This window comes from Micromonospora sp. NPDC049101, from assembly GCF_040648675.1.
In the GTDB taxonomy this organism is placed as follows: domain Bacteria; phylum Actinomycetota; class Actinomycetes; order Mycobacteriales; family Micromonosporaceae; genus Micromonospora.
Window position 1 is genome coordinate 1 of sequence record NZ_JBEZED010000043.1, and the last position, 57,346, is coordinate 57,346.

At 71.0% G+C, this 57,346-nt stretch carries 49 protein-coding genes; 21 read left to right on the forward strand and 28 right to left on the reverse strand.

Annotated elements, in window-relative coordinates; genetic code table 11:
- From AB0B57_RS35150 to AB0B57_RS35165, 4 genes are all read right to left on the reverse strand, one after another.
- On the reverse strand, positions 1–1,348 hold a 1,348-nt coding region (locus AB0B57_RS35150), incomplete at its 3' end, for a non-reducing end alpha-L-arabinofuranosidase family hydrolase (protein WP_357080212.1).
- Between the two features lie 162 nt (positions 1,349–1,510).
- Positions 1,511–3,250: a multicopper oxidase family protein gene (locus AB0B57_RS35155; RefSeq protein WP_357080216.1), complete on the reverse strand. Its 1,740-nt coding sequence runs from the start codon at positions 3,248–3,250 to the stop codon at positions 1,511–1,513.
- Complete coding sequence (locus tag AB0B57_RS35160; RefSeq protein WP_357080219.1) at positions 3,247–3,699, reverse strand: DUF6220 domain-containing protein; 453 nt, start codon at positions 3,697–3,699, stop codon at positions 3,247–3,249. The genes AB0B57_RS35155 and AB0B57_RS35160 overlap by 4 nt, the downstream gene beginning before the upstream one ends.
- 11 nt (positions 3,700–3,710) lie before the next feature.
- Positions 3,711–4,700: a carboxymuconolactone decarboxylase family protein gene (locus AB0B57_RS35165; protein WP_357080223.1), complete on the reverse strand. Its 990-nt coding sequence runs from the start codon at positions 4,698–4,700 to the stop codon at positions 3,711–3,713.
- 143 nt (positions 4,701–4,843) lie between these two features.
- On the opposite strand from AB0B57_RS35165, the gene AB0B57_RS35170 reads away from it, so the two are divergent.
- The 3 genes from AB0B57_RS35170 to AB0B57_RS35180 all read left to right on the forward strand — a co-directional run bounded on the left by AB0B57_RS35170 (position 4,844) and on the right by AB0B57_RS35180 (position 7,499).
- Positions 4,844–6,028: a sensor histidine kinase gene (locus AB0B57_RS35170; RefSeq protein WP_357080227.1), complete on the forward strand. Its 1,185-nt coding sequence runs from the start codon at positions 4,844–4,846 to the stop codon at positions 6,026–6,028.
- Positions 6,025–6,687 carry a response regulator transcription factor gene (locus AB0B57_RS35175; RefSeq protein WP_357080230.1) on the forward strand — a complete coding sequence of 221 codons (663 nt, stop codon included), beginning with the start codon at positions 6,025–6,027 and terminating at the stop codon, positions 6,685–6,687. The genes AB0B57_RS35170 and AB0B57_RS35175 overlap by 4 nt, the downstream gene beginning before the upstream one ends.
- A gap of 98 nt (positions 6,688–6,785) precedes the next feature.
- Entirely contained in the window at positions 6,786–7,499 is a 714-nt protein-coding gene (locus AB0B57_RS35180; RefSeq protein ID WP_357080233.1) for a hypothetical protein, read from the forward strand.
- 132 nt (positions 7,500–7,631) lie between these two features.
- Here the strand turns inward: AB0B57_RS35180 and AB0B57_RS35185 are convergent, their stop codons facing one another.
- The 5 genes from AB0B57_RS35185 to AB0B57_RS35205 form a co-directional block, all read right to left on the reverse strand.
- The gene (locus tag AB0B57_RS35185) at positions 7,632–11,411 is read right to left on the reverse strand and encodes a S8 family serine peptidase (RefSeq protein WP_357080236.1); all 3,780 of its coding nucleotides are present in this window, start codon (positions 11,409–11,411) and stop codon (positions 7,632–7,634) included.
- Positions 11,408–12,607 carry a CU044_5270 family protein gene (locus AB0B57_RS35190; RefSeq protein ID WP_357080239.1) on the reverse strand — a complete coding sequence of 400 codons (1,200 nt, stop codon included), beginning with the start codon at positions 12,605–12,607 and terminating at the stop codon, positions 11,408–11,410. The genes AB0B57_RS35185 and AB0B57_RS35190 overlap by 4 nt, the downstream gene beginning before the upstream one ends.
- A complete protein-coding gene (locus tag AB0B57_RS35195) occupies positions 12,607–13,254 on the reverse strand; it encodes an RNA polymerase sigma factor (protein WP_357080353.1) in 648 nt (215 codons plus the stop codon). Before AB0B57_RS35195 ends, AB0B57_RS35190 begins: the two co-directional genes overlap by 1 nt.
- A gap of 253 nt (positions 13,255–13,507) precedes the next feature.
- Complete coding sequence (locus tag AB0B57_RS35200; RefSeq protein ID WP_357080243.1) at positions 13,508–13,768, reverse strand: hypothetical protein; 261 nt, start codon at positions 13,766–13,768, stop codon at positions 13,508–13,510.
- Positions 13,756–13,974, reverse strand: coding sequence for a hypothetical protein (locus AB0B57_RS35205; protein ID WP_357080246.1), 219 nt, complete (start codon positions 13,972–13,974; stop codon positions 13,756–13,758). Before AB0B57_RS35205 ends, AB0B57_RS35200 begins: the two co-directional genes overlap by 13 nt.
- Positions 13,975–14,330: 356 nt before the next feature.
- On the opposite strand from AB0B57_RS35205, the gene AB0B57_RS35210 reads away from it, so the two are divergent.
- Positions 14,331–15,206 carry a helix-turn-helix transcriptional regulator gene (locus AB0B57_RS35210; protein ID WP_357080250.1) on the forward strand — a complete coding sequence of 292 codons (876 nt, stop codon included), beginning with the start codon at positions 14,331–14,333 and terminating at the stop codon, positions 15,204–15,206.
- A 9-nt stretch (positions 15,207–15,215) separates the two neighbouring features.
- Positions 15,216–15,413, forward strand: a complete 198-nt coding sequence (locus tag AB0B57_RS35215) for a DUF397 domain-containing protein (RefSeq protein WP_357080253.1) — start codon at positions 15,216–15,218, stop codon at positions 15,411–15,413.
- Positions 15,414–15,513: 100 nt separating this feature from the next.
- Here AB0B57_RS35215 and AB0B57_RS35220 read toward each other — a convergent pair whose 3' ends face one another.
- Positions 15,514–16,281, reverse strand: a complete 768-nt coding sequence (locus AB0B57_RS35220) for a class I SAM-dependent methyltransferase (RefSeq protein ID WP_357080256.1) — start codon at positions 16,279–16,281, stop codon at positions 15,514–15,516.
- A gap of 372 nt (positions 16,282–16,653) precedes the next feature.
- On the opposite strand from AB0B57_RS35220, the gene AB0B57_RS35225 reads away from it, so the two are divergent.
- Together AB0B57_RS35225 and AB0B57_RS35230 are read left to right on the forward strand one after the other, a co-directional pair.
- Positions 16,654–17,481 (forward strand): MOSC domain-containing protein, encoded by an 828-nt coding sequence (locus AB0B57_RS35225; protein ID WP_357080260.1) that lies wholly within the window; start codon positions 16,654–16,656, stop codon positions 17,479–17,481.
- A gap of 99 nt (positions 17,482–17,580) precedes the next feature.
- A complete protein-coding gene (locus AB0B57_RS35230; protein WP_357080263.1) occupies positions 17,581–19,164 on the forward strand; it encodes a gluconokinase in 1,584 nt (527 codons plus the stop codon).
- A 19-nt stretch (positions 19,165–19,183) separates the two neighbouring features.
- Here AB0B57_RS35230 and AB0B57_RS35235 read toward each other — a convergent pair whose 3' ends face one another.
- The 4 genes from AB0B57_RS35235 to AB0B57_RS35250 are packed head-to-tail and all read right to left on the reverse strand — an operon-like array spanning position 19,184 to position 23,299.
- Positions 19,184–20,074 carry an ABC transporter permease gene (locus AB0B57_RS35235; protein ID WP_357080266.1) on the reverse strand — a complete coding sequence of 297 codons (891 nt, stop codon included), beginning with the start codon at positions 20,072–20,074 and terminating at the stop codon, positions 19,184–19,186.
- Positions 20,074–20,973 (reverse strand): ABC transporter permease, encoded by a 900-nt coding sequence (locus AB0B57_RS35240; protein WP_357080269.1) that lies wholly within the window; start codon positions 20,971–20,973, stop codon positions 20,074–20,076. Before AB0B57_RS35240 ends, AB0B57_RS35235 begins: the two co-directional genes overlap by 1 nt.
- Positions 20,970–22,082: an ABC transporter ATP-binding protein gene (locus tag AB0B57_RS35245; protein WP_357080272.1), complete on the reverse strand. Its 1,113-nt coding sequence runs from the start codon at positions 22,080–22,082 to the stop codon at positions 20,970–20,972. Before AB0B57_RS35245 ends, AB0B57_RS35240 begins: the two co-directional genes overlap by 4 nt.
- Positions 22,079–23,299: an extracellular solute-binding protein gene (locus AB0B57_RS35250; protein ID WP_357080275.1), complete on the reverse strand. Its 1,221-nt coding sequence runs from the start codon at positions 23,297–23,299 to the stop codon at positions 22,079–22,081. Before AB0B57_RS35250 ends, AB0B57_RS35245 begins: the two co-directional genes overlap by 4 nt.
- Positions 23,300–23,483: 184 nt before the next feature.
- Between AB0B57_RS35250 and AB0B57_RS35255 the strand changes: the two genes are divergently transcribed.
- From AB0B57_RS35255 to AB0B57_RS35265, 3 genes are all read left to right on the forward strand, one after another.
- Positions 23,484–24,566: a LacI family DNA-binding transcriptional regulator gene (locus AB0B57_RS35255; protein WP_357080278.1), complete on the forward strand. Its 1,083-nt coding sequence runs from the start codon at positions 23,484–23,486 to the stop codon at positions 24,564–24,566.
- 142 nt (positions 24,567–24,708) lie between these two features.
- Positions 24,709–28,167, forward strand: a complete 3,459-nt coding sequence (locus tag AB0B57_RS35260; protein ID WP_357080281.1) for an alpha-glucuronidase family glycosyl hydrolase — start codon at positions 24,709–24,711, stop codon at positions 28,165–28,167.
- A gap of 113 nt (positions 28,168–28,280) precedes the next feature.
- A complete protein-coding gene (locus AB0B57_RS35265) occupies positions 28,281–28,811 on the forward strand; it encodes a hypothetical protein (protein WP_357080284.1) in 531 nt (176 codons plus the stop codon).
- A 113-nt stretch (positions 28,812–28,924) separates the two neighbouring features.
- Here the strand turns inward: AB0B57_RS35265 and AB0B57_RS35270 are convergent, their stop codons facing one another.
- The 5 genes from AB0B57_RS35270 to AB0B57_RS35290 all read right to left on the reverse strand — a co-directional run bounded on the left by AB0B57_RS35270 (position 28,925) and on the right by AB0B57_RS35290 (position 36,939).
- A complete protein-coding gene (locus AB0B57_RS35270; protein ID WP_357080287.1) occupies positions 28,925–31,924 on the reverse strand; it encodes a glycoside hydrolase family 95 protein in 3,000 nt (999 codons plus the stop codon).
- Positions 31,925–32,281: 357 nt separating this feature from the next.
- Positions 32,282–33,925, reverse strand: coding sequence for a lectin (locus tag AB0B57_RS35275; RefSeq protein WP_357080290.1), 1,644 nt, complete (start codon positions 33,923–33,925; stop codon positions 32,282–32,284).
- Between the two features lie 133 nt (positions 33,926–34,058).
- On the reverse strand, positions 34,059–34,838 hold the full coding sequence (gene trpA, locus AB0B57_RS35280) for a tryptophan synthase subunit alpha (RefSeq protein WP_357080292.1): 780 nt from the start codon (positions 34,836–34,838) through the stop codon (positions 34,059–34,061).
- A complete protein-coding gene (gene trpB / locus AB0B57_RS35285; protein WP_357080356.1) occupies positions 34,835–35,974 on the reverse strand; it encodes a tryptophan synthase subunit beta in 1,140 nt (379 codons plus the stop codon). Before trpB ends, trpA begins: the two co-directional genes overlap by 4 nt.
- Positions 35,975–36,171: 197 nt before the next feature.
- Positions 36,172–36,939, reverse strand: a complete 768-nt coding sequence (locus AB0B57_RS35290; RefSeq protein ID WP_357080295.1) for a GntR family transcriptional regulator — start codon at positions 36,937–36,939, stop codon at positions 36,172–36,174.
- A gap of 195 nt (positions 36,940–37,134) precedes the next feature.
- On the opposite strand from AB0B57_RS35290, the gene AB0B57_RS35295 reads away from it, so the two are divergent.
- On the forward strand, positions 37,135–37,563 hold the full coding sequence (locus AB0B57_RS35295; RefSeq protein ID WP_357080298.1) for a hypothetical protein: 429 nt from the start codon (positions 37,135–37,137) through the stop codon (positions 37,561–37,563).
- A 65-nt stretch (positions 37,564–37,628) separates the two neighbouring features.
- On the opposite strand, the gene AB0B57_RS35300 is transcribed toward AB0B57_RS35295, so the two are convergent.
- The 3 genes from AB0B57_RS35300 to AB0B57_RS35310 all read right to left on the reverse strand — a co-directional run bounded on the left by AB0B57_RS35300 (position 37,629) and on the right by AB0B57_RS35310 (position 40,543).
- Positions 37,629–38,525: an MBL fold metallo-hydrolase gene (locus tag AB0B57_RS35300; RefSeq protein WP_357080301.1), complete on the reverse strand. Its 897-nt coding sequence runs from the start codon at positions 38,523–38,525 to the stop codon at positions 37,629–37,631.
- Positions 38,526–38,549: 24 nt separating this feature from the next.
- The gene (locus AB0B57_RS35305; RefSeq protein WP_357080304.1) at positions 38,550–39,554 is read right to left on the reverse strand and encodes a hypothetical protein; all 1,005 of its coding nucleotides are present in this window, start codon (positions 39,552–39,554) and stop codon (positions 38,550–38,552) included.
- 101 nt (positions 39,555–39,655) lie between these two features.
- A complete protein-coding gene (locus AB0B57_RS35310; RefSeq protein WP_357080307.1) occupies positions 39,656–40,543 on the reverse strand; it encodes a helix-turn-helix transcriptional regulator in 888 nt (295 codons plus the stop codon).
- Positions 40,544–40,727: 184 nt separating this feature from the next.
- On the opposite strand from AB0B57_RS35310, the gene AB0B57_RS35315 reads away from it, so the two are divergent.
- The 3 genes from AB0B57_RS35315 (at position 40,728) to AB0B57_RS35325 (ending at position 44,307) form a co-directional block, all read left to right on the forward strand.
- Positions 40,728–41,183 carry a MaoC family dehydratase gene (locus AB0B57_RS35315; protein WP_357080310.1) on the forward strand — a complete coding sequence of 152 codons (456 nt, stop codon included), beginning with the start codon at positions 40,728–40,730 and terminating at the stop codon, positions 41,181–41,183.
- 250 nt (positions 41,184–41,433) lie between these two features.
- On the forward strand, positions 41,434–43,173 hold the full coding sequence (locus AB0B57_RS35320) for a hypothetical protein (protein ID WP_357080359.1): 1,740 nt from the start codon (positions 41,434–41,436) through the stop codon (positions 43,171–43,173).
- 54 nt (positions 43,174–43,227) lie between these two features.
- The gene (locus AB0B57_RS35325) at positions 43,228–44,307 is read left to right on the forward strand and encodes a glycosyltransferase family 2 protein (protein WP_357080313.1); all 1,080 of its coding nucleotides are present in this window, start codon (positions 43,228–43,230) and stop codon (positions 44,305–44,307) included.
- A gap of 67 nt (positions 44,308–44,374) precedes the next feature.
- On the opposite strand, the gene AB0B57_RS35330 is transcribed toward AB0B57_RS35325, so the two are convergent.
- Positions 44,375–44,758 carry a hypothetical protein gene (locus AB0B57_RS35330; protein WP_357080362.1) on the reverse strand — a complete coding sequence of 128 codons (384 nt, stop codon included), beginning with the start codon at positions 44,756–44,758 and terminating at the stop codon, positions 44,375–44,377.
- A 297-nt stretch (positions 44,759–45,055) separates the two neighbouring features.
- Between AB0B57_RS35330 and AB0B57_RS35335 the strand changes: the two genes are divergently transcribed.
- Positions 45,056–46,120 carry an SMP-30/gluconolactonase/LRE family protein gene (locus tag AB0B57_RS35335; protein ID WP_357080316.1) on the forward strand — a complete coding sequence of 355 codons (1,065 nt, stop codon included), beginning with the start codon at positions 45,056–45,058 and terminating at the stop codon, positions 46,118–46,120.
- A 265-nt stretch (positions 46,121–46,385) separates the two neighbouring features.
- On the opposite strand, the gene AB0B57_RS35340 is transcribed toward AB0B57_RS35335, so the two are convergent.
- The gene (locus tag AB0B57_RS35340) at positions 46,386–47,285 is read right to left on the reverse strand and encodes an S-4TM family putative pore-forming effector (RefSeq protein WP_357080320.1); all 900 of its coding nucleotides are present in this window, start codon (positions 47,283–47,285) and stop codon (positions 46,386–46,388) included.
- 158 nt (positions 47,286–47,443) lie between these two features.
- Here AB0B57_RS35340 and AB0B57_RS35345 point away from each other — a divergent pair, with 158 nt between their 5' ends.
- Positions 47,444–48,664 (forward strand): hypothetical protein, encoded by a 1,221-nt coding sequence (locus AB0B57_RS35345; protein ID WP_357080323.1) that lies wholly within the window; start codon positions 47,444–47,446, stop codon positions 48,662–48,664.
- On the forward strand, positions 48,661–49,542 hold the full coding sequence (locus AB0B57_RS35350; protein ID WP_357080326.1) for a hypothetical protein: 882 nt from the start codon (positions 48,661–48,663) through the stop codon (positions 49,540–49,542). Before AB0B57_RS35345 ends, AB0B57_RS35350 begins: the two co-directional genes overlap by 4 nt.
- A gap of 50 nt (positions 49,543–49,592) precedes the next feature.
- On the opposite strand, the gene AB0B57_RS35355 is transcribed toward AB0B57_RS35350, so the two are convergent.
- Both AB0B57_RS35355 and AB0B57_RS35360 read right to left on the reverse strand, forming a co-directional pair.
- A complete protein-coding gene (locus AB0B57_RS35355) occupies positions 49,593–49,811 on the reverse strand; it encodes a hypothetical protein (protein WP_357080329.1) in 219 nt (72 codons plus the stop codon).
- 149 nt (positions 49,812–49,960) lie between these two features.
- Positions 49,961–50,911: a hypothetical protein gene (locus AB0B57_RS35360; protein ID WP_357080332.1), complete on the reverse strand. Its 951-nt coding sequence runs from the start codon at positions 50,909–50,911 to the stop codon at positions 49,961–49,963.
- Positions 50,912–51,183: 272 nt separating this feature from the next.
- Between AB0B57_RS35360 and AB0B57_RS35365 the strand changes: the two genes are divergently transcribed.
- Positions 51,184–53,346, forward strand: coding sequence for a UvrD-helicase domain-containing protein (locus tag AB0B57_RS35365; RefSeq protein WP_357080335.1), 2,163 nt, complete (start codon positions 51,184–51,186; stop codon positions 53,344–53,346).
- Between the two features lie 47 nt (positions 53,347–53,393).
- Here the strand turns inward: AB0B57_RS35365 and AB0B57_RS35370 are convergent, their stop codons facing one another.
- Positions 53,394–54,059, reverse strand: coding sequence for a response regulator transcription factor (locus tag AB0B57_RS35370; RefSeq protein ID WP_357080338.1), 666 nt, complete (start codon positions 54,057–54,059; stop codon positions 53,394–53,396).
- Positions 54,056–54,904 (reverse strand): histidine kinase, encoded by an 849-nt coding sequence (locus tag AB0B57_RS35375; RefSeq protein ID WP_357080341.1) that lies wholly within the window; start codon positions 54,902–54,904, stop codon positions 54,056–54,058. Before AB0B57_RS35375 ends, AB0B57_RS35370 begins: the two co-directional genes overlap by 4 nt.
- A 112-nt stretch (positions 54,905–55,016) precedes the next feature.
- Between AB0B57_RS35375 and AB0B57_RS35380 the strand changes: the two genes are divergently transcribed.
- Genes AB0B57_RS35380 through AB0B57_RS35390 form a run of 3 tightly spaced genes read left to right on the forward strand, consistent with a single transcriptional unit; the run spans position 55,017 to position 57,114 of the window.
- Positions 55,017–55,730, forward strand: coding sequence for an ATP-binding cassette domain-containing protein (locus AB0B57_RS35380; protein ID WP_357080344.1), 714 nt, complete (start codon positions 55,017–55,019; stop codon positions 55,728–55,730).
- A complete protein-coding gene (locus tag AB0B57_RS35385; protein ID WP_357080347.1) occupies positions 55,727–56,476 on the forward strand; it encodes a hypothetical protein in 750 nt (249 codons plus the stop codon). Before AB0B57_RS35380 ends, AB0B57_RS35385 begins: the two co-directional genes overlap by 4 nt.
- The gene (locus tag AB0B57_RS35390) at positions 56,473–57,114 is read left to right on the forward strand and encodes a hypothetical protein (RefSeq protein WP_357080350.1); all 642 of its coding nucleotides are present in this window, start codon (positions 56,473–56,475) and stop codon (positions 57,112–57,114) included. Before AB0B57_RS35385 ends, AB0B57_RS35390 begins: the two co-directional genes overlap by 4 nt.
- The last annotated feature ends 232 nt before the right edge of the window (positions 57,115–57,346 follow it).

Genomic DNA, 57,346 nt, shown 5'->3' on the forward strand with positions numbered 1-57,346 from the left:
TGCAGGCGTCGACAGTCATGGTCTGGTCGGCGCTGGTGCGCAGCAGCTCACCGTGGCTGATGTCGTTGGTCCAGGTGGCACCACTGTTGACCTTGCCGGCGAACGGGTTGCTCTGCGACGCGGCCTGCGGCGTCCACGAACCGTTCAGGCTGGTGGCCGTGAACGAGCGGAAGTACCGGCCGGTCGAGCCGATCGCCTCGACGATCATGAGGTACTTGTTCAGACCCTTCAGCTTGTAGACCTGCGGGGCCTCGAACAGGTTGTTCTGCGTGTCGCTCATGATGGTCGTGTAGCTGCTGCCGAAGTTGCCGGGGAAGTTCCCGATCGGCATGCTGGCCCGGTAGATCTTGCCGTTGTCACCGGCGAAGAACAGGTACATGTTCGTGTCGTCGGCGATCAGCGTCTGGTCGATCGGCCCGGTGCCGGAACCGGTGATGCTCCCGGTGAACAACGTCTGCGGCGCCGACCAGCCGTTCGGGTTGGTCGGGTTGGTCGAGGTCCGGTAGGAGAACGCCGGCCCACCCCACTGGTAGGCGAGCACCCAGATGTTCTTCGGCGCGAAGTAGAACAACGACGGCGCCACCGTCCCCGAACTCATCCCGGTCTGGGTGGCCGAGGCCATCTGCGACCAGTTCGAGAACAGACTGAAGTTCATCGAACCCCAGCTCTTGCCGAAGTCGTGCGTGGTCGCGTAGACGAGCTGCTGGCCGTTGTACGGCGCCACGGTGAAGTCCTTCAGCGACACCCAACCCGACTTCGGGGTGGCCAACACGCCCGTCGACGACCAGCGGTACGTCGAGGGTAGGTCGCACGGGGTCGGCGGCGGGGTCGTCGGGGGCGGCGTGGTGGGCGGTGGAGTGGTCGGCGGCGGGCTCGTCGGCGGCGGATCCGTCGGGGGCGGGCTGGTCGGCGGCGGGGTCGTCGGCGGCGTGCCGTCACCGCACGTCACGCCGTTCAGGGCGAAGCTCGTCGGCGCGGGGTTGCTGCCCGTCCACGACCCGTTGAAACCGAACGACACGGTGGCGTTGGTGCCGATCGAGCCGTTGTAGCTCACGTTCTTCGCGGTGACCGCGGAGCCGCTCTGCGTCAGCGACGTGTTCCACGCCTGCGTGACCGTCTGCCCGGCCGCGTACGACCACGTCAACGTCCAACTGGTCACCGGATCACCCAGGTTGGTGATCGACACGTTGGCGCCGAAGCCGCCCTGCCACTGCGACGAGACGGCGTAGTTCACCGAACAGCCCGCCGCCGCGGCACCGGCCGGCAGCGCCGCGACAACCGACGCCGACACGAGTAGGGCAACGCCGGCCGACGCCAGACCGACATTGGTGTATCTGGATCTGGTCATAGAACACCCTCCTGAGGGGACGGCGGCCCGTACATTGGCGGTGGTCGCTGGCTCGGTGGTTTTTGTGAGCGTTAACAGGCCGCGACAGGTATGTTACGGGAGCGCTCCCATACCCTCAACCTCGAAGTGGCGGGTTTCGATCTCCGGTGCCGGTCGGGCGGGTCACGCGTACATCAGGTGCATCGTCATGCCGGCGTCGGCGTGCGCCAGGTTGTGGCAGTGGTTGGCCCACACCCCCGGGTTGTCGGCCCGGAACGCCACCTCCCACACCTCGCCCGGCCGGACGTCGAACGAGTCCAGCCACAACGGGGTGCCGGCCGCCGGCCGCCCGTCGCGCGACAGCACCAGGACGTGGTGGCCGTGCAGGTGCCACGGGTGCACGGTCGGCGACCGGTTGACGATCGTGAACCGGACGACGTCACCGAGGCGGACGACCTGCGGCGGGATGTCCGGGTCGGCCGCGCCGTTGACGGTGTGCGCGTAGCGGGGCAGCAGATTGTGCAGGTCGAGGCCACGATCGAGAACCAGGGTGAAGGTCCGGTCGAACCGGGACCACGGCACCGCGACGGCGGTGCCGTAGTCGAGCGGATCCAGCACCGGCCAGTCGCCCGTCGCCGCCGACACCGGCCCGGTCGAGTAGACCGCCCGGCCGTCGACGAACAACGCCACAGGCGTGGTCGGCGCGTCGAAGACCAGGTCGTAACGCCCCCCGGCCGGGATCAGCACCGCGGTGTCCACGAGCGACGTCGGGCCCCGCAGGTCAGAGCCGTCGATCGCGGCGACCCGGAACGCCGTCCCGGCCAGGGCGTAGCGATGCGTCGTGCTGTCGGTGTTGACCAGCCGCAGCCGCACGGGCACGCCCGCCTGGACCGGCTCCACCCGTGGTGCGGGCAGCGGAAGGCCGGAGAGGGTGTGCACCGGCACGGTGACGTCGAGGCCGACCATCGGCCCCGGGCGGACCACCAGGACTCCGTAGAGGCCCATCCGCACGCCGACGTCGGAGACCGAATGCGTGTGGTACCAGTACGTCCCGGCCTGGTCGGCGCGGAACCGGTAGACGAACTCCTGGCCGGGCCGCACCGCCGCCTGGGTCACGCCCGGCACCCCGTCCTGGCTGTTCGGCACGTCGTACCCGTGCCAGTGCAGCGTGACGCCGCGCCCGATGTCCCGGTTGCGTAGCGTCACCTCCACCACGTCGCCGACGGTGGCGGTCAGCTCCGGCCCGGGTACCTGGGCGTTGAACGCCCACGCCGCGACGTCCCGGCCACTCGCGCGCACCGTGGCGGTCCCGGCCGTGAGGGTGAACCGCCGGGTCGGTTCGTCGCTGGTCCGCGCGTCCCGATAACCATGGTCATGGGGTACGGCGGGCGTGGCGTCCGGGCCGACGGTCAGCCCGACTCCGGTCACCAACGCGCCGACCGCCACCACGAGGGCCACCCGGGACAGCACCCGGGACGGGCGCACACCCAGAGCGCGCCAGGACACGGCCGTCGCCGTGACGGCCCCGGCCACCGCGAGCAGTCCCGCGCCCACCGACGCCGGGTAGCCGTGCAGGACCGTCACGAGCAGGGCGCCACTCGTGGCGTACCCGGCGAAGAGGAGCGCAGGCGCGACGGACCAGATGTCGCCCGGGACCGCTCGCCACCGCGGCCCGGCCGCGGCCAGCGCCGCGAGCGACAGTGGGGCGGCCACGAGGACCTTCTCCGCCGCGAACCACCAACCGGCGCGGGCGAGCGCGGTGATGGTGATCGCGCGGGCGAGCGTGGCGAGCAGCGCGACGGCCGCCAGCGCCAGCGCGAGCGGGCGGCGCCGGACGGCCGCCGCGGCGCCGCCACCCAGCCAACCGGCGGCCGCGAGGACCGCGATCACGAGGTCGACCACGAGCAGCGAGCCGGTGGTCATGCCGGATCCCCGCTGCGTACGACGTCGCCGGCGGAGTCGGCCGGCTGCGGGCCGGTCAGCTTCCGAGCCCCCTGCAGGACCGCGACCACGACGTGGACGGCGATGATCCCGTTGAGGGCGTGCAGCCCACCGATGATCGGGCCGAGCGGGGTGCTGACGCCCGCCGCGTCGGTGGCCGCGTTGGCAAGCGTGGCGAGGAGCGCCTGCAGGACGACGAGACCGATCGGCAGGAGCGCCAGGCCGATGAGCCGACCCGGCGCCCTGGCCAGTGCCGCGCACAGCGCGGTGAGCAGGGTGAGGACCGGGATGACCGCCATGCCGTTGACGCTGTGCAGGGTGTACGAGTCGTCGCCCACGGGTTTCGTGAACCCACCCACGGCGGCGAAGACGAACTGCAGGACGAACGCGACGAGCAACAGGGCACTGGTGCCGACGAATGCCTTACGCATGGTGGTCTCTCCTAGAGGTGCGCCGAGGTCAGCGCCTGGGCGATGTGCTCGGTGGCCGTGATCGCCCCGTACGCGACGAGCCGTACGAGGTCGGCGTCGCCGGGGTGGGACAGCCGCCAGAGAGCGACGTCACCGACGCTTATCGCGCTCGGCGCGAACGCCGCCAGCAGGGCGATCCTCGTGCCGACGCGATCGGCGCCCGGCACGTCCCGGACCAGGTCGACGGCCCAGTCCGCGGGCCGGGCCGGAAACCGCCCGTCCTCCCACCGCACGGTGGCCGTGACGGTTTGGCGCGCCACGTCGCCCAGGAGGCCCCCGCCCCGTGTGGCGGCGTCCGTCAGGGCCGCGTAGGCGACGCCGACCGGGCTGTCCCCCGCCCAACCGGGTGCCGCCGTCGTACCCGCGTCCAGGAGCGCGAGGCTCCGGCCGGGTTCCTTCGGTTCCCGGGCGGTCTTCGCGGAGAGCCAGCCGCCGACCGAACGCACCAGTGGGGAGCGTTGCAGGCCGCCGGGGAGCAGATCGGGGTTGAGCAGCGCGGACACGATCCGGTTGATGAAGTGGAAGGCGAGCAGGGTGCCGGTGACCTCCGGGCGGTACGGGCTGGCCCAGGCGGACGCGGTGGGGTTACGGCTCGCCTGCGCCCAACCGACGAGCGCGGCGTACCCCGGCTGCGGTGGTGTCCCGTCCCGGACGATGGCCTCGGCCAGCTTCGGCTGGCCCAGCGCGTGCAGCAGCATCGCGTGCGAGTCGACACAGAACTGACAGCGGTTGGCCCGGGACACCGCCGCCGCGACGAGTTCGCGCTCGACCCGGGACGCGTCACCGGCGAGCAGCGCCTCACGCATCAGTGCCCAGGTCGCGGCCAGCACCTCCGGCACGGCGGCGAGCACCTGGAAGGTGGGCAGCGGCCCGAGGAAGTCGTCCGACATCTGCCGGTAGACCTGCGCGGTCCGGCCGGTCGCGGCCGACGCTCTCACTGGGGTGGTGAAGCGGTATGTCATGGGCTCGATGCTCGTCCCGGCGAGCTGGGAAAACGTCGTGCCATCGCAGGCACTTGGCCGGTCGGCGCTACCGCGTCCGCGGTACGTCCGGCTACCGCGGTCGGTGGATGCCGCACGCGGACGGCCCGTTCTACAGTTCGGCGATGCGTCGCGATCTGCCGTACGCCCTCGGTGGCCTGGTCCTCGGCGGCCTCCTGCTCGGCAACGCCGCGCTCACCCCGGACGCCGCCACGGTCGGTGCGCTCGACGTCGCCCTGGTCCTGGCCATGGCAGTCGCCCTGGCGGTGTGCCGGCGGTATCCGGTGGTGGCACTGGCCGTGGTCACCGTCGCCATGTTGGCCGTCCACGTCCGCGTGCACCCCGGGGTGTCCGCCGCGTTTCCCGTGCTCAGCGCGGTCTACGTCGCCGCCTGGCGGGGGCGCCGAGCGGCCGCCGCCGTGGCCAGCCTCGTCTTCCTCGGTAGCTTCCTCACCCGCGACATCTCAATGGCGCCCGCCGGCCGACCGGGCGACCTGGTCGCCGAGCGGACGGCTCTGCTGCTGGGCTGGTTCGTGGCGGCAAACGTCGCGGGGCTGGTGGCGCGGCAACGCCGGGCGTACCTGGAACAGGTCGAGCAGCGGGCGATCGAGGCCGAACGCACCCGCGAGGAGATGGCGCTGCGGCGCGCCGGGGAGGAGCGTCTGCGCATCGCCCGCGACCTGCACGACTCCCTGACCCACAGCATCTCGGTGATCAAGGTGCAGGCCGGGATCGCAGTGCACCTCGCGCGCAAACACGGCGAGCAGCCGTCGGCCACCCTGCTGGCGATCCAGGAGGCCAGCAGCGCCGCGATGCGGGAGCTGCGCACCACGCTCGACGTCCTGCGCTCGCCCGCCGACGAGGACCACGTCGGGCTGGCCCGGGTGGACGAGCTCGTCGAACGGACCCAGGCTGCCGGCGTGCCGGTGCACGTCACCGTCAGCGGCCCGGCGCGGGACCTGCCCGCCGAGATCGACCAGGCCGGGTATCGGGTCGTCCAGGAGGCACTGACAAATGTGGCCCGCCACGCCGGCCCCGCCACCGCACACGTCCACGTCGAGTACGCCCCGGCGCAGCTCACCGTCTCGGTCACCGACGACGGCCACGCGTCGCCGGCTCACCCGGTCACACCGGGCGTGGGCCTGCGCGGCATGCGGGAACGCGTGACCGGGCTCGGCGGTACCCTGCGGGCCGCCGCCAACGACGACCACGGATTCACGGTACGGGCCGCGTTCCCGCTGGACGGCCCCGGCAGGACCGCGCGCTCGCGTGCGGTCCAGCCCGCTCAGCGCGTCGCGGAGTCCCGATGATCCGGGTTCTGCTCGCCGACGATCAGGCCCTGATGCGAGCCGGATTCCGGGCCCTGCTCGACGCCGAGGACGACCTGGAGGTCATCGGCGAGGCCGCCGACGGTGCCTCCGCCGTCCACCTGTCGCGACGGCTGCGCCCGGACGTGGTGCTCATGGACGTGCAGATGCCGGGACTCGACGGCATCGAAGCCACCCGCCGCATCGCCGCCGATCCCGATCTCGCCGCGATCCACATCCTCATCGTCACCAACTACGGGCTCGACTCGTACGTCTTCGCCGCCCTCCGCGCGGGTGCCAGCGGTTTCCTGCTCAAGGACGCGGACCCGGCCGACCTGCTCCAGGCCATCGCCGTCGTGGCTCGCGGCGACGCACTGCTCGCACCGGCCGTGACGCGGACGCTCATCAGCGAGTTCGTGTCCGGCCCACCGCCGGCCGAGCCGGCGGCCGGGCGTGACGTGCTGACCGCCCGCGAGCAGGAGATCGTCGAGCTGGTCGCGGGCGGGCTGAGCAACGACGAGATCGCCGCGCGGATGGTGATCAGCCCGTTGACCGCCAAGACACATGTCAATCGGGCGATGGCGAAGCTGCACTGCCGTGACCGCGCCCAACTTGTCGTGTGGGCGTACGAGTCGGGACTCGTCACGCCCCGCCGTCGATGATCGTCAACGCGGTCCGGGGGCACCCGTCGGCACACGGGGTGGGGCCGACGCACTAACATTGCCGCCGTCCGACGACGGCTCTGCTGAAACGAGGCGACATGCGTTGGCTCCGGCGGTTGCTGGGCGGCAGGCGGGTCCAGCTCGATCCGGGACGCCAGCAGGCGCTGCTGCACGACGTGCAGACCCGGTACGGCCCCCACGCGCGGATCCGGTTCACCGAGCAGGTCGAGGCGCTCACCACGACGCTGGACAGCGACGACGGCCTGGTGGTGGCGGCGCAGATCGTGGGTCAGGTCGCCGACGAGGCCCACGTGGACCTGCAGTCCCAGGCACAGGAGATCCACCGGCGGACGGGCCGGCGGCTGCTGGTGCACCGCCGCAACTACCGGCCGCTGTGGCGGGAGGCCGGTCCCGCACTGCGCTGGCCGCTGTTCGCGCTGCCGTCCGGCTTCCACCCGTACGCGCAGGTGGCCGCCGCTGTCACGGTGGTCGGCAGCCGGGCACCCCGGCTCGACCGGGTGACCGACCCGAACCCGCTGCTGACCCGGGTGTTCGAGGTGCTCGACCTGACCACCGCCGGCTGGGAGTACGGCCGGGTGCGGGTGGACACCGACGCCGCCGCCCTGGCCGATCGACTGATCTCCAGTGCCGGGCAGGTCCTCGCGGCCATGGACGACCCGCCGCGACTGCCGCCCGCCGTCCGGGAGCTGATGCGCCGCAACAACACGGTCGCCGTGCACGATCCGGCCGGGCCACGGGCCGTCGGCGGCATCAACCTGGGCGCGCGGATGCGGGAGGAGTTCCTGGTCTGAGCGCCTCCGGGCGTTACGTGACCGGCCAGCGGGTCCGTTCGTCGTCGGGCACCGGACGGCCCCGTTGCCCACGGCCGGAGACGGTGGGGACTCCGCGGCCACCGCCGACCGACGGAATCCCCACCCACCGCGCTAGCCGCCGACCCGGTACGCCCGGAGCACCGTCTGCTCCACCGCGTTGCCGTCCGCGTCGGCGGCGTTCGCCCGCAGCGACACGTGACCGGCCCGGCTGTGTGGCACCAACGCCAGCCAGCTTGCACCGTCCCGGCTGACCGGCACCGCGTGCCAGCTCCGGCCGTCGTCGTAGGAGGCGGCGACAGTCACCGTCACCACCGGCCGCCCGGCCACCCCGTCCTGCCGGTGCACCGACATCCGCACCGGTCGGCGGTCACCGACCGACACGGTGTTGCGCAGGTCGACAGGTGCGTCGAGGAGCATGCCCAGCAGCGGCAGTGGCTGCCGGCCCGATGCCGTGGCGGACCGGAAGGTCCACGACCCGCTGACCGTCGTGCTCGACCGCCAGGTCGGCGAGTGGTGCGTCGCCGAGGCGGTGAGCCGGTACGTCGCAGCTGCGGCCGGTACGGCGAACTGCCCCCGGCCGGGCTCGGCGACGGTGCCGAGAAGCTGCCCGTTCCGGTACAGGCTGGTGCTGCCCGTGGTGCCGTCATCGAACGCGTCGGTGGGTCTCGGATGGCCGCTGGAGTCGGTGAACATCGGCAACATCACGTCGACCACGTCCCCCTGTCGGCTCACCCACGGCTTGCCGACGTTGTCCACGGTCGGCCCGGTCAACGCCGGCCCCACCACCGCCTTATCCCAACTGGCCGCCGAGTTGGCCCCCGGCCGCAGCCTCAGCTCCGTCCTCGCCACCGCCGGGGAGATGTTGTTTCCGAGCAAGATTCGCCAACTGCCCGGCGTGTAGTACTCGGTACGCCGCAGTGGCGCGAACACCGGCATCGACGCAAACAACCCGTAGTGGTCATCGCCGAGCCGGAGACTAGCGCGGACCTGCCGTACCCCTTCGCCCGCGTCGTGGTAGCTGGTCGGGACGGCGGCCAGTTCCCCGGTCGTCGGCCGGTACGCCAGGTCCGCCGGGACCCCGCCCCGAGCCTGGTAGCCAAGCTGGTAGCGGTATGGACTGACCGGCTTTCCGGTCACGGTCGCGGTGAGTGTCCCCGCACCGGCGAGTTCGACGAATCGGTCCAGCCCCGGGTGTCCGGGTCCCGAGCTGATTGTCGGCAGGGCGAGTGGCTCGCCCGGCCACCCGAACTGCCCGGTCGCCAGCAACACCATCCGGGCGCCCCGTTGCTGAAGCTGGCGTACCACCGGGGCCAGTGCGAACGGTTCCGCCTCATCGGCAGAGGAGGTGAGCACAGCGAGCGCGTCTGCCACGTCCACGTCGGGCAGTTCGCCGGTCGGACCGACCACGAGCCGGACGACCGGAAGTCGCGCGGTCCCCTCGAAGGGTGGTGTCGGCCCGGGCTTCCAGAGCCAGCCGACCCGAACCGGGAACCGTTCCGGTGCGGTCGCCGACAGTTGCAGCATCGGCCGTTCCAGAACCGCCATGTCGGTGAGGCTGAACTCCTCCGCGCTCACCCCGGGTGCGCTGCCCACCAGCACCTCACCGAAGCCCGGTTCGACGATGTTCCCCATGCTGGTGTTGATCGGGTCGCCGGACCACCGCGCGCCGATGACGATATCGCGCAGCCCCTCGGTCGCCGCCGGCTCGTCGGCCACGCCCAGCGGTGCCGCCCGGGCCCACCGGGCGTCCAGGGTCACCGTGGTGTCGTCGGCAAGTGTCAGACCCGGATAACCGAGTACGGCGGTCCGGAGCCCGCCGTTCGGCGGTGGCGGCAGATAGACGCTGGACAGCAGGGCGTACCGCCCGGCGGGCACCGACACCGAACCCGATCCGGACACGAAGTCCCGGAAACCGGCGTTCTGGGCGTCGATGCCGACCACCATCGTGGCGCCGCTGTCGCTGGGCCGGCCCTGCTGGTCCAGCAGTCGGACGGTGACCTCGTGCGTCTCGGCGGCCTGCCGCACCCCGACCGGGGTGCGCACGCTTGTCGCACCGGCGGTGGCGACCACGACCCCGCCGTACGTCCCGGCCCGCTGCTGCCCGGCGAACCGCACCGGGACGGCGGCGCTGCCCCGGGCCGGCACGGTGAGGGTCGTCGCGCCGAGCGTCGCCAGCTGCGGCGGGGCCGGCTGGCCGGCGGTGTCGGCCAGGCTCAGCGCCAGCCGCAGCGTGACAGGCGTCGACCCGTCGTTGCGGTAGGTCAGTTGCCGGGTGCCGCCCGGCGCCCCCCAGGGCAGAGCCATGGCGAGGGACGCCACCTCGGCCCGCACCGGCTGGGTGACGGCCCGGGCCACGTCGATCCGGCCGGCGCCGACGTCGAAGACCCGGGACTCCCGGGCCGGCGCGGCGGCGCCGACCAGGGCCGCCTTGAGCTGCGCACCGGTCCACTCGGGGTGCCGCTGCGCGAGGATCGCCGCCGCCCCGGCAACGTGCGGTGCGGCCATCGAAGTGCCGGAGAGTGGCACGTGGTCGGGGTGGCCGGCGATCCCCGGGTACGCCCCGGTCGCCCGGGCGGCCAGGATCGCCTCCCCCGGCGCGGCCAGCTCGGGTTTCGGTGCCCCGTCCCCGACCCGGGGTCCCCGGCTGGAGAACTCGCTGATCCGATCGGCGGAGTCCACACTGGAGACCGCGAGCGCGGCGTCGGCGCTGGCCGGAGCCGACACCGGCGCGTACGCCCCCCTGTTTCCGGCGGCGGCCACGAAGAGGGTGCCGTGTTCCGCGCTGAGCCGGTCGACCGCCTGGCTGACCGGGTCGGTGCCGTCGCTCGGGGCGCCGCCGAGGCTCAGGTTCACCACCTTCGCACCGGCCTTCGTGGCCGCCCATTCCATGCCGGCGAGAATCCACTCCTCGGCTCCATCGCCGGAGTCGTCGAGGACCTTGCCCACCGCCAGCTTCGCGTCCGGGGCGACACCGCGATGCCGACCGGCCGCCCCCGAGCCCCCGACGGTCGCCGCCACGTGGGTGCCGTGGCCGAACCGGTCCTCGACGCTCCCCGTCCCGGTGAAGTCCTGCGCCGCCGACACCCGACCGGCCAGGTCCGGATGGTCGGTGTCGTATCCGGAGTCGAGGACCGCGACAGTGACACCCCTGCCGGTGTAGCCCGCCTGCCACGCCGTGGGCGCGCCGATCTGCGGGACGCTCCGATGCAGGCTCGCCCGGTAACGGGCGTTCAACCACACCTTCCGGACGCCGCCGCGGATGCTCCGGGCCGCCGGGTTCGCCTGGCGGACCAGGTCCGCCCAGAACCGGGCCCCCGTCGCCTTCGGCTGGTCGTTCGCGGTCAGGTTCAACCCGGGCAGCACCCGGCGGGCCCTCGTTCCCGCCAACGGGACCGCCCGCCGGGCCTGGCCGGGGTCGGCGTACTGGACCAGCAACGGCAGCACCGGACTGGCGCTGTCGTCGTACCCCTGAGCCAACAGGCCGGTGACGTCGAACAGTCGCTCGTCGAGCAGGTCCGCCCGGAGCAGGGGTACGGCGTCGGTCGGGACCACGTACCAGGCGCCGTCACGCTGGTAGCGGGCGTACGAGACGGCCCGGGGCCGGACCGGAGCGGTCCCGTCCCGCCCGGCAGCCGGCGCAACCGAGGGTTCACCCTCCGGATCCAGCCGGACCACGTCCCCGGTTATCAGCGTCACCGTGCCGGCGGTCCTCGGCACGCCCCGCCCGGCACCGGCCGTCGCGCCGCCGCCGGCTGCCCGCGTCGATCCGGCCGAAGGGGCACCGGCCGCCGCGTACGACGGCACAACCGTGAGGAGTGACGCCACGGTCAGTGCGACGGCCAGTAGTCGCCGTCCACCGCCGACCCGGAACCAGCTCTTCCCGGCGGTCATCGGACCTCACCGACCCGGTCGACGATGGTGAACGTGGGCACCTGTACTGCCGCCACGGTCCCGGCCGGTATGCCGCGCGCCGTCCGGATCTGCACCGAACGGAAGCCGAGCAGTTCACGCCCCGCGGTGTCGAAGACCAGTTCCTCCCGCTGGGTCTCGTCCCCGGTCGACTCACCGGCGCGGCCGATCGCGACACCCTGCCGACCAGCCAGTTCGACCCGGCCCTCGACCCGTTCGACTCCGGGAATCAGTGCGACCGCCTGGTAGAGGGCCGCCCGAACGTCGGGAGGCATGATCGGGGCGACCTCCCGAAGCAGGTCCAGGACCCTGGTGAAGACCTGTGCGTCGGGAGAGTGCTTGTTCTGGTCGCCGACCGCCTCCCGCAGGGTGGCCAGTAGCCGGGCCGGATCGGTCGGCAGGCTCGCCAGGTACGCCGGCGTCGGCCGGTAGACGTCGCCCGGGTCCCGGACCGCCGGGCAGCTCGCACAGTCGGCGGGCGGCTGGTAGTCGGGCGCCGGCCCGTACTCCTCGACCTCCGGCGGGGCGGTCAGGTCGTACCCGAGTTCGCGGGCGAGCTTGGCGTCGGCCGGGGTCAGCGGGGTACGGCTGACCCCCTCGGTGATGCGCATCCGCGCCGTCCGCAGGCCCTCCACGGTGTACCACATCTCGTGCCGGCGAGCCACCCAGACCCTGGCCAGCGGCCCGGCACCGTCGATATCGCCGATCAGCGACAGGGACCGTTCCTCGCCCACCCGGTAGATGAACTGCCCTGGCCGGGCCTCGACGGCCCGGTCGAGCCGGGCGTTCGCGGCGACCAGCCGCAGCACCGTCCCGGCGTCGTCGCCATCGCCGATCGGGACCGTGGCGGGGAGGCTGCCCACCCCACCCCGGTCCGGGCCGGCGGGAACCGTCGCCGGCCCGAGGATCGCCGGCACGACAAGCGCCGTGGCAACCGCAGCCGAGATGCCGAGCCCGCCGAGCGACACGTGCCACCACCGAGCGCCGAGCCGGTCGCTGCGGCCCGCCGGCCGGGTACGCACCGCTGCGACACGGCGACGCCACGGCGACGCCACGGTGCCCGCCGCGGATTCGGCCCGAGCCTGCACGAGCAGGGCCGCCCGGGCCCGCGCCGTCGCGTCGGCGGACGGTGCCGGAGCTTTCCCCAGTACGTCGCGAATCATCCGCACGTCGTCCATCACAGGTCCCCCAGGTCTCGATCGTGGCCGCTCGGATCGGTGTCGCCAAGCGCCTCGCGCACCTTGCGACGCGCCCGGCTGAGCCGGGAACAGACCGTGCCGTACGGAATTTCCAGGGCTGCCGCGACCTCGTGATAGGTGAGTTCGCCGAGCGCGACGAGCAGGAGTACGTCCCGGTCCCGGGCCGAGAGTGCGGCCAGTGCCCTGGCCAGATCGCGGTGCACGCTCTGCGCACTGACCATCGCGGCTATCCGCTCGTCGTGACCGACGACGGACTGGTCCTGCGGTGCCCGGGCCATTGCCCGGTAGCGCCGCCGCTCGCTCCGCCGCTGGCGGCGGACGAGGTTCGTGGCGATGCCGTACAGCCACGCCCGGACGTGCCCGCCCGGTGCGCGCTCGGCCGGGGCAGCGTCGTCGGCGGGGTCTCCCGCATCGAATCGGGTCCGCTTGGCAAAGGCGATCAGGAAGGTCTCCGCCGCCAGGTCGTCGGCGGCGGCCGGGCCGAGCCGGTTCGCGGCGAACCGGTGGATCTCCGGGTAGTACCTGTCGAAGAGCAGCGCGAACCTCTCCGGCTCGGCGCGCGACAGCCTGATCAGGACGACGTCGGCCACCGCGCCGAGGTCGTCGGGCGGGTCGGTGCCGGCCAGGGAGCCGGGAGCGACCGCACACACGGGTGGCCCGGTCACGAGACGGTTCCGGTCATGGATTGTTGTCCTCCAGGGAGCGTCATGCGTCTGACACCCCTCTACGCCCGATGACAGCGATCCCCTTCACGCCCGGCGAAGGCGTCCACGGAAGCCATGGTGCAACCCCGCCACCTGGCGCACCGCCCGCACCCCGTTCCCCGCTTCCTACATGGACGTCGTGCGCGGCCAAGGCCGGTTGCGAACCGGCACGCTCTCAGGCCATCACGCGCGAACTGGACAGCCCCGGCTGCACGCGCCGTTGGATGCGCAACCCGGCCCGCAGGACGTACAGCTCACGCTTGGCCGTGGCCAGCCCCTTCGCGTCGAGCACGTACCCGGTGAGCCAGATCCAGTCGTTGTACGGGTCGGTCTCGCCGATCGACACCAGACGCAGCATCAGCGCCCGGTCGCCCGAGAACTGCACCGAGCAGGCCGCCCCGATCAGCACGACGTCTCCCGGCTTCACGGCAACCACCCGAGGAACCTGCGGTACACGGTGTCGGCGGGAGCCCAGGACATGTCCCGCATGGCTGCGGCGAGGTGCGATCCCAGGTAGCCGGCCAGTGCGACCGGCGACGTGGCGTACTCATCCAGCAACTCCCCTCGGCGCGTGGCGCACGGCCAGGGCCTGTCGCATCCCTCGCACAGCCACAGCGGCAGGACCGACCCGTGTGCGGTCATCGGCTCTCACCCGGCCAGTGACCCCGGTTGATCGGGATCCGGTGTCTGGCTCGGCACGGCAGCTCGTTCCCGCACCTGCAGACGTTGCGCCACTTGATCCACGACCACACCGGCCAATGCCGGCGAGCCAGGGTCATCGCTACCGCCGCCAGGTATTCGCCATAGGGAACGTGCCGGCTCATCTCCGCCCTCACTCGTGGGGGACGCGGCAGCACAGCTACGGAAAGTGATACGGCCACCACACCCACGCAACACCGTCTCACGCATGATGCGAAATTCGCAATATGCGGATACACTGATTGTGGAAGCTCGTATTGCGAGAGGAAGTCACGTTATGCGTATGGAAGGATGAAGGCATGGCTACCCGTCAAAGCCCCACGGTCCAGCGCCGGCGCTTGGCACTCACCTTGCGCAAGCTCCGGGAGCGGGCCGGGTTTACCTCGGTAGAAGCTGCTCAGCGCGTCGACCACGATGGGAGTTGGCTCAGTCGCGTCGAGACGGCGGAAGTCCGGCCGCACCCCAACGACGTACGGGCACTGCTGGCGCTTTACGGCGTAGATGACGACCAGGCCGAAGCCGTGATAGCCGTTGCGCGTCAGGCGAAGCAGCGCGGATGGTGGCAGCGGTACGGCGACGTCCTGCCGGACTGGTTCGCCGCTTACGTCGGCATGGAGTCCGAGGCGTCGGTCATCCGCACCTATGAGTGCCAGATGTTCCCCGGGCTACTCCAAGACGAGGCGTACGCTCGCGCGGTGTTCCAAGCCGGCCCGATCCCTCTGCGCGAAGACGAGCTTGAGCGGCAGGTGTCACTGCGGATGGAGCGGCAGAAGATCCTGACGGGGGACGATCCACCGATATTCCGTGTGGTCATCGACGAGGGAGCCGTACGACGGGTGGTCGGAGGTCCCGATGTGCTTCGCGCGCAGCTCAACCGACTCATCGAAGAATCGACCCGAAGCAACGTCCAGGTTCAGTTGCTTCCGTACTCGTCCGGGCTCGGCTTCGATGGCAGCTTCGTGATCCTCGACTTCCCACCGATGCCTGCACCCTACCCAGATGCGGCCGAGGAACGGATGGTCTACGTAGGCACGCTGACAGGCGCGCTATATCTGGATAGACCCGCTGAGATTTCGGCGTACGCTACCGCCCACGAGCAGCTACAGGCCGTCGCGCTGGGACCGAAGCCGACCCGAGATAAGCTGCTCGCGCTGACACACGAGCTGGTCAAGTAGGAGGACGGGATGGACTGGAGTCGCGCTACCTGGCGCAAGAGCACTCGGTCAGGGTCGACCGGGAACTGTGTCGAGGTGGCGGACAACCTCCCGGCCGTGGTCGCTGTCCGTGACAGCAAGGACCAGCAGGGACCGGTGCTGTCGTTCGGCGCGGGTCAGTGGGCCGGCTTCGTCCAGAGCATCAAGGGCGGCAAGTTCAACGTCTGACACCGGCGCCCGGTGGGGTGAAGCGCTCGGATTTCCTTCGTCTTCGGCGTTCGGCGGGCCCACGGACGATCGGCGGGATCAACCTGGGCGCCCCCGGGCGTTACTGATCGGGGCGTCGACGGGCGAGATGCATGATGATGTCTGCGGAAAGCTCGACCCGCTGGGGCAGGATCTGCTCGATCTGGCTGAGGACCTGCTCCCGCTGCGAGGTCGGCAGCGTGAGATACGCCGAGATCGTCGACAGATGTCCGACGTAGTCGCGCGCACTCACCGTCAGGCGACGCTTGATCACGGTCTGCTGGACGTCGACGAACCATTCGCAGCGTTGGAGTTCCGTGCCGGGCCACTGCATGGCCTGCCCCGGGGGCGTGCCGTCTGGAGATGGGATCTCGTCGCTCGTCAGGAATGGTGCCCTGGCGGCGCGGACGGCGTCCGCCGCCGCCGGGTCGGCCAACTGGGTTGGTCCGCCGAACGAGGCGAACACGCCGCCTGGTTCCAGTAGCGCGGCCACCCGTGACCACCGACCCTTCGGTGTGGTCCAGTGCAGTGCCGCCGCCGCGTAGACCAGGTCGTATTTCGCGCCCAGCCGGAGGGCCTCGAACGCGGCCCGCACGGTCTCGACGCCGGCTGGCACGTGCTTGCGCAGCTCGGCGAGCATGGCCCCGTCCGGCTCGGTCGCGGTGACCGCGACGCCCGCCCCGGCGAACAGCCGGGTCGCCTTGCCCGTGCCGGCGCCGATCTCCAGGGCCGTTTGAATCGGCCGATTCCCATACGTCAGCACCAGTTCGACAAGCTCGGCCGGGTACCCCGGTCGGTACCGTTCGTACTGTTCCGCCACCATCCCGAAGCTCAGTGCGCGAGCAGGCATGCCGACGATCCTGTCACCACTCGCACCCCGGCGTGGGGCGAAATACCAGCGGATCAGCGAACGCCACGACCGCAGCCGCGTTCTGGCGGCGCGCCCACTGCTCTCTGGAGATCTTGGACAGTTTCCGTCCAGACCGGACGGGAAGTGTCCAAGATCTACGTTCACCGGCCACGGCAGCACCATCGCGCCCGGATGTTGACCGACAACGGCTCCTGACCACAAGTCCACGCAGCCTGGGCATGGCGGCGATCGACAGCACCGTCGCCGGTCTGCGGCTTGCCACCGGAATGTCGAACCGCAACACCCGCTCGGCGGCATGGAGCGGATAGTCCTCGCGCCACCCGTCTCCGAGTGGTGACGCGGTGAGGCAGCATGACCGTCATGCAGACGGTTGCCGCGATCCGGCGTTACCCGCTCAAGAGCGCCCGGGGGGAGGCACTCACCGCGACCGACGTCGAGCAGACCGGTCTGCGCGGCGACCGGACGTGGGCCTGTATCGACCGCATCGACGGGACGGTCGGCAGCGCCAAACACCCACGACGATGGGGGCGCCTGCTCGATGTCGGCACGAGCATGCGGGACGACGGCCCGGAGACGACCCTGACACTGCATGTCGACGGCACATCGGTGCCAGCCGGAAGCGCGGCGGCAGATACCGCACTCAGCAAGCACCTGGGCCGCCCGGTGCGGCTGAGCCGCGAGTTGCCGCCCGACGCGAGACTGCACCGGACGTTGCCTGACGACGTAGGCATGGTGCCCGATTGGATGGACGGCGCCCGGCCCGGTCAGGACACCATCACGGCGATCGCGGGCGCGGGGCGGGTGGGCCGGTTCGTCGACTTCGGCGCCGTTCACATCGTGACCACCGGCGCGTTGTCTCTGCTGGGTGAGCGCATGGGAGGTGGCAGTGTGGCCGCTACGCGGTTTCGTCCGAACCTGGTCATCGACGCACCGCGTGACCCGGAACCGGGGCAGGAACTTCGCCTGGGCGATGTCGTGCTCCGGGTGGTCCTGCCCACCCCGAGGTGCATCGTCCCCGGACTCTCCCAGGCCGAACTGCCGGCCGACCTCTCGGTGCTGAGCGCCCTGGCCCGGCACTACCGCATCCCGGTGGCCGGGCTCGGGCGGGCAGCCTGCTTCGGGACCTACGCCGACGTCGTCCAGCCAGGCCGATTCCGAGTCGGGCAGGTCGTTCACTGACCGAGGCCGCCGTCTTCAACCCTGACCTCTGGCTCGCACGACACGGCAACTGTGCGCAACCGCTTGCCCACCCGTCGAACACCGCTCGACCATGTGCTCATGGGGCCGGAGCGTCGTGTCATCCTCGGGGTCGACGTGGGCACCACCGCCGTGCGGGTGGGCGCGTTCGCGGTGGACGGCTCCGCCCGACACGTCCGGACGCGGGCGTACCCCCTGCTCCAACCGCTGCCCGGCTGGCAGGTCCAGGATCCCGACGTGCTGGTGGCGGCCACCCTGGCGGCGGTGTCCGCGTGTGTCGCCGACATCGCCGGGGCGGAGGTCGTGGCCCTCGCGGTCAGCTCCCCCCGGTACGGCGTGATCGGGCTGGACGCGGCACTCAGCCCGGTGACGCCGCTGCTGACCGGGCGGGACACGCGCTCTGCGGAGGTGGCCCGCGACCTGCGGGTCTCCGGTCAGAGCCGGGAACTGCACCGGCTTACCGGCACGCCGGTGCACCCGGGCAGCCCGCTGTGCAAGCTGATCTGGTTCGCCCGTCACGAGCCGTACCTCTGCACCGCGACGCGGTGGTGGATCGGCCTGAAGGACTACCTGGTCCATCGGCTGACCGGGACATTGGTGACCGAGCTGTCGTCGGCGTCCGGCACCGGCATGTTCGACGTGCACCGGCGGGTGTGGAGCACCGGCGTACTCGATCTGGTCGGGGTGTCCGGCAGCCAGCTGCCGCCGGTCCTGCCCACGACCGGCGTGTTGCGGCTCTCCTCGGCGGCCGGGCAGGCGGTCGGCCTGCCGTCCGGCACACCTGTCGTGGTGGGCGCGGGTGACGGGCCGTCGAGCAGCCTGGGCATGGCGGCAATCGACAGCACCGTCGCCGGCCTGACGCTCGCGGCCACCGGGGCCCTGCGGACGGTCGTCGCGGCTCCGCTCGTCGACCCTGCGGAGATCTTCTCCTGCGCCGCGCTGACCGAGGACGCGTGGGTGGTCGGCGCGACTGTCAACAACGGCGGCAACGTGGTGCGGTGGGCCGGTGGCGCCCTCGACCCCGATCCTCGCCCGGCGTCCGACGACCAGCTCGCCGCGCCGGAGCTGCTGGCGCTCGCCGAACGGGTCGCCCCGGGCAGCGACGGCCTGGTGATGCTGCCCTATCTGCGGGCCGACCGGGCGTCGGCGGTGGATCCCGGCCCGCCGGGCGCGTACCTGGGCTTGCGCAGCGAGCACTCTCGCGGTCACCTGGTACGGGCCGCCGTGGAGGGTGTGTGCCTGCACCTCGGCGGTGTCCGGGACCGCCTGGCCGAGCTGACGCCGATCGGCAGCGTTCGGCTGGCCGGCGGCGCGTTCCGATCTCCGCTGTGGCGTGCGGTGATGGCCGCGGTCCTGGACTGTCCGACCCAGGTGGCGGCCGAGGACGATGACGCCGCCCTCGGTGCGGCGGCGCTCGGGCTCTTCGCGATCGGCCTCGCCGCCGACCTCACCGAGGCCGTCACCCGGCTCAGTCCCGAGGGTGCCCGCGCCGAGCCGGTCGCGGTCGACCCAGCCCTTGCCGCGACCTATCGCGGCCTGCGCGCGAAGCTACCCGTACTCCGCACGGTCGTGGGCCGGGTGGGCGAGATCCTCGACGAGGTGGCGGCCGGGCCGGGCCTCGGCTGGCGGGCCACCACGGCGTCCCGGGACGTGGTGGGCGGCTGACCGGGCCGGCCGTCGGGCGTCAATGCTCGGGGTCCTCCTTGACCTGGGCCACGAGCTGGGTCGGGTTGACGTAGCGCAGTGCGACGACGAGCAGCACGAGCATCATCGACGTGTAGATGACCGCCATGGCGTCGACCGACTGCTGCGCCCGGATCCCGGACGCGGACATCGAGTAGTAGAGCGCCACGACGAGGGTCTGCGAGTCCGGCCCAGCGGTCAGGAAGGTCAGCTCGAACATGCCGACGGTCCGGACGAGGACGAGGATCGCGGAGGCGAGGATGCCCGGCACGAGCAGCGGCGTGAGGACCCGGAGGAACACCGTACGCAGACCCGCGCCGCACATCCGCGCGGCGCTCTCGATGCGCGGGTCGATCTGCTCGATGAACGGGGTCATGGTCAGGATGACGAAGGGCACCGAGGGAACGAGGTTGGCGAGCACCACCCCGGACATGTGCCCGGCCAACCCGAACTTGTAGAGGACCGTCGCCAGCGGGATGCCGTACGTGATCGGGGGCATGAGGATGGGCAGCAGGAACACGAGGAAGATCAGCCGCTTGCCGGGGAAGGACCGTCGCGCGAGGACGTAGGCCGCCGGCACTCCGATCAGCAGCGCGAGACCCACGACGAGTACGGAGACCTCCAGCGTCACGACGATGACCTGGAGAAGGGCGAACTCGTCCCAGGCCCGGCCGTACCAGCTGGTGGTGTAGCCGTCCGGGAGCCAGGTGTCGAACCAGCGCTGGCCGAACGAGCTGACCAGCACGGACGCCACGACGCCCAGCAGGTTGACGAAGAAGAAGATGACGACGCCCCACACGATCCAGGCGGCCGGCCGGGCGGCGATGCGCCGCCGCCTGTCGGTGCCTGTCGCGGGGGGTCGCGCTGGTGGGGCCTGGGTGGTCGTTGCCATCAGCCCTTGCCTCCGGTGGCGCCGGTGTAGAAACGACTGCGCGCGGCCAGGACCACCGCAATGACGACCAACTCGACGAAGCCCATGATCATGGCGATCGCCGACGCGTACGGGTAGTCGTACTGCTCGTACGCCGCCTGGTAGGCGGCGAGGGAGATGACCCGTGTCTCACCGGCCGGGTTGCCGACCAGGACGGCCGACGGGAACACGCTGAACGCCAGCACGAAGGTCAGGCAGAACGTCGTGGCGAGGCCGGGCATCAGCAGCGGGAGGGTGATCCGGGTGAACCGGCGACGCCAGTCCGCGCCCAGGGTCGCGGCCGCCCGTTCCAGGGTGGGGTCGATGCCGGAGAGGTAGGAGAGCACCAGCAGGAACGCGAACGGGAAGCCGGTGATCACCAGCGAGAAGAACACACCCCAGTAGTTGTGGGTCAGTCGTACCGGCTCGTCGACGAGGTGCGTGGCGAGCAGGATCCGGTTGAACCAGCCGGTCGGGCCGAGGAAGTTGAGCAGCCCCTGGGCGGTGAGCACGGTGCCGAGCGTGATCGGCACGACCAGCAGCGTGGTGACCAGCCGCTTGCCCCGGAACCGGCCGCGCATCCGGTAGGCGATCGGCACGGCGGCGAGGACGTTCAGGAGCGCGGCGGGCAGCGCGATCCGCAGCGTGATCCAGATCGTGCCCCGCTCGTACGCGTCGGAGAAGAACCGGGCGTAGTCGCTGAACGGCCCGCCGTCGGTCGGCTGGAACGACAGCGTCAACCCGTAGAAGAACGGGTAGAGGAACAGGGCGATGACGAAGACCAGCGCCGGGACCAACAGGAGGAGCTGACGGTCGATGCCCCGTTCGGCGAGCCGGTGTTGCCAGTGCGCCACCGGTCGGCCGGGCCCGGCGGCGCTCACCGGGTCGCCGCCGGGGCGTCCGCGAGACGGTCGGCGTCCGCTGTGGCGCCGGCGGGATAGACGAGCAGCCGCTGCGGGTCGACGGCGAGCTTGACCTGGTCGCCGGGCGCGATCCGCTGCTCGGTACGCAGGTGCAGCGACTGGCCGGTGTCGGTGCGCGCCTCGGCCGCCAACTCGCGGCCCTGGTATTCCACCACCTCGATGGTCGCCGACAGGGCGTTGGAGGTCCCCCCGGCCCCGTCGACGCGGATGTCCTCGGGGCGTACCGCGACCACCACCTCCGTACCGTCGACGAGGTCACCGACGGCCTCGCCGAGCAGGCGTTGACCGGACGACTCGACGGTGGCCCGGCCGCCGTCGCGCCGCACCACCCGGCCCCGCCACAGGTTGCGGTAGCCCATGAAGTCGGCCACGTGCCAGTTCGCCGGCCGGGTGTGCAACTCGCGCGGTGACCCGATCTGCTGCACCCGCCCCTCCCGCAGCACCACCAGCCGGTCGGCCAGGGAGAGCGCCTCCTCCTGGTCGTGCGTGACGTAGACGGTGGTGAGCCCCAGCGACTGGTGCAGCCGGCGGATCTCGGTCCGCATCTCCAGCCGCAGTTTGGCGTCGAGGTTGCTCAACGGCTCGTCCATCAACACCAGCGACGGCTCGAACACCACGGCGCGGGCGATGGCGACGCGTTGCTGCTGCCCACCGGACAGTTGACCGGGCAGCTTGTCGACGTGGTCCTCCAGTCGCACCAGTCGCACCGCCTCCGCCGTACGCCGGCGCGTCTCCTCCTTCGGCAGCCGCCGCATGCGCAGCCCGAAGGCGATGTTCGCCCGCACCGTCAGGTGCGGGAAGAGGGCGTAGCTCTGGAACACCATGCCGAAGCCGCGGCGCTCCGGTGGCAGGGTGTCGATCCGCCGCTCGTCCTGCCAGATGCTCCCCCGGGTCAGCGGCAGGAGCCCGGCCAGGCAGTTCAGGGCCGTCGACTTGCCGCAGCCGGACGGGCCGAGCAGGGCGATGAACTCGCCCGTCTCGATGGTCAGGTCCAGGTCGGTGAGCGCGTCCTGACCGCCGAACCGACGGGACACCCCGTCCAACCGCAGGTGGGAGAAGGCACTCATCCCTGCTTGACCTTCCCGCCGCCGATCTCGCGGTCCCAGCGGTTGAACGCCGCCACCAGGCTCTTCGCGTCCAGCGGCACCTCGGTCGGGTTGCCGGCGATCAGCGCCTCGTACTCGGGGCGGCCGAACTCCCGGATCGCGTCCTGGCTCTTTTGCGGCGCCGAGGTGAGCCCGACGTCCTTCACGGCCGGGCCCGGGTAGAAGTAGCCCTCGTCGTACGCCTTGGCCTGCTGCTCGGGGGTGAGCATGAACGCCAGCAGGGCCAGCACCGCCGCCTGCGTGTCGGTCGAGACGCCCTTGGGCAGCACGGCGTAGTGCGCGTCGGTGACCCAGTGGAAGCCGTCGAGCGTGGCGATCCTGGCTTCCTTCGGCACCGTGCCCAGCACCCGGGGGTTGATGTCCCAGCCGGTCGTGCTGACGATCAGGTGAGCCGTGCCGTTGGCGAGGTTCTTCATCGTCTCGGTGGTGCCGGACGGGTAGTAGTCCACGTACTGGCCCAGCTCCTTGAGGAAGGCCCAGGTCTTGTCCCACCCCGCGGTGGGGTCCTTGGGATTGGCGTCGCCCAGGATGTAGGGCAGGCCCATCAGGAAGGTGCGGCCGGGGCCGGAGTTGGCCGGCCGGGCGTACTGGAACTTCTTGGGGTTGGCCCGGGCCCAGGCGAGCAGGGCCGCCGCGTTGTTCGGCGGCGTGGCCAGCCGGGCCGGCAGGTATTCGAGCAGCGGACCGGACGGGTAGTAGGTGACGGTGACGCCGGCGTTGCCGGCGAGCTGCTGCATCGCGGCGGCCGGTGCCAGGTAGTCGCGCATGCCGCCGAGGCGGTCCTGGAACGTCGGCAGCAGGTCGAGCCAGAGCCCCTGTTCGATGCCCGCCGCCAGCCCGTCCACACCGGTCAGCACGAGACCGATGTCCACCCGGTTCGCGCCCTGCTGGGCCTTGATCTTGCCGGCCAGCTCCGGTGCCGGTGCCTTCGAGTAGGTCACCCGGGAGATCACGTCGGGGTTCTTGGCCACGAAGTCGTCGATCATCCCCTGGGTCAGCTGCAGGTTGCCGGCTACGTCGAGGACGTTGAGCGTCACGGCCCGACCGGGCCGCTGCGGCACCTCACCCGTGGTGTCGCCGGTGGACTTGCCGGGACCCTCCGGTGCGCCGCACCCGACCGCGCCCACGAGGAGCGACGATGCCGTGACCAGGAGAGCCTCGCGCCGCGTCATACCCATGAGCTGTTCCCTCCGCCAGGTGTCATCCCGCTGATTCAGGCAGCTGGCGTGCCGCGGCGGCAATGGGTTGCCATGTATTGCCTCGCGCGAATGCGTTGGCGGCCCCGGAATGTTGCGGGGGCATTGCCGAGTCCGCACCGCCGTCATACCATGATCACGGCGCGTAGCCGGGAGGAGCATGCAGATGCCCGACCACAGCAGGCCGCCCGACAAGAGGGTCACGATCTACGACGTCGCGAGCGCAGCCGACGTCTCACCGTCCACGGTGTCCCGCGCCTTCTCCAGGCCGAGCCGCGTCAACTCGGAGACCGCCGAGCGGGTCCGGCAGGTCGCGGAGCGGCTGGGCTATCGGACCAACCCCCTGGCGCGCACCCTCGGCACCGCCCGCACGCACATGATCGCGCTGGTCATCGCCGACATCACCAACCCGGTGTACGCCGAGATCGTGCGCGGTGCGCAGGAGGCGGCGACCGACAGCGAATACACCACAGTGCTGATCGACGCCCAGGAGTCCGACCGGCTGGAACGGGCGGCGATCGAACGCACCATGTCGACTGTCGACGGCATCGTGCTGGCCAGCAGCCGGATGTCCGACTCGGCCATCCGGATGTTCGCCAAGCAGCGGCCGGTGGTGGTCCTCAACCGCGCCATCGCCGACGTGCCCTGCGTCGTCACGGACAACCCCCGGGGGGTGCGGCGGGCCGTCGAACACCTCGGTGAGCTGGGGCACGACCACATCACGTACGTCGCCGGGCCGGAGGCCTCCTGGCCCAACGGCATCCGCTGGCGGTCGCTGCTGGAGGCCGGCATGGAGCTGGAGATCAAGGTACGCCAGATCGGCCCCTTCAGCCCGACCATCGCCGGCGGCGAGCGGGCCGCCGAGGAGCTGTGCGCCCGGCCGGCAACCGCCGTCCTCGCCTTCAACGACCAGATGGCGATCGGCCTCATCCGCGGTCTCGGTCAGCGGGGCGTCGACATTCCGGGCGACGTCAGCATCGTGGGTTTCGACAACATCGTCGCGGCCGACATCGTCACACCCGGGCTGACCACTGTCGCGGCACCGCTGTACGCGGAGGGCTCGGCCGCGACCCGACACCTGCTCACGATGATCGAGGGGGCACCCGGGCACACCGGTCGACCGATGGTCCTCCCGGTACGCCTTGTGGTGCGCCACTCCACGGCCCCCCGCAATCCGAGCCCGGGTCGGGCCCGATCGCCCTGGGTACGGCAGCGGCCGACGCCCAACCCGGCGGCGCACCTGTGGTGAGGGCACGCGCGACAAGAAACGACAACTCCTTGCCCAGCCCGCGACACCCCGGACACGATCGGCGCACCTCCCATTCATCCGCATCACTGCGTCCGTACGCCGTCCCGATCGACGTCCCCATCGGACAACAGAGGAGAAGGCAATGAACCGAGGTCCGGTGCCCAGGCTGCGGCGAGTTCTCATCGTGCTCGGCACGGCGCTCGCCACGGTCGCGGCCACCCTCGCCGTCGCCACCACGCCCGCCACCGCGGCCGAGTCGCCGGACGACTACAGCGGCTCCGACCTGTGGTTGCGATACGTGCCGGTCAGCGACGCGAAGCTGCTGCGCGACTACCGCCGCACCGCCACGTCGATCGTGGTCGAGAACGCCGACGCCACCCGGGTCCACCGGCACACGGCCGACCTCGCCATGGCGCCCGGCTCCACCGAGAAGCTGGCCGAGACCACGCTCGGCGCGGCCCGCGACGAGCTGGTGCGCGGCCTGGGCGGGCTCCTCGACCGGGCGGCACCCGTGACGGAGGTCAGCGGCGACCGGGTCCCCGATGGCGCGGTCGTGGTGGGCACGCCGGCCAGCTCGCCGCTGGTGCGCCGCCTCATCCCGGCCCGCGACCTGGCCAGGATCGGCGACGAGGGCTACCTCGTCCGCTCGCTGTCTAGCGGCAGGGACCGGTTCACCGTCATCGCCGGCAACACCGACCTCGGCGCCCTCTACGGGACCTACGCGTTCCTGCGGCTGCTGCAGACGCAGAAACCCATCGACCACCTCCGGGTCGCGGAGTCGCCGAAGATCAAGCATCGGCTGCTGAACAACTGGGAGACCGAGCGCCTCTACGCCGGCAACAACGCCTCCGGCCTGGGCGGGTTGAACGGGGAGAGCGGTGCGATCTTCAACTTCGCGGCGACCGGGGCGAGTGCCGACAAGAACCTGCCCGTCATCCTCGACCGCTACGTCGTCGTGGCCCGCGCGTTGGCGTCGCTGGGCATCAACGGCATCACCATCAACAACGTCAACGCCGACAACGCGTACCTGACGAGCGCCCGGATCGCGCAGGAGGCGGCCCTCGCCGACGCGCTGCGTCCGTACGGCATCACGCTTGGGCTGTCGATCCGCTACACCGCCCCCACGGACACCCGGTTCGCACCGGACACGCTGACCAACAGCCAACTCGACCCGTACGGCACCGACTTCCGGGGCTGGTGGCAGCGCCGGGCGCAGCAGATCCAGGCCGCCATCCCGGACTTCATGGGCTTCACCGTGAAGGCCAACTCGGAGGGCCAGCCGGGGCCACAGGACTTCGGGTACGACCACGGCGACGGCGCCAACGCCATCGGCGCGGCGGTCGCGCCACTCGGGATGACAGTGCACTGGCGGACGTTCGTCTACAACGCCGAGGTCGACAACGACCGGCTCAAGCGGGCCTACCTGGAGTTCGGGCCGATCGACGACGAGGTCCAACCCGACGGCAGCAGAGGGCGCTTCGCCGACAACGTGTTCCTGCAGACCAAGAACGGGCCGCTGGACTTCCAGGCCCGGGAGCCCATCCACCCGATGTTCGGCCGGATGGAGAACACCAACCAGGCCCTGGAGCTCCAGATCACCCAGGAGTACACGGGCCAGAACTGGATGCTGACCTACCTCGGCCCGATGTACGAGGAGATCCTCAAGACTGACACGTACGCGACCGACGCGAACGGGAAGCTGCTCAAGAAACGACTCGTCGGCGACATCGTCGACGGGAGCGCCCAGCACCATCCGGACACCGCCATCGTGGGGGTCGCCAATCTCGGCAACGCCGACAACCTGACCGGGCACCACTTCGCCCAGGCGAACCTGTTCGCCTTCGGCCGGCAGGCATGGAACTGGACGCTCGACTCGACCGACATCGCGACCGACTGGGTCCGGATGACCTGGAGCAACGACAGGCGTGTCGTCGACACCATCCGGAAGATGATGATGGGGTCGTGGGAGGCGCTGGTGAGCTACCAGACGCCGCTGGGCATCGGCCACCAGTTCGCCGAGGGCGCCCACTACCGGCCCGACCCGGCCGACTGGGCGGGTCGCGACGACTGGAGCCCGGTCTACTACAACCAGGCCGACACCGTCGGCCTCGGCTACGACCGCTCCCCCATCGGCAGCAATCTCGCCGCCCAGTACTTCCCCCGGCTCCAGCGGCGCTACGGCGACATCGACTCGGTGCCGGAGAACCTGCTGATGTGGTTCCACCACGTGCCGTGGGGCCATCGGATGGACAGCGGCCGACCGTTCTGGGACGAGCTGGTCTACCGCTACCAGATGGGCGTGCAGTACGTGACCTGGATGCGGGAGACCTGGGAGACCCTCCAGGCCGACGTCGACGCACGGCGGTTCGCCGAGGTCCGCGCCAAGTTGGCCGTGCACGAGACGGACGCCGCCGACTGGCGGGACACGTCGGTGAACTACTGGAAGGAGTTCAGCGGCCGGGCCATCCCGGTCGACGACGCGCCCCTCTCGGCCAAGATCGTGGTGAACGGCAGGGAGTTCGGCGGCTTCAACCTGTCCGACGCGTCGTACACCATCCCGGTTAGCGCCGGCGGCTCCCCCACCATCACGAAGGTGCGGACGGCCGACCGCAAGGCGCGCTACCAGATCGTGTCCCAGGCGGCGAGCGTCCCCGGGCAGGCGGTCGTCAAGGTCACGACGGAGAGCTTCTTCGGCCCGCTCGTGAAGAACTACGTCTTCAACCTGGTGCCCGACACGACGCTGACGAGCCTGCGCGTCGACGGTAAGCCACTGGCCTCCTTCGCACCGTCGGTGCTGCACTACAACGCCCTCACGCCGGCCGGCACCACGGCCGTGCCGACGGTCACCGCCAGGGCCGCCGACCCGGCCGCCACCGTCGCCGTCGAGCAGGCGGGCAGCGCCACCGGGCAGGCCCGGGTCACCGTCACGAACGGCGGGGCGACGTCGGTCTACACGGTGGACCTGAACACCACGAGCACCGGCAGCGACGAGTTCGGCTCGGCCGCCCTCGGCTCCCAGTGGCAGTGGGTACGCCCCGACGACAGCCGGTGGCGTCTGGCCGACGGGTCGCTTGTCATCACCGCCCAGCAGGGCGACCTACAGGGCAGCACCAACACCGCGAAGAACCTGGCCGTGCAGGACGTCGACGGTGACTGGACCGCGGAATCCAGGATCGTCTTCTCCCGCCCGCTGGCCACCAACAACGAACAGGGCGGTGTCATCGGGTACGCCGACGACGACAACTACGTGAAGCTCGCCTGGGAGATGGGCAACGCGACCGCGGCCGTCAACAAGGCCCGGCTCGTCCTGCTGCGCGAGCAGAACGGCGCGACGTCGACGGTGGAGATCACCGGCGCGGACGCCCAGCGCATCGTCGGGGCCGACGGCGCCATCTGGCTCCGACTCACCAAGATCGGCGACAGCTACCGCGCCTACTACTCCCGCGACGGGAGCGTCTACCGCTACATCGGCTCCACGACCTTGAACGTCGAGACGACGAAGGCCGGGCTGTTGGCCTTCAACCGGGCCGGCACCTCCACCGACCTCGACGTCGCGTTCGACTACTTCCGGGTCGAGAGCCGGGGTGAGCGCATCCGCTAGCGCCACGGGCACGAACGGTGGCCGGGTCCGGTGACACGCCGGGCCCGGCCCGGGACGCGGCACGAAGGAAATGGACCCTCGCGGTGGTCGGGGAGCCCGGTTACGGTGGGACCATGCCCATGGTGCCACGGGGATACGCTCCCGGACGCAGCGCGCTGACCGGGACGGGCGACGGCGCCGGTCCGCGTCAGGCGGATCTCCCCTCCGGCGGATTCCTGCGACTGACGCTCGGGCTCCTGGCCTTCCCGCTGCTGCTGATCGGCCCGTCCATGGTGGTCGCGGCGATCTTCCTCGCGACTGGCGAGCCCACCCTGAACCGTCTGATCCTGGGGGTCGCCGGGGTCGGGGTCACGGTCTCCTGCGTCCGGCTGGTCCGGCGCGAGTCACGGTCGCGTGAGCGGGCCCGGCGGGATCTGCGCCGGCTGGAAGCGGTCGGGGTGGCCGCCACCGCCGAGATCGTCGCTTCCCGGCCCACCTCGCTGGGCGAGGAGAGCGGCGTCGAGCTGGACCTGCTGATCAGCGGGCCCGGGTTCGAGTCGTTCGAGTCCACCTCGCGCTGCAAGGAAGACCCCGCCCTGGCCGTCGGGGCGCGACTCAACGTCGTCGTCGACCCGAGTGACCGGCTCTACGCGATCGTGCCCTGACGCCGCGACCTACCGGCCTGCTCGGGAGCCGCCACAGCACCGAAAGCCGCGGCCGGGCCCGTCCCCGGTTGGGACGGACCCGGCCGCACTCCCCCGAGCGGAGTCCGTTGCGGTCAGCCGCCGATGGCGATGGCGAAGATGTGCATGGTCGACACGTTCGTCGCCGGCCGGGCGCTGATGTTGGGCAACACGACCGAGGCGACCGCCTTGCTCTGCAACGTGACACCCACGTAGTAGATGCAGGCGGCGGTGTTCTGCCGCTGGTTGTTGGGCCGGTTCTGGTACGCCGACACGATGGCCGCGGTGCCCGCCGAACTCGGCCCGCCGTACCAGTCGGGCGTGCTCAGCGTGAACGTCTGGCGGGTTCCGTCGGCGTAGACCACCGTGCCGGTGCCCGACGGGGCGCCGTAGGTGCCGGTCAGGAGGAAGCCGAGGGTCCGGCCCGTGCCGGTCACGCTGATCGTCTGCCCGGAGGCGATGGCGTTGTCGGCGGCACCCGAGCCGACGTTGGGCCACCGGAAGTTGACCCCGTTGCGGCTCACCGTGCCGCCCGGGCTGGCACCGGCAGCGGCCAGGGCCTGCGCCGAGAGCGACGCCCCGCCACCGTCGATGTTCGCGACGTTGGTGTTGCTGTCGCTGCTGATGCCGACGTTGCTGAAGCTCTGCTCCAGCGTCGGTAGGGCGACGCCCGTGCTGGTGACCCGGTAGGTGCGCCCGGCCTGCACGGTGACCTCGATCAGGTCGGACTCGATCCGGGTGACCCGGGCCGCCGTACCGTCGGCGGTGTCGACGACGGTGACGGTGCCGGTGAGGATCCGGGCGCGCAGGCGGACGGTGCCGGCACGGTCGGGTCGGACGAGGATCTCGGTGGCCTGCCCGCTGCTCCAGGTGATGTCGACAGTGTGCCCGCCCCGACCCCGCAGTCCGGCGACCCGCCCACTGGGCCAGGCCGGCGGCAGCGCGGGCAGGAGGTGCAGCTCGCCGGCGTGGCTCTGCAACAGCATCTCGGCGATGCCGGCGGTGGCGCCGAAGTTGCCGTCGATCTGGAACGGCGGGTGCAGGTCGAACATGTTGGGCGCGAGCCGTGCGGTGGTGGCGAGGTAGCGGATCAGGTCGTGCGCCCGCTTGCCCTCCTCCATCCGCGCCCAGAAGTTGATTTTCCAGGCCAGCGACCAGCCCGTCCCGTCGTCACCGCGCAGCGCCAGGGTCCGCCGGGCGGCCTCGAACAGCTGCGGGGTGCCGCGCTTGGTGATCTGGTTGCTGGGGGCCAGCCCGTACAGGTGCGAGATGTGCCGGTGGTTGGGCTCGGTCTCCACCCAGTCGTAGAGCCACTCCATGATGTTGCCGCGCGAGCCGATCTTCATGGGTGGGAGGCGGTCCCGGGTGGCGCGAACCTGGGCCCGGAAGGTGCTGTCCACGTCGAGGATCTCGCTCGCGCGGGCGCACGCGTCGAACAGGTCCCGCAGGATCTGGTTGTCCATCGTGGGGCCGGCGCACACGCTGGCGTTCGCGTGGTGGCTGAGCTCCGGCGAGTTCGACGGGTTGGTCACCAGGTAACCGAGGGTCGGCTCGGTCACCAGGGTGTTGAGGAAGAACTGCGCCGCGCCCTTCATGGCCGGGTAGTTCGTCCGCAGGAACTCGATGTCGCCGTTGAACAGGTAGTGGTCCCAGATCAACGTGGACAGCCAGGCGCCACCGGTCTGCCACATGCCCCAGAACGCGCCGTCCACCACCGCGGTGGCCCGCCACGCGTCGGTGTTGTGGTGGGTGACCCAGCCACTGGCGGCGCCGTACTGCACCTGGGCGGTCCGCGTGCCGGTGACGGCGAGGTCTCTGACCAGGTCGAAGACCGGGTTGTGGCACTCGGCCAGGTTCGTGGTGTTGGCCGGCCAGTAGTTCATCGGCAGGTTGGCGTTGATCGTGTACTTCGAGTCCCAGGATGGGCTCAGCGAGTCGTTCCAGATGCCCTGAAGGTTGGCCGGCTGCGTGCCGGGCCGCGAGGACGAGATCAGCAGGTAGCGCCCGAACTGGAACAGCAGCGCGGAGAACTGCGGGTCGTTGACGCTGTTGTGCTGGGCGATCCGGACATCCGTCGTCTGGTCGGCCGCGGAGGTGCGGCCCAGGTCCAGGCTGACCCGGCCGAACAGCGCCTGGTAGTCGGCCACGTGCCGGCTGCGCAGCTGGTCGTAGCTGCTGGCCCGCGCGGCGGTGAGACGCTGCCGGGCGATGCCCTGGTAGTCGCCGCCGACGTTGCGGTAGTTGACGTAGCTGGAGCCGATGGAAACCAGCAGGGTCACGCTGTTGGCGTTCGTCACCCGCAGGGTGCCGCCGGAGCTGGACACGCTGCCGCCGGTGACCGTCGCGTTGGCCAGCGCGAGGAAGCGGACCGCGCCGGTGACGCCCTCCATGTTTCCGGAGATGCCGTCGAGCCCGATCGTGGTGCCGTCCGGGCTGGACACCGAGGTGCGCTGCGGGCTGTCGAAGGTGGCGGTGAAGCTGATCGAGCCGGTCCGGTCGGCGGTCAGCCGGATCGCGATGACCTGGTCCGGCGCGCTGGCGAACACCTCCCGCTGGTGCCGGACGCCGTTGAGCACGTACGTCGTCGTGGCGGTGGCGGTGGTGAGGTCCAGCGTCCGGTTGTACTGAGAGGCGCCGCTGGCCGAGCCGAAGGCGAGCCGGAGGTTGCCGACGGTCTGGTAGGCCAGCTGGCCGCCGGGGTTGCCCATCATGGTCTGGTTGATCAGATCCTGGGCCTGGGTCCACTGGTTCGCGTTGACCAGCCGCCGGATCTCCGCGAGCGCTCCCGCGCCCCGGGGGTTGCTGGGGTCGTGCGGCCCACCGGCCCAGACGGTGTCCTCGTTGAGCTGGAGTCGTTCCGTGTCGACGTTGCCGAAGACCATGGCGCCGAGCCGGCCGTTGCCGATCGGCAACGCCCGCAGCCAGTCGGTGCCGGCGGACTCGTCGTACCAGAGCGCGAGGTCATTGGCGGCCAGCACCTGCGGCGGCGCCACCGAGCCCGCCTTCGCTACGGCCGTCCAGGGCAGCGGCAGGAGGGCACCGCCCGCACCGGCCGCACCGATCTTGAGGGCTTGGCGTCGGGTCAGGTCTGACATCGATCCTCCAAACGGTGACCGATCCGGCCACCCCGATGCGTGACAACTGTGGTAACCGAGATGGGTCCGCTTCGCCTGCCGACCAGGCCCTTGTGGAGCAGGCCGGTGCCGGGCCCGAGTCAGCCAGACATCTGATGTGTTTCGCGAAGGTTACTCCGGCATCACGCGATAGGCAACGATCGATCAATGACGAGATCAGCAGGGGCTGCCTACCCGCCGGCAGGCTTCCGCTGGAGGTCGGCAGTGCACCGAGGCGGCCCGACAGCGGAGAAGAGCCCGCTGGCGGCGCTTCAACGCCGTATACATCGGATGATGGGCGGCGAGCAGGCGAGGTCGGCGCAGCGCGTCACGGTACGACTACACGAGGTCGAAGGACTCCCACGGCCCGACCGCCGCGCGATTCGCGATCAACGGGTCGGTGCCGGCGTTGTCCGCGCAGACGTACCTGCCGTTCGCGCTGCTGCGGAAACTGACACTGCCGTCCGGGTTCGCCACCCGGGTGAACGTCTCCCAACCGCCGACGACGTCCCGGTCGGCCACCAGCGCCGCCGCGCCGGCCTGCTCGGCGCAGACGTACTTGCCGGTCCTGGTGGACCTGAGGGCCACGAGGCCACCGCCGGCGTCGACGACTGTGAACTTCTCCGACGCGGAGGTCAGCGAGGCGACCAACGGTGAGCCGCCCACGAACCGACCGTTGGCGCGGGAGCGGACGCCGACGGCCGCGGTGGTGGGCGGAGTCGCACCGACCACCGGGGCGGTCGGCCGGTTGGCGGTCAACGCGATCGCGCCCTTGAGCATCCGGCCACCGTCACCGGCAAGCCGCAGGTAGTAGTCCGCCGAGCACGCCGTGCCGTCCTCGTCCAACGCCAGGAACTTCGAGCCGACCGGAACGAACGCCGCGCTCTCCGCGGTCTTGGCGATCTGGTTGCCCTCGTTGTACTCGTCGAACATCGAGACGTAGATCGCCGGAGCGCCCGCACGGATCACGTTGTAGAACTGTCGCCACATGAAGTCGCCGTGGGCGCGCTGCCGCTCCTGGAGGTCACCGGGCAACACGCACGGCTGGTAGTCGATGCCGTGCGCCACGCAGTCCCGCACGTCGGGCACCGTGACGTTGGTGTAGAACCAGTCCGACCCGGCCTGGTCGCCGATCCGGCCCACCATCCAGGGCGAGATCATGTCGTACGCGTGGTAGACCTCGGCGAATCCCGCCCGCGAGTCCTGCGTTCCGTCGCTGGTGCGCCAGTGCGTGGGCGTGCCGCCCATGACGTACACGCCCTGTGCCTTGAACCAGGTGATCACATCGAGGCAGACCGCGGCGCTCCACGGGTGGTTCTCGTCGTTGAAGCCGAAACCCCAGATGCCGACGACCGGTTTGCCGTTCTGCCTCGCGTACGCCGGGGAGGTCGCGTACGCCTTCATCTTGTTGACCCAGTCGTCCTTGATCTGCTGCTGCATGGTCGTCCAGCCGCTGACGTCGTACATGATGTAGAACTTGCGCCCGAACCGCTCGGCGGCGTTGCGCACCTTGATCGTGACGGCGTCGCGGATCGGGCCCTCCCCGCCGACCGGGTTGAAGCGCTGCAGGGCGGCGGTGTCCAGCCCGTTCTCCTGCATCCAGCGGAAGTGGGTGTCCACCGTCTGCTGGTCGTAGGACGAGAACAGCGAGGCCGGCTGCCCGTTGCCCAGGTTCTGGTATCCGGTCTTGTAGACCCGGTCGTAGTCGCGCACGTCCGGCCACGACTTGAGGGCCTCGTTGACCGGCGAGGGGGTCTTCTGCCAGTCCTGGCCGTAGTGCCACCAGCCCGCCAGCGGGCTCCCGTCGCCGGCCCCGGTGAACCAACCCTGGTAGCCGACGGTGACCTTTCCGACGACGTCGCCGGGAGGGCTGACCGCCGCCACGGCGGGTGCGGCCGCGTAGGCGTCGAACGAGACTCCGGCGACGGAGACGGCGGTGCCGGCCACCGCGGTGCCGAGCAGGGTACGGCGAGACAACCTCATTGGCGTGGGCAACCTTCCTCAGGGGGCATTTGCCCGGATCGTAAGGCTGGGGATGATCCGGACGGGATGAGGTTAGTAAGCCTGTTTGTCAGCCACCAAGCCGAGCGGCAGAACTTCAAAGAATCTTAAGAGTTCACCGGCCGGTCTCGTCCAGCGCCGTCCGGAGCTGCGCCAGGAAATCACCGAGTTCCGCCGCCGAGGCCCCGTCGAGCACCCGACGCATGAGCGCCGAGCCCACCACGACCCCGTCGGCGTACCCGGCGGCCTCGGCCGCCTGCCGCGGACCGGAGATCCCGAAGCCGAGGACCACGGGCAGATCCGTGGCCTGGCGCAGCGACGTCACCAACCGCTCGGCGGCCGCGCCCACCGTCGACTGCTCGCCGGTGGTCGCCATGACACTGACCGCGTAGACGAAGCCCCGGCTGCGCCTGGCGATCTCGTCGCGGCGCTGCGGCGCGGTCACCGGGGAGGCGAGCAACACGAGGTCGAGCAGGGTTTCCGCCGCGGCGGCGACCGGCTCCACCTCGTCGACGGGCAGGTCCGGCACGATCAGGCCGCCCATCCCGGCATCGGCGAGCGCGGCACAGAACCGGTCCGCGCCGTCGTGCAGGACCAGGTTGGCATAGGTGAACGCGACAAGCGGTATGGGCAGCGCCAGCCGGGCGACCTCGTCGAGGATCCGCCGGGTGGTGGTGCCCCGCTGCAGGGCCCGGTACGACGACTCCTGCACGACGGGTCCGTCCAGGGTGGGGTCGGAGAACGGGAGGCCGATCTCGATGGTGTCGGCGCCGGCGTCCACGGCGGCCCGCAACAGGTCGGTCCAGTTTTCGGTGACGCCGCCGGTCACGTACGGCACGAGCAGTTTGCGGCCGGCGGCCTTGGCCGCGCGGGCCCGGGTTTCCAGTGCGTTCACGACAGCTCCATCAGGCTCGCCATGTCCTTGTCGCCCCGACCGGAGAGGGTGAGCAGCACCGTCGAACCCGGGGGGATCGTGCCATCGCTGGCGGCGCGGATCACCCAGGCGACCGCGTGGGCGGATTCCAGCGCGCAGAGGATGCCCTCGGCGCGGGCCAGCCGGTGGGTGGCGGCCACCACCTCGGCGTCGTCCACCGTCACGTAGCTGGCCCGGCCCGAGTCGGCCAGGTGCGCGTGCTCCGGCCCGACACCCGGGTAGTCCAGACCCGCGGCGATCGAGTGGGCCTCGCTGATCTGCCCGTGCTCGTCCTGGAGCACCAGGGAGCGGAAGCCGTGCAGCACACCGGGGGTGCCGGCGCTGATGGCGGCGCCACCGGCCGCCTCGACGCCGACCAACCGGGCCGGTGTGTCGACGAAGCCGGCGAACGTGCCGGCGGCGTTGGACCCGCCGCCGACGCAGGCCACGACGTAGTCGGGCGTGCCGGTGAGGAGGTCGGCCGCGCACTGCGCGCGGGCCTCGTCGCCGATGACCCGCTGGAACTGGCGGACCATCCACGGGTACGGGTGCGGGCCCATCACCGAGCCGAGGCAGTAGTAGGCGTCGTCGACGCAGGTGACCCAGTGCCGCAGAGCCTCGCTGCACGCGTCCTTGAGGGTGCGGCTGCCGGAGGTCACCGGCACCACCTCGGCACCCAGCATCTTCATCCGGAAGACGTTGAGCTGCTGCCGTTCGGTGTCCTTCTCGCCCATGAGGACGGTGGTGGGCATGCCGAGCAGCGCCCCGGCGGTGGCGGTGGCCACGCCGTGCTGGCCCGCGCCGGTCTCGGCGATCAGTCGCCGCTTGCCCATCCGCCGTGCCAGCAGCGCCTGACCCAGCACATTGTTGATCTTGTGAGAGCCGGTGTGGGTGAGATCCTCCCGCTTGAGCAGCAGGTCGATGCCCAACTCGGCGGAGAGTCGCGTCGCGGGCGTCAGCGGCGTCGGCCGGCCGACGTAGACGGAGAGCAGGCGGTTCAGTTCGCCCCGGAACTGCGGATCCTCCCAGGCCTGCGTGAAGGCGCGCTCGACGTCGGCACAGGCCGGCACGAGCGACTCCGGAACGAAGCGCCCGCCGTACTCGCCGAATCTGCCCAGCCCCGAGGGTCGGCGAGGGTCGGCCTGGGCGCCCGGGCGGGTGGAGCGTAAGAGCTGGTCCACGACACATCCCCTAACAGTTCTAGAACGACACCGTCTTTATAACAGGGCACCCGGGTGGAGTTCTAGACCTGTGGCGAGATAGTTCTAGAACAGTTTCGGCGCACCCCGCCGGGGGCGTACCGCCGCGGGTGACGTCAGGCCGGCGGGGCGCCGACCGCGTAGCTGACCTGCTGGCCGCTGGCCTCGCGAATATTCATGATCACGACACTGTTGCCGGCGAGGATGGCGACGTCGACAACCAGGGCGCGCCGGTCGGCGTCGCGGGTGATCCGCTCGCTGCGCATCGCCGGCTCGCCGGCCGGCAGGCCGAGCAGGGCGCCGATGCGCTCGGGCATGAGCACCGGCGAGATCGTCTCCTCGGCCTGCACGGCCACCGCGCCGGCCCGTTCGGCGAGCACGGCGTACAGCTCGTGCCTCGCGAAGTCGACGCCCTTGACCAGGTCACCGAAGGGCTGCGGCACATAGGACAGCTGGTGGATCAGCGGCGCGCCCCGGACGACCCGGACCCGCTCCAGCCGGAGCACCTTGTCGCCCGCGGGAACCCCCAACCGCGCGGCGATCTCGTCCGATACCGCGACGATCTCGCGGCCGAGCACCCGGGTCAGCACCTCGATGCCGTGCGCCCGCAGGTCGTCGGCGAGGCTGCGCAGGTTGCCCATCGAGTACGGGACCGGCGTCGCCCGCACGTAGGTGCCCTTGCCGGGAAGCTGCTCCACCACTCCCCGACCGCAGAGCTCGTCCAGAGCCTGCCGCAACGTCATGAGGCTGACGCCGTACTCCTCGCTCAGGTGCCGCTGGCCGGGCAGGGCGTCGCCGGGAGCGAACTCACCACTGCCGATCCGCCTGATCAGGTCGTCGCGGATGACCATGTACTTCGGAGTCCTACCCGGAATGACGCGCATGCACTGCCCAGCCCTGAGAGTCGCGACGGAGCGGGTCGCTCCGCCCGATGAGGTGCGCAGCTCCACGTCCTTCTACCGGTGCCAGCGTATGGCCGACGACTTCCCCTCGCCATCGCCCTTCACTTTACATGCGTTAGGTAAGCGGGTAAGTTAACGGCTGTAAGTTCAATTCCGCAGCGCAGAGATGGAGTTCTCATGACCACCGCGACCGTTTCCCGCATCCACACCACCGCCCCCGCCCCGCTGGCCGACCGCATCGGTCGCGGGTTCGCGGCCGTCGCCGCGCTCGCCACCGTCGTGGCGTTCGTCAACGGCATCCTGCTGACCCTCGACGCTCCCGACGACCGCCTGTTCATCGAGGGCTGGCGAGTCTCCAGCTTCGCCATCTTCGCCGCGCTCTTCGCCCTGCTCGCGTTCCGGCCACGCCGGTCGGCGGGCGTCTGGGAGATCCTGCTCGCCGGCAAGACCGCCCTCGTCGTGTTCGGCATGACGATCGGAGACGTCTCCGAGGCACGCCTGTCGGCCCTCATCGACCTCGGGCTGGTCGCCGTCGTCGCGACGGCCTACGTACTCTGCCGTGGCTGGCTGGCCTGGCGCCCCGCGACCACCAACCCGACCCGATGACGGGAAGCCCTTGGCGCACGAAGCGCCCGCCGCCGTCGTGCGACGGCGGCGGGCAACCCGGGCGTTCAGTAACGGGGGAACTGACCCCACTGCTTGACGGTGTACGACCCACCACGCCGTTCGATCTCGAGGGCGGAGTGACCGCTGAAGTGCGCCGGCAACACCAGTGCGTTGGTGTCGGCCGCCCAGTCGAGCAGGCGTCGTCGGGTCAGCGCGGCCTGCGTCGGGTCCTCGCAGAAGCAGCTGCTGTGGTCGTGGTGGTGCAACTGCAGCGGAGTGTGCAGGATGTCGCCGGCGAACAGCGCCCGCTCGCCGGCCGAGTGCAACGTGATCACGGCATGGCCGGGTGTGTGCCCCGGCGCGGCTTCCAGGCGCAGATTCTCGTCGATCAGGTACGCGTCCTCCCACAGCTGGACCTGACCGTTGGCGTGGACGGGGGCGATGCTGTCGTCGTACGCGTTCTCGTTGACGCTGCCGGCGATGCCGGGGTTGTTCGCGGGGTTCCAGTGCCGGAAGTCGACGGCGGGCATCAGGTAGGTGGCGTTCGGGAACGTCGGCAGCCACTGACCGTCGACGAGGCGGGTGTTCCAGCCGACGTGATCGACGTGCAGGTGGGTGTTGACCACCAGGTCGACATCCTCGGGCCGGACTCCCGCCTCGGCGAGCCGGCCCAGGTAGTCCACCCGCTGCTGGTGCCAGGGTTCGACGGCGGGCCGGTTCTTGTCGTTGCCGACGCCGGTGTCGACGAGGATGGTGCGGCCCGCACTGCGCAGCAGCCAGCTCTGCATGGCGACGTGCACGAGGTCGTCGTCCACGCCGAGGTGGTCCGGGGTCAGCAGCTCCCGGCCCGTACGCCAGGCATCGGTCGGGATGGTGGGAAAGAAGGCACCGGTCGGCATGATCGGGCCGTGCGTCTCCTCGACGCGGGTGACACTGACGTCACCGATCTTGATCTCGAGCAAGGGGATCTCCTGGAGGGTGACGGGTCAGCGGCGCGGCAGGGTCGCCAGCGCCAGGTTGGGGTCGGCGCCGGTGGTGTACGCGGCACTGAGCACGTAGAGGGTGCGGCCACGCACGGCCACCGAGGTCGGGTTCTGCAGCCCGTCGGCGGCGCCCAGCAGCGTTCGCGAACGGCCGGCGGCGTCGATGCCCACCAGCGTGTTCGGCCCGTTGAGGGCGGCGACGACCTGGTGGTCGCCGGTGCCGACGAAGGTGAAGTCGTCGATGCCGACGAGGCCGGTCGCCACCACCCGGACACCTCCGGGACGGCCGTGCCGCAGCGGGACGCGCAGCAACGTTCCCTGGTCGAGGTTGCTCGCCCAGATCGCGTCGGGGCGCACCTTGATGCCGTTGGCGCCGAGGAAGCCGGTCGAGGCGAGTTCGGGTGCCGAGGACCAGACCTCGGCGCGGCCGCCCCGCAGGGGGACTGTCGAGATCGTGCCGAGCACCGAGTCGGTGAGGTAGAACCGGCTCGCTACCGCGTCGAACGCCAGTCCGTTGGGCAGTCCGGCGGCCGGCAGGGCGGCGATGCGCTGCGGGGCCTTACCGGGGCGCAGCCGGTACAGGCCGGTGGTGGCGGCGTCGCCGCTGGCGTAGAGGAAGTAGAGGGTGCCGTCGGCCATCCGGACGATGCCGGTGGTCAGCGCGAACTTCAGCACCGGCGTGTTGACGCCGCCGTCGGCCGGTGCGGGCATGGTCGCCAGGATCCGCGTCGCGCCGGACGGGGTGACGGCGGCAACCTGACGGGCGGCCGCGAAGGTGACGTACGCGGTGCCGTCCGGGGCCAGCGCGATGTTCTCCGGCATCTGCCCGTTCGCCAGATCGAAGTGGACCGCGATCCGCGCGGGTAGCGGCGCGGCCGACGACCCGGCCGGTCCGACGACGGTGGCCCGTGCGATCCCGGCCTGGGCGACGCCCAACGGGGGGACCGTCACGACGCCGACCCCGACCGCCGCGAGTGCCACGGCGAGAGTCATCATTCTCCTGCGCATTTCTGTTCCTTTCAGAGGGCCGATGGAATTCGGCTGATACGGGCGCGAAGGGTCCGGCGCTCCTTGCGGAGCACCTCGTTTCGAGCCGATGGGAAAAGGCGCTATTCGCGCATGGCCGGCGACTGCCGAGTGCCGGCGCGGGAGGTGACGACGCCGTGCAGGAGCAACGTCATCGCGGCGTGCGACGCCGAGCCGGGTTCGGTGGTGGCGACGACGACCGTCTGACCGTCCTCGGTCTGCAGAGCCTGCTGGGTCACGGCCATCGTGCCGACCAGCGGGTGGCGCATCTCGTAGACGCTGCCGCCGCCGGCCTTGACCCGGTGGTCGGCCCACATGGCACCGAACTCCGGGCTCCGTACCGTCAGCTCCCCCACCAGCGCGGCCAGCGACGGGTCGTTCGGATGCTGCCCGGAGACCATCCGCAGCGTCGCCACCACCGCGCGGGCCTTGGCGGGCCAGTCCACGTACAGGTCGCGGGTGTGCGAGTCCAGGAACACCAGCCGGGCCATGTTCGGGCCCTGGCCGGACCGCTCGGGGAGCGTGTCGGCCAGGTGACCGGCGAACAGGGCATGACCCCCGACGTTCCAGGCCAGCACGTCGGCACGACGACCGAGCACCACCACGGGTACGTCACCGAGTGTCGCGACGAGCTGGCGTACCGCCGGGCTCACCCGCTCCGGCGGCGGACGCCGGACCGAGGGCCGACGGCGGGTCCCGGCGGCGAGCTCCTTCAGGTGGCGACGTTCGGCCTCGTCGAGCTGTAGTGCCCGGGCGAGGGCCTCAAGGACCTCGGGGGAGGCGTTGACGGCCTGCCCCTGCTCCAACCGCGAATAGTACGAAGCGCTCACTCCGGCCAGCAGGGCCAGTTCCTCCCGGCGCAACCCCTGCACGCGACGCCGGTCGCCGTACGTCACCACGCCCGCGTCCTCCGGCCTGAGCTGGGAGCGTCGGGCCTGGAGAAAGTCGCCGAGCTGTCCTCTCGCGTTCATGACTCGAAGTATTGCGACCTCGCCGTGGCGCAACCACATCCTGGCAGGGATAGGCAGCTCGGCGCCCGAGACGTCGCGCCGGTCGTCGCGACCAGCCGGGCACCGGCCCCGCGGTCGGTGATCCGCCGCCGGTATCGGCACGTGGGGTTGCGGATCGGCCCTCGGCGCCGGAAAGGTGGACCCGGTGAGCCGATACGACACCATCGACGCCCTGCTGGAGCGCACCGGCCAGCCGCTCGGCACCACCGGATGGCACCTCGTCGACCAGGCCCGGATCAACGCGTTCGCCGACGCGACAGGCGACCACCAGTGGATCCACGTCGACCAGACGCGGGCGGCGGCGGAGAGTCCGTTCGGCACCACCATCGCGCACGGCATGCTCACGCTCTCGCTCTGCGCCACCTTCCTGTCCGAGTTGGTGCAGGTCGACGGCGTCCGCCTGGTCATCAACGCCGGGTTGAACAAGGTGCGCATGCGCGCACCGGTCCCGGTCGACGCACGGGTGCGCGGCGTCGCGACCCTCCTGGAGGCCCGCCGGATGGCCGCCGGAGCCCGGGTGGTGGTGCAGGTGCGGGTGGAGATCGAGGGCGAGACCAAGCCGGCCTGTGTCGCCGACTGGGTCCTGGTGTTCAACGACTGATCCCCGCGTCACCGCGCCGCGCGTCTCCCGCCAGCTCATCGACGTCGGCACCGCGACACCGAAGGGGCTGCGGACGTGGGACGTGCCTCGCCCACCGACGCCGCCCGACAGGGTTAAATGAGACCGCCCTACACACGTCACCGCGCGCAGCCACGCCGTGGACAGCTGATGGACAAGGTCCCCAGCATCGGAGAGGATCTATCCCGTGAATACCCGGTCCACCGGCGCCGCACCGACCGCCGAGAACGCGATCCCCGACCAGACGTCCGACGACCGGACGCCGACCGGATGGGATCGGTGGCGCTGGGCCCGCCCCGAATGGATCCTGGCCGCACTCGGCAGCCTCCTGCTGTCGGTGCTGCTGACCTGGCCGACGATGCGGCATCCGGCGAGCACCATCCCCAACGACATCGGCGACCCGACGTTGCAGGCGTGGCAGGTCGCCTGGTCCGGGCATGCTCTCCTGAGCGATCCGGCCGGCCTCTGGGACTCGAACACGTTCTTCCCCGAGAAGTACACGTACGCCTACAGCGACACCCTGCTCGGGTACGCCCCGGTCGGGATGATCGGTTCCGGCTTCGAGGCCGCCCTGATCCGATACAACGTGCTGTACGTGCTGCTGCACGCGCTGGCGGCCTTCGGGGCGTACGTGCTGGCGCGGCAGCTCGGTGCGAACCGGTGGGGCGGCGCGGTCGCCGGGATCGCGTGGGCGTTCGCGCCCTGGCGGTTGGCCCACGCCGGTCATCTCAACATCCTGTCCAGCGGGGGGATCGCGCTGTCCCTGGCGATGCTGGCCCGTGGTCATGGCTGGTCGCTGCGTCACGGTTACCGGCCGGAGCGACGGCGGCCCGGCTGGGCGATGGCTGGGTGGCTCGTCGCCGCCTGGCAGGTCACGCTGGGTTTCGGCATCGGGCTGCCACTGGTGTATTTCCTGCTGGCCGCGGTGCTGGTGGCGGCGGGCTGCTTCGGGTGGTCCTGGTGGCGCAAGCGGGAACGCCCGCCGTTCGGTCGGCGGTTGCTGCTCACCGATCTGGCCGGTGGGGCCGTGTTCGGTGCCGTGACGCTGCTGCTGGGCCTGGTCTACCTGCGCGTTGTCGACATCAATCCGCAGGCCGAGCGGGGGCTGGAGTGGACCAGGATGTTCTCCCCTCCGCTGATCGGGTTCGTGACCGCACCAGCGGACTCGTGGTTGTGGGGTGAACGGCACGCCGCCGCACGCGAGCAGTTGTCCTGGCCACCGGAGATGGCGCTGCTGCCGGGGCTGACGGTGATCGCTCTGGCCGCGGCGGGCCTGTTCGTCTCGGTGTACGCGGGCCGGCACCGGATCGCGCTGGGCCTCGGCGTGCTCGGCACGGTGCTGCTGGGCCTTGGCTCGACCCTAGGTAGCGACGGCGACCCGGGCTATCTGACGCTGTCCACGCTCCTGCCGGGCTGGGACGCGCTGCGCACGCCGGGCCGGATGATGCACTGGACCAGCCTGTTGCTGGCGCTGCTGGCCGCCGGAGCGGTGACGGCGCTGGCCGAGTCGTCGGGCCAGGCCTCGGCCCGCCGCTGGACGCGGGTCCTCATGCCGCTGGTCCTGCTGGTGCCGCTGACCCTGGTGACCCTGGAGGGCGTCAACCGCACACCCCACCCGACCGTGACCCCGCCCCCGGCCGCGATGGGGGCCGCACAGGACCCGATCCTGGTGCTGCCCGCCGGGGGTGTGGGCGATCTGACGTACATGTTGTGGACGACCGACGGGTTCCCCCGGGTGACCAACGGGCTGGCCGGGTTCGAGCCGGTCAGCCAGGCACAGACCCGGGCGGCGGTAGCATCGTTCCCCGACCAGGGCAGCGTGGCGTACCTGCGGGGGATCGGCGTGCGGTCGGTGGTCGCCCTGCCGGACCGCACCGCGGGGACGCCGTGGGATGGCATCGCGGCCCGGCCCATCGACGGGCTGGGCATCACCCGGGAGGATCTCGATGGCACGCTGCTCTACCGCCTCTGAGCGGGCACGCGGCGCGGACGCCGCCGGTGGATGCCCGGGTCCGGGTGGGGCGGGGTGAGCAGGATGCGGTTGTCCATCGTGGTGCCCTGCTTCAACGAGGAATCGTCGGTGGAGCGGTTGCACGAGACCGTCACGGCCACTCTCGCCGACCTGTCGGACCTGGATGTCGAGGTGGTGTACGTCGACGACGGCAGCGAGGACGGCACCCTCGAGGCGCTGCGCCGGCTCGCCGCCGCCGACCCGGCGGTCTGCTACACGTCGCTGAGCCGCAACTTCGGCAAGGAGGCGGCGATGCTCGCCGGCCTGCAACGGGCCACCGGCGACGCGGTCGTCATCATGGACGCCGACCTGCAACACCCGCCACGGCTGCTGCCCGAGATGGTGGCGCTGTACCGGCAGGGCTTCGACCAGGTGATCGCCCGCCGGGACCGGCGCGGTGACCGGTTCGTACGCATGGTCGCCTCGCGGTCCTTCTACCGGATGATCAACTGGTGGATCGACGTACGCCTGCAGGACGGGGCGGGTGACTTCCGGCTGCTGTCCCGCCTCGCGGTGGACGCCATCCTGGCGATGCCGGAATACAACAGGTTCTCCAAGGGGCTGTTCTCCTGGATCGGCTTCCGCACGGTGGTGGTGGCCCACCGCAACGAGGCCCGGCAGACGGGGCGGAGCAGGTGGACGTTCGGCAAGCTGTTCAACTACGCGTTCGACGGCCTGCTGTCGTTCAACAACCGACCGCTGCGTCTGGCGATCTACGGCGGCATGTTCCTCACCCTCATCGCACTTGTCTACATGGCCTGGGTGGTCGCGGACGCCATCGAGAAGGGCATCGACGTCCCCGGTTACACCACCATCATCGTCAGCGTGATCGGGCTCGGCGGCATCCAGATGACCATCCTGGGTGTGATCGGGGAGTACATCGGCCGGATCTACTACGAGACCAAGCGCCGACCGCACTATCTGGTGCAGGAGACCGAGCGCCTGGTCACCGAGAGCGGCGAGTCGCCCCGGATGCCGTCGCAGCCCGCGGCGCGGTCGAGCGATCGGGGCCCGCAGGCGGCACGGGAGGAGGCGTTCCGCCGGCCCTCCCAGCGGCCGGCCACCGGAGAGGCCACGCCCGACGACGCCAGCTGATCCCACCGACGGCGGTGCCGACAGAGACAGCAGACCCAGGCCGCCGACCGGACTGGCACCGCCAGGGTCAGCCGTCCGGGGTGAACAGGCCCTGGATGCCGACGACGATCGCGATGAGCCCGAAGATCGCGAGCAACAGGCGGACCCCGGTCGCTCCGGTCGTCTGCGCGTCGCGTGGCGCCGGCCGCCCGGTCAGCCGGTCCCACAACAGGGCGACCCCGACGCCGACCCCCACCACCTCGAAGTGGAACACCCGCGGCCCGGACACCAGGTGCACGATGAGGTAGTAGCCGCCGGTCACCAGTGCCACGAGGCCGACCACCCACGCGATCGGGGCGACCCGACCGGCGAGGCGACCCAGGTCGTCGCCGACCCGGGGCAGCAGCCGCAGCACCGCGACGGCGAGCAGGAAGCCGCCGACGATGTTGGCGAGGTCGAGCAGCAAAGCCATGATCACGATAGGTCTCCGTCGATCGGGGGATCAGCGGGTGGGAGCGTACCCACGGTCCGGGGCGGTTCAAACGATCTGGACCGCGGGTACGACAGGAAGAACATTTTACGAAAGCTTTACCCATTGACCAGCGTCTTTGTAATCTCGGGCGAATCAACCGGCACGAACCCGATGCGACTCCCTCGTTCGTCACCTAGGCTGCCTGGTGACAGATCGACGGACCGCACCCGCTCCGTGCCGGCCGCCGCGACCTCCTACCGCCGGCCTCGCAACGGCCGACGTCGATTGGAGTATTCGATGACCTGGCGTCCAACAATTGCCGCACTGGCCGGGCTGTGCCTCGCGGCCACCGCCGCACCGTTCGCCACCGGTGCCGCCGCGGCACCCTCGACAGCCGTCGACACCGCTCATGTTAGCGCTCACTCCACGCTCGCCGGTCCGCCCGGGGCACCACCCGGGGTCTGCCCGGCGGGGGTCGGATACGGCCCACCGCTGCCCGCCAGCTCCCTGTCGGCCACGAGGATCCAGGGCGGGTTCTCGTTCCTCGAAGGGCCGGTCTGGGTCGCCGACGGCGGCTACCTGCTGATGTCCGACATGGCCCCCGGCACCGGCCCGTACAACGTCCAGCCTTCCACGATCCGCCGGTTCACCCCACCGGCGACCTTCGACACGTTCATCGCCAACGCCGGCAGCAACGGCCTGGCCCTCAGCGCCGACGGCCAGCAGATCGTCGCGGCCACCCACGACCAGCGCAGCGTGTCCGCGTACCGACTGGGCGACCGGGCCCGCAGCACCGTCGCGACGAACTACCAGGGTCGCGCGTTCAACTCGCCCAACGACGTCGCGGTCCGCTCCGACGGCGTCGTCTACTTCACCGACCCCAACTTCCAGCGCGGCAACCGCCCGGACCAGATGAACGGACGTACCAGCGTCTTCCGCGTCTCGGGCGGTCAGGTGTCACTTGTGGACGACCGACTGCGCCAGCCCAACGGCATCTCGCTCTCACCCGACGGGAGCGCCCTGTACGTGGGCGCCTACGGCGAGAACAAGATCTACAAGTACGCGGTCCAGCCCGACGGCAGCATCGGCTCCCGCAGTGTCTTCGTGAACTACATCGGCGGTCCGGACGGCGGGACGATCGACTGCGCCGGCAACGTGTACTGGACGTCGGGCTTCGATTCCCTGGTCCACGTCTACTCCCCCACCGGCACCCAGCTCGGCACGATCCGGCCGGGCAACACCGGCACGACGAACGTGGCCTTCGGTGGTGCCGACCGGCAGACCCTCTACATCACCTCGGGCCCACGGGGCGACTCCAGCCTCTACAGTGTGCGACTCAACGTGCCCGGGTACCCCTACTGACCGAGGTAGGCGGGTAGCGCACCGAGACCGCCGACCGAGTCGAGATGGCGTGACCGGTCTCCGTGACGTCGCCGTCCAGACACCTGCGTGAGCTGCCGGCTCACCGATCCTCGTCCGCCGACGCACCGAGGGCGAGGGTCAGGAAGCCACCACCGCCGGCAACGAACAGCAGGCCGTCCTGGGCGGCGACGTCCCGGACCTCCCATCGGCGGGCACCCGGGTCACCCCAGCGAGAGACGCACAGGCCCGCGAGCGCTGACTCACGCTAGGAGTTGACGCCCACCCGCTGCTCGAGCACCTGCATCTTGTAGCGGAAGTCGGCCAGATCGTCGTCGTGGAAGAGGCGGAAGAACCACTGTGGCATCCGCGGCTGCTGCCGACGGGCGACGAACAGCACATCCTGCACCTGCCGGGCGAACACCGCGAACGCCTGGTCATCGGCGGTCGCGCGAGACGACTCCTCCATCCGCGCGCGCACCAGACCGAGCACCCGGATGCGGTCCTGAGTGGTCAGGATCTGCGCGCGGGCCATGTCGGAGCAGGCCAACAGCAGACCCAACGATGGTACGAACCACACGCTGACCAGGCTCGCGACCGTACTCTCGGTCAGCAGGCCCACGGCGACGCCCCCCGCGCACCAAACCGCGACGACACCGAGCAGGCCGGCGGCGAAGCGTCGCCGGACCCGCGAACCCCACGCCAGGTTCTGCTCCAGACAGAAGAGCACGTCGTACGGGGCGACGACTGTCGCGACCAGGTAGTAGTCCCGCAGCCGCGCGTCGTCGCCGCGGTAGCGCCGGCTGAGGCGGCTCAGCTCGTCCTCGGACAGTCGCTCACCGACCAGGACCGCGTTCCACGGCAAACCGAACAGATCGGTGTCCAGCATCTCCTGCAATGTCGCGCTGGTGCGCAGGTGTCGACCGATCTGGGGGGCCAGGACGACGGCGTAGACGCCGGCCCAGAGCGCACCGACGACCGAGGCGGCGGGCTGCAGCGCGGGTTGCGCCACCTTGGCCACCACGCCGAGGCTCGCGACGACAAGGGACATCAGCAGACTGGCCGTCTGGGCGCGTTGCGTGTAACTGTGCGCCACCGCGATGGCCCGGAAGAGGAGCAGGGAACGGGCGTTGTTCTGCAACTCGTCGATCCGCCGGGTTTCTGCCAATCGAACCTCCCAGGGGTCAGCGCTCCACGCCTGTCCACAGATGGTGACACGATCAGCGATCGAGACGATACCGTGCGTTCGATCGTTGACATCCGCTGCTTGCCGACGACCGGGCTCCCCCGCTGGCCCTGGTGGGCCGGGAGCGACAGACTGGGCAGGTGCCGGATGACCGAGACCGACTGTTGCGGACTCCCCGACGAGACCTGGCCGCGGCCCGCCGCAGCACGTCGACGTGGGCACGACTCGCCTTCGTGCCGGAGCCCACCGGCGATGGCCAGCTCGTCGACCGCAACCGCGCCGCCCGATTCGGTGTCCTGTGGGCAGCGCAGTACGACAGGCGTCCGGACGACCTGCCACTGCTGCGGTTCCTCCTCGACCAGGAGACCCGGCGCTACCGCGAGACGGCGCCCATCGGGCTGGGGCGGGGCCTGGAACTGGCCGGGTTGCTCGTCGCCGAACACCGCCAACCCGAGGACGTGTGGTTGCACTGGCAGGCGAAACAGGTCACCTTCGACACCGCCCTGGGCTATCGCACCCACCACCTGCTCACCGCGGGAGTCGCCGCCACCGTCGCCGCCGTGCGGGCCAGCGCCCACCCCGACCGCGACCGGATCGCGCACGAGATAACTGCCGCCCGCAACCACGACGGCACGCCACACTTCACCGACAAGGCCGTCGACGACTGGTTGGCGGCGCAGCGCACCCGGTTTCCGGACCACCCGGACGAGGAAAACCCGCGCGACTGGGCCGACCACGCGGCACTGCTGGGTGACCGCGAGGCAGCGCGCCGTTTCCTGCTGCAGTGGGCTGCCACCCAGCTCCGCACCGAGCAGATGCTGAACAGCCTGCAATTCGGCCTGGCCCACCTGGGCTTCCTGGACGAGGCGATCGACGTACAGACCGAGGCGGTCGCCGTCTGCGAAGCCGGCTCCGGCAAGGCCGGCGCCCTGCTCACCCTGATCCGGCTGCACCGCACGGCGGGCCACTTCGCCGAGGCGCGGCAGGCGCTGCGTGACTGCGGCGACGCCATGCCGGCCGACCCCTTCTGGAAGGACGCGGGGCTGTGGCGCTACTTCGTCAAGGAGCACTTCCTTCTCGTCCCGTTGGCACCGAACCCCGAACTCGCCCAGCGCCTCCTGGACGAGGGTGCCCGGCAGATGCGCGGCGTGTCCAGGCTCTGGATGGACGGCGTGCTTGACGCCGCCATCGCCGCCGCCGAGCACAGCGGGCAGCCCCACCTCCTCGACCACTACCGGCAACTCCACGCCCGCGAGCAGCGGGCCCGCGACGAGGAGATCGGCCGGGCAACACGGTCGGCGCATTCGACACCGACGGACGAGGCGGCCCGTCACACCCCGGGGTTAACGTTGCCGACGTGAATCTCGCGGACCTGGTTATCGACGCGGCGGACAGGGGCTTCGGCGACCTGGACGCCTCCCTGCTGCCGGAGCTGCGCGCGATCCGCCGCGACGGCCCCGCACGGGCTCGGCGGGCCGCGCTGCTCGCTCTGCTGCACCTCGGCGGCGAGCGGGCGCTCGACCCCGCCGACCTGGCCGTGCTGCGGCGGCTCATCGAGATCAAACGCCCCACTGATCGGCCGTGCTCGATTGATGGTTGCTTCAACGCGTGGTTGGCCGTCCGCGGCGGCGACCAGCAGGACATCATGCGGGTGCTCGGGTTGGCCCGGTCCGCGCCCACCACGTACGAATTGGGCGAGACGCTCGTCGCCCACCTCGGCCACGGCGGGCCCGACGATTCGCGTACGTGGCGGCACGTCCTCATCTCACCGCTGCTCAACGGGTGGACAGTGGTCTACGGCCCGAGTTGCGATCCCGACGACGAACCTCAGGTTGAGGGGTGGGTCCGAGAGCTGAGTTCCCGCCACGGCGACGCGCAGGCCTACTTCTACGGCAGCCAGGGCGACGGCGACGCGTGGCTGGTCGGCTCCCGCGGGCAGATCGTCCGCCGCTACAGCAGCAACAAGCCGGAGACGTCGACGGGTGAGCCCCTGCCTGTCGAACAGCGCGCCCTGGCCCGCCTCGGTCTCAGCGGGCCACCGGAACAGCTCGACACCGACGTTCTGTGGGACTTCGTCACCGAATGCGGGGCGCCGCAGGTCGCGGCCGAGCTGAGCATCGACCCGGTGTGGACGGGATGGCCCACCGACCTGCACGTCCAGGGTCAGCCGTTGATCGCCTGGCCCGAGTCGGACGACGACGTCAGCATCCTTCGCGGCTGCTACGTCTTCGGCATCTGATGTGCTCGGCGATGATCCGCCCAGCTGGCAACTGTCGCGTCACGAACGGATCAGCCGCTACGCCGGTTACCCCACTGCCGCGGGCCCTGGACGGAGCCACCCCGGCCGCCGAAGTGCTGACCCTTCCCGTGCGGTTGGGGTGAGGCGACCTTGCCCTTCGCGCGTCGGGCAGCCCGATTCGCGGGCTCGGCGGGCTGGTCAGCCTCGGCCTCGGCCGTGGTTTCGGCATCCGCCTCGTGGTCGTCGTGAGCGGGCTCAGGCTCCGGCATCGGTTTCTCCCTGGATCTGGGGCGCCCTCTCGACCAGCGACAGCCGACGGACGCGGATTGCTCGACCCGGGTGTGGGCGCCTGGAGACTATCGCAACGCCGGGCCCGTGCGGGCGACGGTCACCCGTTCGCGTCGGTCAGCGCACGGTGTCAGCTCTGCTGGTAGTTCACGGCAGCGAACCCGCACGGTTGGTGCAGGTGCAGGTAGTAGGCACCCTCGCCGTATTCGTCCAGGTCCGCGCCGCCGACCAGGCCCACGTAGTCCATCGGCTGGCCGCAACCGGGGCAGGCGGCGTGCTCGGCGTCCTGGATCCACTCGGGCCGGCCGCCCAGCGTCGAACCGCCCCGATCCCACGCACTGGCCTGGTAGGGGCTCTGCCGGGCCGGGCCCAGGACCGGCGCCAGCGTCGGCGGGTCCTCCGGCTCGGTGGACCCGATGTAGCTCGGGCGGGTGTTGCCTGGCCACCACGTGGTGGCGCCGGCCGGCGTGACCTGGCTGTACAGCGTCGCGTAGCCGGAGCAGAAATGGCAGGTTTCGATGATCAGCCGGCCGGACCAGCCCGTGTGGGCCAGCGCGGCGCGGACGGCCGGGTCCGCGGTGTCGAGGTCCGCGGCGGTCCACAGCGGCGACGCGCACCACGGACAGGTGGGCCCGTCGACGCGCCGCGGCGTCTCGCGCATGACCCACTGGTACGCGATGCCGCCGCACAGATCCCGGCGGCTGCCGTCCGGGCCGATCGTCCAACCGCCCTCTTCGGCGTAGCCCAGTGCACTGACGTGCAGTTCCTCCGCGCCGGCCGGCGGTTGCGTCGTCCAGCGACGTAGGGCGCTCTCGGCCAGCGGGTGAGTGGTGTGCGCCAGGATGACGAGCAGGCCATTGAGGTCGTCCGGTGTCCGGCCGTCGTCGATCCGCTCGATGATCCGGCGGACCAGGTCGACCTCGGCAGCTCGGTACAGTTTCGCCGGCCACAGCACGTCCCGATCGAGCAGGTTGCCGAGGTACGGAGTCAGCCTCCCCGGGTCCGTGTCGGCGATCGCGGACAGCTCCTCGATGGCCTCCTCGTCGTCGACGGCGGCCTTCTCGATCAGCTCTTCGATCACTCCGGGGATGTTAGTCACCTCGATCGACCGGCAGGTGCCCCCGGTCACCGCGGGCCAATCGGGGTGTCCGCGTTCAGATCAGGTAATGGCCGAACTGTCAATGAGCGAATACGGATTGAACGAGGCCACCGGCGGACCGGATTCGCAAGAAGTTGAGATTCCCGTCTCTGGCGACGGGATTCCTGGGCGACGAGGAGAAAGAACTCTATGCTCGCCCCGGAACAGGCTGCGGCTCATCCGCGGCACGGGGACCAGCAGCACGGGGATTGCGAATGCGCCAGGATTCTGCTCTGCACAACGGCACCGCTGGCGTCAGCGAGGGGGCACCCGCCGGCGCGGAGGACGTCGCCCGCCGATCCGCGGTCGCCGAGGAACAGGCGTTTCTCGACCTGGCCACGGCCCGGCGCGACAGGTTGGCCGACCACCTCCGGGTGGAGCTTTCCACCGACGCCCTGGACCCGGTGGAACAGGCCCGGCAGCGCATGCTCCGCCAGCAGTACGAAGAGCTACGGCGGGCACAGGACGGGCTGGTCTTCGGCCGCCTCGACGGCCTCGACGGCACCGTGCGACACGTCGGCCGCATCGGTCTGCGCGACGACGGTGAGGACAGTGAGCCCCTGCTCATGGACTGGCGTGCCGCCGCGGCTCGGCCGTTCTACACCGCGACGGCCGTCGACCCGCAGGGCCAGGCACGGCGCCGGCACATCCGTACGACCGGATCGACAGTCGTCGGGGTCGACGACGAGCCACTGGACGGGACCCTGTCGGCGGAACTCGTCGGTGAGGGCGCTCTCCTGGCCGCCCTCGACCAGCGACGCACCGGCCACATGTCGACGGCGATCGCCACGTTGCAACGCGAGCAGGACGACATCATCCGGGCCGAGGCGACCGGCCCGCTCATCGTGCAGGGTGGCCCCGGCACCGGCAAGACCGTGGTCGCCCTGCACCGCGTCGCGTACCTGCTGTTCGCCCGCCGGACGATCGCCGACCAGGCGGTCCTGGTCCTCGGCCCCTCGCCGCGGTTCCTCCAGTACATCGCCCAGGTGCTGCCCGCGCTCGGCGAGACCGCCGTCGTCTCGGCGACCTGCGACACCCTGCTGCCGGGGATCGGGGTGGGCCGCGACGAGAGCCGGCAGCTCGCCGAGATCAAGGGCCGGGCCCTCTGGCAAACCGCGCTGGAAAACTACGTCACGTCGCTGCTCCCCCGGCCCCGGGAGCTGAGGCTGCGCTGGGAGGGCGAGTTCTACGGCATCGCCGCCGCGACGGTGGCGCAGGCGCTCGCCTCGGCGGTGCAGGGCCGGCCGTATCATCGCGCCCGCGCGGTCTTCGCCGAGCAGCTGCACCACCTCCTCGCCGACGCCGTCGTCGAACAGCGCGAGACGCTGATGAACGAGATGGAAGAGGGCTTCGAGGACATCCTCGCCCGCGTCGACCGGGACCTGACGCGCGAGCACCACCTCGGCAGGGCCGCCAGCGGCAGTGACGTCGACGGCGTGCTCTCCGAGGAGGAGGTGGAGGATCTTCGTTCTCGGATCGCCGGAAGCGCCAGCATCGCCCGGTTCGTCGAGGCGTGGTGGCCCACCCTCGACGTCGAGACCCTGCTGGGTGCTCTCCTGACCGACCGTACCCTGCTGGCCCGGTTCGCCCCGGAGCTGTCCCGGGAGGAGATCGCCGCCGTCGCGGCCGAGCCCGCCCCGTGGGCATCGAGCGACATCGCCCTGCTCGACGCCCTCGCCGACCTGCTGGGTGAGGTCGAAGCCCCGCAACCTCAGGGCGAGTTCGTCGCCGACCGCGCTCGCCGACAGCGCGGCTGGGTGTACGGCCATGTCTGCGTCGACGAGGCGCAGGAGCTGTCCGAGATGCAGTGGCAGATGGTCGTACGGCGCTGTCCCAGTCGGTCCATCACCGCGGTCGGTGACATCGACCAGGCGGAGGCGGCGCACCGACACAGCAGTTGGGCAGACGCGGTGCGGGCTGTTTTCGGAGACCGTTGGACCGCCGCCGAGCTGACCATCTGCTACCGGACCCCGCGTGAGGTCATGGATCTCACCGGGCCGGTGTTGAGGAGAGCTGGCAGCCACAACGCGCCACCACGGGCGGTGCGCTCCTCCGGCATCGCGCCCTGGGAGCTCACCACCACACCCGCCGAGCTTGCCGGGGCCGCCGCCCAGGCGGTGCGAGAGCTTCGGCAACGGTGGCGTGGCGGCACGGTCGGCGTCATCGCCCCCGCCGACCGCGTCGGCGGACTCCGGGCCGTGCTGAGCGACGTGCCGGTGCTCACCGCGGCGCAGGCCAAGGGTTTGGAATGGGACGCGACGCTCCTCGTCGACCCGCAGGGCATCGCCGCCGAACCGCGCGGCTGGAACGGCCTCTACGTCGCGCTCACCCGCTGCACCCAGGAACTCGGGCAGCTGATCCTCACACCGCCGGCATAGCTGACGCAGAACCCGTCGAGGTCGGGCGGCGCGGGTCGCTGTCGGGTTCAGCGGCGTGGCCGCACCAGGCCCGCGTCGAACGCCGCGATCACGAGCTGGGCCCGATCTCGCACGGCGAGCTTCGCCATCAGGTGCGTGATGTGCGTCTTCACCGTCTTCACCGAGATGACCAGGGCGGTGGCGATCTCGTCGTTCGACAGACCGCCGCCGATCAGCGTCAGCACCTCCACCTCACGGGAGGTCAGCCGCCGCAGTGCCGCAGTGGGCCGTTCCGGTCGGGGCGACGTGACGTAGTGCGCGACGAGCCGGGTGAGGATCGACGGCGCGAACAGCGACTCACCGTGGTGGGTGCGGCGGATCGCCTCGATCAGCTCTTCGGGGCGGGCGTCCTTGAGCAGGAAACCGGACGCTCCCGCCTGCAACGCCTCGTAGACGTACTCGTCGAGCTCGAACATGCTCAGGACCAGGACACGGGCGGTGGACAGCACCGGGTCGGCGCAGATGCGCCGGGTGGCCTGCAGGCCGTCCAGATGCGGCATCCGGACGTCCATCAGGACGACGTCGGGGCGGGCGGCACGGGCGCACGCCACGGCCCGGGCACCGTCACCGGCCTCGCCGACGACGGTCAGGTCCGGCTCGTTGTTGATGATCATGGCGAGGCTGTGTCGGAGCAACGCCTGGTCGTCCACCAGCAGCACCCGGATGTCGCTCACGCCGCCTCGTCCCGGATCCGCGCGGTGAGGCGGAAACCCGCGTCGACCCGCTCGGCCGACAGGGTGCCGCCGAGACTGCCGACCCGCTCCCGCAGCCCGGCCAGCCCGTGTCCGGCGCCCGGCGACGCTCGCCATCCGTCGACCGACGGACCGGTGTCGGCGACCGTGACCACCACGTACGTCCCGTCCCGGTACACCCGCACCCGCACGTCCGTCGGGCCGGCGTGCCGCGCCGCGTTGCTGAGCGCCTCCCGCACGGTCTTGCAGACGGCGACCTGTGCCCCCTGCGACACCGGGCCCAGCGGCTCGACCGTCAACCCGGCCCGGATCCCGGCCAGCGACGCGCCGTGCACGATGTCGGGGAGGTCGTCGAGGTTGTCCATCGGCGCACGGCTGCTCGCGGCCGACGGTTCACGCAGGACGGTGAGCATGCGGCGCAGCTCGGCTGTCGCGTGCCGACTCGCGTCCTCGATATCGGTGAGCGCCACCGCCACCTCGGCCGGCTTGGGCAGGTGCCGGGTGGCCGCCGCGCGGACCGTGATCAGACCCAGGCCGTGCGAGACGATGTCGTGCAGGTCGCGGGCGATGTGCAACCGTTCGGCGAGCACCGCCTCGGACGCGGCCCACGCCGTCAGCCTCGATTCGTAGGCGGCGCGGTCGGCGCGGGACCGCCGCACCGCCCACAGCGCGGCCGTGACAGCACCGCCGACCAGCAACGGCGGCAGTACGACCGCGAGTGGTCCCTGCGTGCCGACCGTGCACATGGCCATCACCAGCACGCTGATCACCACGGCGACCACCGGCACGACCCTGGACCGTCCGGAGGGGCGCGGATGGGCGTTCACCACCCCGACTGTAGTTCTCAGACCAGGGTCTGACGGTCCGTGGGCCGACCCGGCCGCCCGGTTGCGAGAACGGTCCGATGTGTGCGCGCCGAAGCACCTGTTGACTCGCCTTATGATCACGATCGATCACGTCAGTAAGACCAGGAGCGGGGCGCGGATCCTGTCCGACGTCACCTTCGAGGCCCGACCCGGCCGCGTCACCGGCTTCCTCGGGCCGAACGGAGCCGGCAAGACGTCCACGCTACGGATCCTGCTCGGCCTGGACAGCCCGCAGAGCGGGACCGCACTGATCTGCGGGCGCCCGTACCGGAATCTGGCCCGCCCGCTGACGACTGTCGGCGCGCTGCTCGACGGCAGCGGCGCGCACCGGGCCCGCACGGCCCGCGCCCACCTGCGCTGGGTGGCCGCCAGCAACGGCCTGCCGGACTCCCGCGCCGACGAGGTCCTCGACCTGGTGGGCCTGACCGCCGACGCGCGCAAGCGCGCCGGCCGGTTCTCCCTCGGCATGAGCCGCCGGCTCGGGCTCGCCACCGCACTGCTCGGCGACCCCGAGGTGCTGGTCCTGGACGAGCCGGTCAACGGCCTCGACCCGGCCGGCATCCGCTGGATGCGCGGATTCCTGCGTGACAGCGCCACACAGGGCCGCACGGTCCTGCTGTCCAGCCACCTGATGGGCGAACTGGCCGAGATCGCCGACGACGTCGTCATCATCGACCGGGGCCAGATCGTGATCCAGGGCGGACTCGCCGACGTCACCGGTGGTCACCCCACCCTGGAGGACGCCTTCTTCGCGCTGACCACCACCGAGGCGGGTGGCGCGTGGTGAACGCGGTCCGCGCCGAACTCCGTAAGCTGCTCGGCCTGCCCACCGCCTGGGTCGGCCTGGTGCTGGGCACGTTGGTGGCGCCGGTGGTGGTGCTGCTCAACGCGCCGTACACCCGGCGTGCGATCGCCGCCGGCACCCTCACCGACACGTCCGACCTGGGTCTACGCGACCTGGGTATCGGCCTGATCGGTCCGATGGTCCTCGGCGTCATCGTGGTGAGCAGCGAGTACACGTCCACCGGTCAGGATTCCCCCGGCGCCCGCCAGCTCACCACCACGCTCGCCGCGGTCCCCAACCGGCTGCGTCTGCTCCTGGCGAAGACCACCGCGCTGGTGCTTGTCGTCGCGGCACAGGCAGCGGTCACCACCACCGCCACGCTCGCCCTCACCCGGGTGCTGCACGGCGAGCACGCGCCGGCAGCCGCCCCGGCGCGAGTCGCCGCCGCGATCCTCTACTGGACGCTCACCGCACTCCTCGCGTACGCGATCACGTTGATCACCCGCAACGGCATCGTGCCGCTGACCCTGCTGATCATCAACAGCTCCGTGGTGTCCGTGTCGTACCTGCTGACAAAGGTCACCGACCTCGCCTCCTACCTGCCGGACATCGTCGGAGCGCAGATGTTCATCCGCGGCGGGGACTTCCCCGTCGAGGTCGCCCCGGTGACCGCAGGGCTGGTGATGACGGCCTGGATCGTCTTGTTGCTCGCGGTCGGCGCCCTCCTGTTCCAGCGGCGCGACGCGTGAACGCCGTCCGCGCCGAACTGCGCAAACTGCTGACCCTGCCGTCGCTGCGCCGAACCGTGCTGCTGACCTGGGCCGCCAACCTTCTGCTGACGTCCGCGTACGCGTCCGCCGAGTCCCGCGGTGAGCCGCTCGGGGACAACGTCGCCCTGGCCCCGCTCGGCTACACCCAGGCCGGTTTCCTGGTGCTCGGCGTGCTGGCGGCCACGTCCGAGTACGAGGAGGGCGACCAGATCCGGGCCACCCTGCTCGCGATGCCCCGGCGCCTGCCCCTGCTGGGCGCGAAGGCCCTCGCGCTCGCCGCTCTGACGCTCCCGGTGGCCGCCGCGACGGCGGCCACCAGCACCCTGCCGGCCGATGGGGCCGCCTGGACACCCGTCGCGACCGCGTACCTGACGCTCACCACGCTGCTGGCGGCGGCGGTCGCCAGCGTCGTCCGCCGCGCGGTGCCCGCCGCGATCCTGCTGCTCGGTCTCTACTTCGTCGCGGGCCCGCTGCTGCGGGCCGGACCGAACGCCAGCGCCGCGTACCTGCCGGACACCGCCGCCCTCGACCCGTCCCGTGGCGGCGCCGCCACGGTCGCGTGGACGCTCTGCGCCCTCACGCTCGCCGCTGCGGCATTCCGGTGCCGCGACGCGTGACACCGGAGTTTGCCGCGCGGAAACGTCCACGACGCCGGCCGAAACGGCATGCGGTGCGTGTGCGGCGGTCCGGACGGTGCAGGCGCGGCCGACCCTGCGTGCCGGAGTACTGACGCGCCCGCCGCCGCGGCTCCGAACTAGGCTCGGTCGTCGGCGACGCGGAGCACGATCTTTCCGCGGGTGTGACCCTGCTCGCCTTCGCGGTGGGCGGTCGCGACCTCGGCCAGCGCAA

What these genes read in the sequence shown, in the direction of transcription:
- AB0B57_RS35355 (WP_357080329.1), bottom strand. Translation starts at nt 49,811, where the DNA reads ATGCCGGAGCCTGAGCCCGCTCACGACGACCACGAGGCGGATGCCGAA.
- AB0B57_RS35365 (WP_357080335.1), top strand. Translation starts at nt 51,184, where the DNA reads ATGCGCCAGGATTCTGCTCTGCACAACGGCACCGCTGGCGTCAGCGAG.
- AB0B57_RS35250 (WP_357080275.1), bottom strand. Translation starts at nt 23,299, where the DNA reads ATGGGTATGACGCGGCGCGAGGCTCTCCTGGTCACGGCATCGTCGCTC.
- AB0B57_RS35190 (WP_357080239.1), bottom strand. Translation starts at nt 12,607, where the DNA reads ATGGACGACGTGCGGATGATTCGCGACGTACTGGGGAAAGCTCCGGCA.
- AB0B57_RS35255 (WP_357080278.1), top strand. Translation starts at nt 23,484, where the DNA reads ATGCCCGACCACAGCAGGCCGCCCGACAAGAGGGTCACGATCTACGAC.
- AB0B57_RS35230 (WP_357080263.1), top strand. Translation starts at nt 17,581, where the DNA reads ATGGGGCCGGAGCGTCGTGTCATCCTCGGGGTCGACGTGGGCACCACC.
- AB0B57_RS35210 (WP_357080250.1), top strand. Translation starts at nt 14,331, where the DNA reads ATGGCTACCCGTCAAAGCCCCACGGTCCAGCGCCGGCGCTTGGCACTC.
- AB0B57_RS35205 (WP_357080246.1), bottom strand. Translation starts at nt 13,974, where the DNA reads ATGACCGCACACGGGTCGGTCCTGCCGCTGTGGCTGTGCGAGGGATGC.
- AB0B57_RS35275 (WP_357080290.1), bottom strand. Translation starts at nt 33,925, where the DNA reads ATGAGGTTGTCTCGCCGTACCCTGCTCGGCACCGCGGTGGCCGGCACC.
- AB0B57_RS35160 (WP_357080219.1), bottom strand. Translation starts at nt 3,699, where the DNA reads ATGCGTAAGGCATTCGTCGGCACCAGTGCCCTGTTGCTCGTCGCGTTC.
- AB0B57_RS35155 (WP_357080216.1), bottom strand. Translation starts at nt 3,250, where the DNA reads ATGACCACCGGCTCGCTGCTCGTGGTCGACCTCGTGATCGCGGTCCTC.
- AB0B57_RS35180 (WP_357080233.1), top strand. Translation starts at nt 6,786, where the DNA reads ATGCGTTGGCTCCGGCGGTTGCTGGGCGGCAGGCGGGTCCAGCTCGAT.
- AB0B57_RS35265 (WP_357080284.1), top strand. Translation starts at nt 28,281, where the DNA reads ATGCCCATGGTGCCACGGGGATACGCTCCCGGACGCAGCGCGCTGACC.
- AB0B57_RS35380 (WP_357080344.1), top strand. Translation starts at nt 55,017, where the DNA reads ATGATCACGATCGATCACGTCAGTAAGACCAGGAGCGGGGCGCGGATC.
- AB0B57_RS35335 (WP_357080316.1), top strand. Translation starts at nt 45,056, where the DNA reads ATGACCTGGCGTCCAACAATTGCCGCACTGGCCGGGCTGTGCCTCGCG.
- AB0B57_RS35330 (WP_357080362.1), bottom strand. Translation starts at nt 44,758, where the DNA reads ATGGCTTTGCTGCTCGACCTCGCCAACATCGTCGGCGGCTTCCTGCTC.
- AB0B57_RS35295 (WP_357080298.1), top strand. Translation starts at nt 37,135, where the DNA reads ATGACCACCGCGACCGTTTCCCGCATCCACACCACCGCCCCCGCCCCG.
- AB0B57_RS35235 (WP_357080266.1), bottom strand. Translation starts at nt 20,074, where the DNA reads ATGGCAACGACCACCCAGGCCCCACCAGCGCGACCCCCCGCGACAGGC.
- AB0B57_RS35290 (WP_357080295.1), bottom strand. Translation starts at nt 36,939, where the DNA reads ATGCGCGTCATTCCGGGTAGGACTCCGAAGTACATGGTCATCCGCGAC.
- AB0B57_RS35165 (WP_357080223.1), bottom strand. Translation starts at nt 4,700, where the DNA reads ATGACATACCGCTTCACCACCCCAGTGAGAGCGTCGGCCGCGACCGGC.
- AB0B57_RS35185 (WP_357080236.1), bottom strand. Translation starts at nt 11,411, where the DNA reads ATGACCGCCGGGAAGAGCTGGTTCCGGGTCGGCGGTGGACGGCGACTA.
- AB0B57_RS35225 (WP_357080260.1), top strand. Translation starts at nt 16,654, where the DNA reads ATGACCGTCATGCAGACGGTTGCCGCGATCCGGCGTTACCCGCTCAAG.
- AB0B57_RS35170 (WP_357080227.1), top strand. Translation starts at nt 4,844, where the DNA reads ATGCGTCGCGATCTGCCGTACGCCCTCGGTGGCCTGGTCCTCGGCGGC.
- AB0B57_RS35215 (WP_357080253.1), top strand. Translation starts at nt 15,216, where the DNA reads ATGGACTGGAGTCGCGCTACCTGGCGCAAGAGCACTCGGTCAGGGTCG.
- AB0B57_RS35245 (WP_357080272.1), bottom strand. Translation starts at nt 22,082, where the DNA reads ATGAGTGCCTTCTCCCACCTGCGGTTGGACGGGGTGTCCCGTCGGTTC.
- AB0B57_RS35310 (WP_357080307.1), bottom strand. Translation starts at nt 40,543, where the DNA reads ATGAACGCGAGAGGACAGCTCGGCGACTTTCTCCAGGCCCGACGCTCC.
- AB0B57_RS35305 (WP_357080304.1), bottom strand. Translation starts at nt 39,554, where the DNA reads ATGCGCAGGAGAATGATGACTCTCGCCGTGGCACTCGCGGCGGTCGGG.
- AB0B57_RS35260 (WP_357080281.1), top strand. Translation starts at nt 24,709, where the DNA reads ATGAACCGAGGTCCGGTGCCCAGGCTGCGGCGAGTTCTCATCGTGCTC.
- AB0B57_RS35270 (WP_357080287.1), bottom strand. Translation starts at nt 31,924, where the DNA reads ATGTCAGACCTGACCCGACGCCAAGCCCTCAAGATCGGTGCGGCCGGT.
- AB0B57_RS35220 (WP_357080256.1), bottom strand. Translation starts at nt 16,281, where the DNA reads ATGCCTGCTCGCGCACTGAGCTTCGGGATGGTGGCGGAACAGTACGAA.
- AB0B57_RS35175 (WP_357080230.1), top strand. Translation starts at nt 6,025, where the DNA reads ATGATCCGGGTTCTGCTCGCCGACGATCAGGCCCTGATGCGAGCCGGA.